The sequence below is a fragment of the Variovorax ginsengisoli genome (assembly GCF_030486595.1).
Lineage (GTDB): Bacteria > Pseudomonadota > Gammaproteobacteria > Burkholderiales > Burkholderiaceae_C > Variovorax > Variovorax ginsengisoli_B.
Genome location: NZ_JAUJZH010000018.1, coordinates 110,464 through 163,145, shown reverse-complemented (window position 1 = coordinate 163,145; position 52,682 = coordinate 110,464). Strand labels below are relative to the sequence as shown.

General features: G+C 65.4%; 39 protein-coding genes and 4 pseudogenes. 23 read left to right on the top strand and 20 right to left on the bottom strand.

Features of this window, described 5'->3' with window-relative positions; all coding sequences use genetic code 11:
* A partial coding sequence (locus tag QZH52_RS23580) for a hypothetical protein (protein ID WP_301812972.1) occupies nucleotides 1-796 on the bottom strand: 796 nt, incomplete at its 3' end.
* 75 nt (nucleotides 797-871) lie between these two features.
* Here QZH52_RS23580 and QZH52_RS38670 point away from each other — a divergent pair.
* From QZH52_RS38670 to QZH52_RS23560, 5 genes and pseudogenes are all read left to right on the top strand, one after another.
* Nucleotides 872-973 (top strand): annotated as a pseudogene (locus QZH52_RS38670) (DUF2950 family protein); the annotation flags it as partial.
* A gap of 85 nt (nucleotides 974-1,058) precedes the next feature.
* Entirely contained in the window at nucleotides 1,059-1,166 is a 108-nt protein-coding gene (locus QZH52_RS38665; protein ID WP_366919315.1) for a DUF2950 family protein, read from the top strand.
* A gap of 103 nt (nucleotides 1,167-1,269) precedes the next feature.
* Nucleotides 1,270-1,581: a polyhydroxyalkanoic acid system family protein gene (locus QZH52_RS23570; protein ID WP_301812970.1), complete on the top strand. Its 312-nt coding sequence runs from the start codon at nucleotides 1,270-1,272 to the stop codon at nucleotides 1,579-1,581.
* Between the two features lie 378 nt (nucleotides 1,582-1,959).
* Nucleotides 1,960-2,217 carry a hypothetical protein gene (locus QZH52_RS23565; RefSeq protein WP_301812969.1) on the top strand — a complete coding sequence of 86 codons (258 nt, stop codon included), beginning with the start codon at nucleotides 1,960-1,962 and terminating at the stop codon, nucleotides 2,215-2,217.
* Nucleotides 2,218-2,423: 206 nt separating this feature from the next.
* Nucleotides 2,424-2,945, top strand: coding sequence for a glycine zipper domain-containing protein (locus QZH52_RS23560; RefSeq protein ID WP_301812968.1), 522 nt, complete (start codon nucleotides 2,424-2,426; stop codon nucleotides 2,943-2,945).
* 185 nt (nucleotides 2,946-3,130) lie between these two features.
* Here QZH52_RS23560 and QZH52_RS23555 read toward each other — a convergent pair whose 3' ends face one another.
* Complete coding sequence (locus QZH52_RS23555) at nucleotides 3,131-3,418, bottom strand: hypothetical protein (RefSeq protein WP_301812967.1); 288 nt, start codon at nucleotides 3,416-3,418, stop codon at nucleotides 3,131-3,133.
* 304 nt (nucleotides 3,419-3,722) lie between these two features.
* Between QZH52_RS23555 and QZH52_RS23550 the strand changes: the two genes are divergently transcribed.
* From QZH52_RS23550 to QZH52_RS23545, 3 genes and pseudogenes are all read left to right on the top strand, one after another.
* Nucleotides 3,723-6,146 carry a catalase gene (locus QZH52_RS23550; protein ID WP_301812966.1) on the top strand — a complete coding sequence of 808 codons (2,424 nt, stop codon included), beginning with the start codon at nucleotides 3,723-3,725 and terminating at the stop codon, nucleotides 6,144-6,146.
* Between the two features lie 171 nt (nucleotides 6,147-6,317).
* A pseudogene (locus QZH52_RS38660) lies at nucleotides 6,318-6,533 on the top strand (PTS sugar transporter subunit IIA); the annotation flags it as partial.
* 513 nt (nucleotides 6,534-7,046) lie between these two features.
* Nucleotides 7,047-7,391 carry a hypothetical protein gene (locus QZH52_RS23545; RefSeq protein ID WP_301812965.1) on the top strand — a complete coding sequence of 115 codons (345 nt, stop codon included), beginning with the start codon at nucleotides 7,047-7,049 and terminating at the stop codon, nucleotides 7,389-7,391.
* Nucleotides 7,392-7,580: 189 nt separating this feature from the next.
* On the opposite strand, the gene QZH52_RS23540 is transcribed toward QZH52_RS23545, so the two are convergent.
* A complete protein-coding gene (locus QZH52_RS23540) occupies nucleotides 7,581-8,972 on the bottom strand; it encodes a TolC family outer membrane protein (RefSeq protein ID WP_301812964.1) in 1,392 nt (463 codons plus the stop codon).
* 606 nt (nucleotides 8,973-9,578) lie between these two features.
* Between QZH52_RS23540 and QZH52_RS23535 the strand changes: the two genes are divergently transcribed.
* The 3 genes from QZH52_RS23535 to QZH52_RS23525 all read left to right on the top strand — a co-directional run bounded on the left by QZH52_RS23535 (nucleotide 9,579) and on the right by QZH52_RS23525 (nucleotide 19,743).
* Nucleotides 9,579-16,619: a peroxidase family protein gene (locus QZH52_RS23535; RefSeq protein ID WP_301812963.1), complete on the top strand. Its 7,041-nt coding sequence runs from the start codon at nucleotides 9,579-9,581 to the stop codon at nucleotides 16,617-16,619.
* Nucleotides 16,620-16,702: 83 nt separating this feature from the next.
* Entirely contained in the window at nucleotides 16,703-18,385 is a 1,683-nt protein-coding gene (locus QZH52_RS23530; RefSeq protein WP_301812962.1) for a type I secretion system permease/ATPase, read from the top strand.
* Between the two features lie 14 nt (nucleotides 18,386-18,399).
* Nucleotides 18,400-19,743 carry an HlyD family type I secretion periplasmic adaptor subunit gene (locus QZH52_RS23525; RefSeq protein ID WP_301812961.1) on the top strand — a complete coding sequence of 448 codons (1,344 nt, stop codon included), beginning with the start codon at nucleotides 18,400-18,402 and terminating at the stop codon, nucleotides 19,741-19,743.
* On the opposite strand, the gene QZH52_RS23520 is transcribed toward QZH52_RS23525, so the two are convergent.
* The 5 genes from QZH52_RS23520 to QZH52_RS23500 form a co-directional block, all read right to left on the bottom strand.
* Nucleotides 19,686-21,116 carry an ATP-binding protein gene (locus tag QZH52_RS23520; RefSeq protein ID WP_301812960.1) on the bottom strand — a complete coding sequence of 477 codons (1,431 nt, stop codon included), beginning with the start codon at nucleotides 21,114-21,116 and terminating at the stop codon, nucleotides 19,686-19,688. The two genes, QZH52_RS23525 and QZH52_RS23520, sit on opposite strands and share 58 nt — an antisense overlap.
* Entirely contained in the window at nucleotides 21,109-21,786 is a 678-nt protein-coding gene (locus QZH52_RS23515) for a response regulator transcription factor (RefSeq protein ID WP_301812959.1), read from the bottom strand. The genes QZH52_RS23520 and QZH52_RS23515 overlap by 8 nt, the downstream gene beginning before the upstream one ends.
* 635 nt (nucleotides 21,787-22,421) lie before the next feature.
* A complete protein-coding gene (locus tag QZH52_RS23510) occupies nucleotides 22,422-22,742 on the bottom strand; it encodes a Fic family protein (RefSeq protein WP_301812978.1) in 321 nt (106 codons plus the stop codon).
* Between the two features lie 16 nt (nucleotides 22,743-22,758).
* Nucleotides 22,759-22,905, bottom strand: a complete 147-nt coding sequence (locus QZH52_RS23505; protein ID WP_301812958.1) for a hypothetical protein — start codon at nucleotides 22,903-22,905, stop codon at nucleotides 22,759-22,761.
* Nucleotides 22,906-23,415: 510 nt separating this feature from the next.
* The gene (locus QZH52_RS23500) at nucleotides 23,416-25,035 is read right to left on the bottom strand and encodes a serine hydrolase (RefSeq protein WP_301812957.1); all 1,620 of its coding nucleotides are present in this window, start codon (nucleotides 25,033-25,035) and stop codon (nucleotides 23,416-23,418) included.
* 291 nt (nucleotides 25,036-25,326) lie between these two features.
* On the opposite strand from QZH52_RS23500, the gene QZH52_RS23495 reads away from it, so the two are divergent.
* The 9 genes and pseudogenes from QZH52_RS23495 (at nucleotide 25,327) to QZH52_RS23455 (ending at nucleotide 34,723) form a co-directional block, all read left to right on the top strand.
* A complete protein-coding gene (locus QZH52_RS23495) occupies nucleotides 25,327-26,616 on the top strand; it encodes a hypothetical protein (protein WP_301812956.1) in 1,290 nt (429 codons plus the stop codon).
* A pseudogene (locus QZH52_RS23490) lies at nucleotides 26,505-26,786 on the top strand (winged helix-turn-helix domain-containing protein); the annotation flags it as partial. The gene QZH52_RS23495 and the pseudogene QZH52_RS23490, both read left to right, overlap by 112 nt.
* Nucleotides 26,755-28,026 carry a TssA family type VI secretion system protein gene (locus tag QZH52_RS23485; protein ID WP_301812977.1) on the top strand — a complete coding sequence of 424 codons (1,272 nt, stop codon included), beginning with the start codon at nucleotides 26,755-26,757 and terminating at the stop codon, nucleotides 28,024-28,026. The pseudogene QZH52_RS23490 and the gene QZH52_RS23485, both read left to right, overlap by 32 nt.
* Nucleotides 27,918-28,379: a type VI secretion system domain-containing protein gene (locus tag QZH52_RS23480; protein ID WP_301812976.1), complete on the top strand. Its 462-nt coding sequence runs from the start codon at nucleotides 27,918-27,920 to the stop codon at nucleotides 28,377-28,379. The genes QZH52_RS23485 and QZH52_RS23480 overlap by 109 nt, the downstream gene beginning before the upstream one ends.
* Nucleotides 28,300-28,863, top strand: a complete 564-nt coding sequence (locus QZH52_RS23475; protein WP_301812955.1) for a hypothetical protein — start codon at nucleotides 28,300-28,302, stop codon at nucleotides 28,861-28,863. Before QZH52_RS23480 ends, QZH52_RS23475 begins: the two co-directional genes overlap by 80 nt.
* 429 nt (nucleotides 28,864-29,292) lie before the next feature.
* Complete coding sequence (gene bglX, locus QZH52_RS23470) at nucleotides 29,293-31,590, top strand: beta-glucosidase BglX (RefSeq protein ID WP_301812954.1); 2,298 nt, start codon at nucleotides 29,293-29,295, stop codon at nucleotides 31,588-31,590.
* Nucleotides 31,591-32,208: 618 nt separating this feature from the next.
* Complete coding sequence (locus tag QZH52_RS23465) at nucleotides 32,209-33,168, top strand: universal stress protein (RefSeq protein ID WP_301812953.1); 960 nt, start codon at nucleotides 32,209-32,211, stop codon at nucleotides 33,166-33,168.
* A gap of 113 nt (nucleotides 33,169-33,281) precedes the next feature.
* Nucleotides 33,282-34,085 carry a universal stress protein gene (locus QZH52_RS23460; protein WP_301812952.1) on the top strand — a complete coding sequence of 268 codons (804 nt, stop codon included), beginning with the start codon at nucleotides 33,282-33,284 and terminating at the stop codon, nucleotides 34,083-34,085.
* 2 nt (nucleotides 34,086-34,087) lie between these two features.
* A complete protein-coding gene (locus QZH52_RS23455) occupies nucleotides 34,088-34,723 on the top strand; it encodes an N-acetyltransferase (RefSeq protein WP_301812951.1) in 636 nt (211 codons plus the stop codon).
* A 286-nt stretch (nucleotides 34,724-35,009) separates the two neighbouring features.
* Here the strand turns inward: QZH52_RS23455 and QZH52_RS23450 are convergent, their stop codons facing one another.
* Both QZH52_RS23450 and QZH52_RS23445 read right to left on the bottom strand, forming a co-directional pair.
* Nucleotides 35,010-35,345, bottom strand: coding sequence for a hypothetical protein (locus tag QZH52_RS23450; protein ID WP_301812950.1), 336 nt, complete (start codon nucleotides 35,343-35,345; stop codon nucleotides 35,010-35,012).
* Nucleotides 35,346-35,593: 248 nt separating this feature from the next.
* Nucleotides 35,594-36,625 carry a GlxA family transcriptional regulator gene (locus tag QZH52_RS23445; RefSeq protein WP_301812949.1) on the bottom strand — a complete coding sequence of 344 codons (1,032 nt, stop codon included), beginning with the start codon at nucleotides 36,623-36,625 and terminating at the stop codon, nucleotides 35,594-35,596.
* 65 nt (nucleotides 36,626-36,690) lie between these two features.
* Here QZH52_RS23445 and QZH52_RS23440 point away from each other — a divergent pair, with 65 nt between their 5' ends.
* Nucleotides 36,691-37,680 (top strand): fatty acid desaturase family protein, encoded by a 990-nt coding sequence (locus tag QZH52_RS23440; protein ID WP_301812948.1) that lies wholly within the window; start codon nucleotides 36,691-36,693, stop codon nucleotides 37,678-37,680.
* A gap of 33 nt (nucleotides 37,681-37,713) precedes the next feature.
* Here QZH52_RS23440 and QZH52_RS23435 read toward each other — a convergent pair whose 3' ends face one another.
* On the bottom strand, nucleotides 37,714-38,685 hold the full coding sequence (locus QZH52_RS23435) for a tripartite tricarboxylate transporter substrate-binding protein (protein ID WP_301812947.1): 972 nt from the start codon (nucleotides 38,683-38,685) through the stop codon (nucleotides 37,714-37,716).
* Between the two features lie 85 nt (nucleotides 38,686-38,770).
* Between QZH52_RS23435 and QZH52_RS23430 the strand changes: the two genes are divergently transcribed.
* Nucleotides 38,771-40,579 carry a sensor histidine kinase gene (locus tag QZH52_RS23430; protein WP_301812946.1) on the top strand — a complete coding sequence of 603 codons (1,809 nt, stop codon included), beginning with the start codon at nucleotides 38,771-38,773 and terminating at the stop codon, nucleotides 40,577-40,579.
* Nucleotides 40,580-40,895: 316 nt separating this feature from the next.
* Here QZH52_RS23430 and QZH52_RS23425 read toward each other — a convergent pair whose 3' ends face one another.
* The 4 genes from QZH52_RS23425 to QZH52_RS23410 form a co-directional block, all read right to left on the bottom strand.
* Nucleotides 40,896-41,144 carry a hypothetical protein gene (locus QZH52_RS23425; protein ID WP_301812945.1) on the bottom strand — a complete coding sequence of 83 codons (249 nt, stop codon included), beginning with the start codon at nucleotides 41,142-41,144 and terminating at the stop codon, nucleotides 40,896-40,898.
* Nucleotides 41,141-43,147: a S8/S53 family peptidase gene (locus tag QZH52_RS23420; RefSeq protein ID WP_301812944.1), complete on the bottom strand. Its 2,007-nt coding sequence runs from the start codon at nucleotides 43,145-43,147 to the stop codon at nucleotides 41,141-41,143. Before QZH52_RS23420 ends, QZH52_RS23425 begins: the two co-directional genes overlap by 4 nt.
* Complete coding sequence (locus QZH52_RS23415) at nucleotides 43,144-43,962, bottom strand: phosphatase PAP2 family protein (protein ID WP_301812943.1); 819 nt, start codon at nucleotides 43,960-43,962, stop codon at nucleotides 43,144-43,146. The genes QZH52_RS23420 and QZH52_RS23415 overlap by 4 nt, the downstream gene beginning before the upstream one ends.
* A gap of 315 nt (nucleotides 43,963-44,277) precedes the next feature.
* Nucleotides 44,278-46,056, bottom strand: coding sequence for an adenylate/guanylate cyclase domain-containing protein (locus QZH52_RS23410; protein ID WP_301812942.1), 1,779 nt, complete (start codon nucleotides 46,054-46,056; stop codon nucleotides 44,278-44,280).
* Nucleotides 46,057-46,518: 462 nt separating this feature from the next.
* On the opposite strand from QZH52_RS23410, the pseudogene QZH52_RS23405 reads away from it, so the two are divergent.
* Nucleotides 46,519-46,748, top strand: a pseudogene (locus tag QZH52_RS23405) (ion channel); the annotation flags it as partial.
* 111 nt (nucleotides 46,749-46,859) lie between these two features.
* Here QZH52_RS23405 and QZH52_RS23400 read toward each other — a convergent pair.
* From QZH52_RS23400 to QZH52_RS23380, 5 genes are all read right to left on the bottom strand, one after another.
* Nucleotides 46,860-47,663 carry an alpha/beta hydrolase gene (locus QZH52_RS23400; protein ID WP_301812941.1) on the bottom strand — a complete coding sequence of 268 codons (804 nt, stop codon included), beginning with the start codon at nucleotides 47,661-47,663 and terminating at the stop codon, nucleotides 46,860-46,862.
* 30 nt (nucleotides 47,664-47,693) lie between these two features.
* Nucleotides 47,694-50,132, bottom strand: a complete 2,439-nt coding sequence (locus QZH52_RS23395; RefSeq protein ID WP_301812940.1) for a spermine/spermidine synthase domain-containing protein — start codon at nucleotides 50,130-50,132, stop codon at nucleotides 47,694-47,696.
* Between the two features lie 13 nt (nucleotides 50,133-50,145).
* Entirely contained in the window at nucleotides 50,146-50,883 is a 738-nt protein-coding gene (locus QZH52_RS23390; protein WP_301812939.1) for a protein-L-isoaspartate(D-aspartate) O-methyltransferase, read from the bottom strand.
* Between the two features lie 306 nt (nucleotides 50,884-51,189).
* Nucleotides 51,190-51,852 (bottom strand): MarC family protein, encoded by a 663-nt coding sequence (locus QZH52_RS23385; protein ID WP_301812938.1) that lies wholly within the window; start codon nucleotides 51,850-51,852, stop codon nucleotides 51,190-51,192.
* 21 nt (nucleotides 51,853-51,873) lie between these two features.
* Nucleotides 51,874-52,626, bottom strand: a complete 753-nt coding sequence (locus QZH52_RS23380; protein WP_301812975.1) for an ABC transporter substrate-binding protein — start codon at nucleotides 52,624-52,626, stop codon at nucleotides 51,874-51,876.
* Nucleotides 52,627-52,682 lie beyond the last annotated feature (56 nt).

Sequence of the window (52,682 nt, the reverse complement as noted above, 5' to 3'; positions counted from 1 at the left end):
CCAGGCTGAGGTAGCCGGCAGCGATGTCGGAATTGTGGTTCGGCAAGGTCTGCTCGCCGACGACATAGATCACGATGGGCTCGCCGGCGCTGCTGCGCTCGATCAGGCAGGGCCCGACCGTGCGCGTCGTGTGGTGCACGGTGGCATCGAAATCGGTCGAGGTGGCGTGGTTGAAGAAGGCGACCGAGCCCTCGAGCTGGAGCGCCCCGCCGATGACTCTGCGGCTGAGCACCGGGACGCGTTCCCCGTTCAACGAGCATGTGGCGAGCATGTGCGACGACTCGATGTTCTCCGGATGCGCTTGCACGACATAGGCCGAACTGACGACGGGCGCGAGCACTTGCACCAGAAAGGCGCAAGCCTTCTGCAGCACCTCGCCTTCGGCGTGCGCCTCACCGAACAAGCGAGGCAGTTCCAGCGCCGACTTCAGGATCAATTGCGGATCCAGCGTCGCGAGGTCGACCGCCGTCAGCCTGAGCTCGGTGGCCATCGCCTGCTCGATCCGGCCTCCGAGCTCGAGCACCCGCAGGCGCAGGGGTCCGACCCGCAGCTCGTCGTGCAGGCGCAGCGCACATCGCTGTCCATGCCCGAGCTTCATCCCGTTCACCAGGGTTCCGACCTTGCTGCCATCTGATAGCCGAACGAGATTTGCAATACCGCCGTCCTCGCCGACTTCGGATACGTTGTTCGCGGTGAACCTGATCGCGCCGCCAACGGGCATGGCATCCCGCGCGTTCACGCACAGGTTCAGAAAGGCCAGATCCAGCTCTCCGGCATCGACCTCGAACGGCCACAAGTCAGGCGCCAGTTCCATCTCGACTGCGATGTCGCCGCGCAGGGACCTTGTCACCAGGTCGCGCGTGAGCGCAAGGTGTACAAGGTCGTCGCCGACGGCCAGGAGAAGGCCGTGCTGGCCGTCGGCGACGGCGGCTGGACATTGCCTATCCCCCTGGCGATGAAGGCGGCAATTGGCGCGTCGATCCCCGGGCGGGCGCGACGGCCTGCACTGGCCCGACGACGCGCAGGGCGAGAGCCCTCTGGGGCCGCAGTTCGGCGGCGTGAACCCCGGCGAGGGGTATCACGGCTATCACTACAAGATCCTGACGGCCCAGGGCAAGGATGCACCGGGCGGCGCCTACGACTACGTCGTCGGCCTCACGGCGTGAATTTCACTCCCGCCGAAGGCCAGGAAGGCTGCAGCTGCGGAATGGCCCCTGTGCCCTTCCGCGGGCCCTTGCCTGTTGCGCGGATCCGATGCAACCTATGCGCATGGCATCGCCCATCATGATCAGCATTTCACATCAACTCGGCCGGGCCGAGGCGCGACGTCGCATCGCGGGCGGTTTCTCGAAGATCGTCAACCTGTTGCCCGGCAGCCGCGGGGCGTCCAGCGAGCATTGGGACGGTGATCGGCTCATCTTCAGCGTCGCGACGCTGGGTCAGACTGTCTCCGGTGTCATCGAAGTCATGGATGCCACAGTGACGATGGAGATCGAGCTGCCCGGAATCCTACGTGTCATCGCCAGCGGCCTCACGAATCGACTTCAGAAAATGGGACAGTTGTTGCTGACAAGGAAATAGCGCAGTTGTTCTGCCGCGGGCCTTTCATTGAGGGCGTTGCCCAGCGATCCCGGCGAGCTCGATTTTCAGATCGACCGGTCGCTTCCCTGGATTTGCAGCAAGCTTCTCCGCCCTACCCCTGCCTAGCGCTTGTCGCATGCAGCAGTGGCACCTCGTTTGCTATAGCGTGGCCGCCGATGGGTTGCGCATCCGCGGAGGCGCCCCTCCTGGAAGTCCACTGGGACCGCTACACACAAGCGCTCAGTCGTTGCGTTCCTCATTTCCGCTCTAGAGCATCGAGCTGAGTCAGATTGCGCCTTGCATCTCTCCCACGAACTTCCTACACGGTGGCGCGCCCATCTGGCGTGGAGTCGACCGCATCACCATTGCCGTCGCACCATGCGCACCGATATCTTTCGCGCATTCGGCACAGATGGGCGCATGCATATCGTCTTTCGCCGAACGCAGACATTCTTGGTCAAGACAGTCTACGGACCGGTCGAAAAACGGCGCGAGCCGAGGTTCTATCTCGAGAACGGCGAACTCCTCGAGTGCGCCGATCGCTACGATACCTTCAGAACACTCGCGGGCGACCTTGTCGTGCGGATCGTCCACCCGAATGCGAAGAGAGGCACCAGGGCCACCAAGCCTCCCTGAGTCCCTGGGAGCCGCCGACCTTCTTCGGGCGTTGGCCCCTCCCGTCCTTTGTTTCAGAAGCGCGGCGGCTGTCGCAGGAGCGCTGTAGTCCCCCACACGCATGTCGAGAGCACGGCCGCCGACGTCAGATCACGCGTGGCGAGACTGGATGGATTCAGATGGGCGTTGCACCTTGAGGGTCCCTGCAACTTCTCAAGGAGACATCAATGGCTTATCCAAACGATCCCCGTGTGCCCGGCGACACGGATTCCAGCGCCGCCGCGACCGGCGTCGGCGCGGTCATCGGCGGCGCGGTCGGCGGCGTCGCCGGCGGCGCCGCAGCGGGCGCGGCCGTGGGTGGCATGACCGGCCCCGTGGGCGCGGTCGTGGGCGCTGCGGTCGGCGCCGTGGCCGGCGCTATCGCCGGCCGCCGCGTCGCCAAGGCCGATCCAGCTGTCGAGGACGCTTACTGGCGCGAAAACTACGCCGGCCGCCCCTACGTGGAAAGCGGCTCGAACTACGACGACTACGCTCCCGCCTACCGCTATGGCGTTGATTCCTATGGCCGCTTTCCCGACCGCCCGTTCGACGAAGTGGAACCGGAGTTGGGCCGAGCCTGGGACTCGGCGCGCGGGGGGTCCAGGTTGGAGTGGGAACGTGCCAAGCACGCCACACGCGACGCCTGGCAGCGTCTGAGCGACAACGTGGAGCGGGCAATCCCGGGTGACTCGGACCGCGACGGACGCTGAGCGCCTGCGCATCCTGACGAGCGGACTGAAAGGGCCGCTCTTTTTTTTGCGCACCCGGGCGGGCTGAATCGGCCTCGGCGCTGGGCAAGCCCTGTGGTGCGCCGTGGCACTGGGCCAGGTCGTGATGGGCCAGTTCGATCACCCGGAGTTCGGTGGTCCCGGGCAGTGGATGCGCGGCGGAATGCTCATGATCGGAGACATGTCGAGGGCGACTGCGCGCTGTCCGAGGCGGTGCGGCTGAACATCGCCCACTTCGCGGTCAGGATGTCTGCGGCGATCTTGGCGGCGTCGACGCCCGCGTACGCCTGGGCCGGATCGAATTCGAAGGCCTCGCGGTAACGCACGACTTCAGCGCAATCCTTGTCAAAAACCACGGGACCCAAGACTTCAGTGGGGTCCGCTCCGGCCGGGAGCGCCAGAAACTTCTCCGGATCGGTTGCGCTCTGGTAAAGGTCGACACTCAGAAGGTTCATACGGCGGCCCCATCCTTGTGTTGGGGGTGATCCCGAGCGGCAGCAGGCTCCTGCAGCGGCCCGGTGTTGTGGCGCTTGGCTTTCAATGCGGCGCTGAACAATCATCCACTGGCGCGGGACGGCGTGCAATCGGCGTCCACCTACAAAGGCGCCCCGCACGGCGCCTCATCGGCGTCCCAAGCGCGCGGGCGCTTCAGATCGAAGCGCAGTGCCGTCGACAAACAGGACGTTTGGAATCGCTCGTCTCCTACAGGGCCCACATGCCTCGAAGCCTAGCCTGCCCGTCCCACCTCCAGAGACGACCATGGCCAAGAAAGCACCGCCCCCTTCCCACGAACTCGACGCGGCCCACGCCGCGGCGCGAAATACTGACAGCGGTCCGGCCACGCCCGCACCCGCTGCCGCCGGCAAAGGCGATCCGCCGACCCGCAAGGCTGTCGACACCCAGGCGCTGGCGGCCGGGATGATGTCGAACGCGAACAAGCCCTTGGAACACGGCGAGGCCCATGCAGCCACTCCCCCGGTGGGCGTCACGGTGTCTCCGCCTTCGAGGCTGCCTGGCGCAAGCACGCTGTCCGAGCAGAACTTCTCGGGCAAGACCGGAACGGCCGCACTCGAAGGCGTCAACGCGACGATCGACACGCTCGATCGCGTCCGGGTCGACTCGACCGGGCAGCTGCTGACGACGAACCAGGGTGTCGCTATCGCCGACAACCAGAATTCGCTTAAGGCCGGGGCAAGGGGTCCCGCCCTCCTGGAGGACTTCATCCTGCGCGAGAAGCTGACCCACTTCGATCACGAGCGCATCCCCGAACGCATCGTGCACGCTCGTGGTTCCGGTGCGCACGGCTTCTTTGAATGCTATGAACCGCTCACGAAGTTCACCAAGGCCGCGCCATTCAGGGAAGCGGGGAAGGTCACGCCGGTGTTCGCGCGCTTCTCGACCGTGGCGGGCGAGCGCGGCTCCAAGGACACGGCGCGCGATGTGCGTGGCTTCGCCGTGAAGTTCTACACCGACGAAGGCAACTGGGACCTGGTCGGCAACAACATGCCGGTGTTCTTTATCCAGGACGCGATCAAGTTTCCGGATCTGGTCCACGCCGTGAAACCCGAGCCGCACCACCAGATGCCGCAAGCCGCCAGCGCCCACGACACCTTCTGGGATTTCGTCTCGCTGATGCCGGAGTCCACACACATGCTCATGTGGCTGATGTCGGACCGCGCGATCCCGCGCAGCTACCGGATGATGCAAGGCTTCGGCGTCCACACCTTCAGGATGATCAACGAGGCTGAAGAGTCGGTCCTCGTCAAGTTTCATTGGCAGCCCAAGCTCGGCACGCACTCCCAGGTCTGGGAAGAGGCCGTGAAGATCTCGGGCGCCGATCCGGACTTCCATCGGCGCGATCTGTGGGAGGCGATCGAGGCCGGCGAGTACCCGGAATGGGAACTCGGCCTGCAGGTCTTCACCGAGGAGCAGGCCGAGCAGTTCAGCTTCGACATTCTCGACGCGACCAAGCTCATTCCCGAGGAACTGGTGCCGGTACAGGTGGTCGGGCGCATGGTGCTGAACCGCAATCCGGACAACTTCTTTGCCGAGACCGAGCAGGTGGCGTTCTGCACGGCCCACATCGTGCCGGGACTCGATTTCACGAATGATCCTCTGCTCGCAGGACGCATCCACTCCTACGTCGACACGCAGATCAGCCGGCTCGGCGGTCCCAACTTCCACGAGCTGCCGATCAACGCACCGGTTGCCCAGGTTCACAACAACCAGCGCGACGGCATGCATCGCCAGGCGATCCACCGGGGCCGTGTCGCCTATGAGCCCAATTCGCTGGCCGGCGGCTGCCCTTTCCAGGCCGGCGCCGCCCAGGGCTTCACCAGCGTGGCGCGGCGCATCGATGCCAAGGCGAGCGCCGACAAGTCAAGGATCAAACCCGAGAAGTTCGCCGACCATTACACGCAGGCCCGACTGTTCTTCGAGAGCCAGTCCGAGGCCGAGAAGGCACATATCGGCAACGCCTTCCGCTTCGAACTCTCCAAGGTCACCGTGCCCGCCATTCGCGAGCGCATGGTGGCCAGCCTGGTCAACGCCTCGCCCGAGCTGGCCGCCCGCCTGGCGCAGGACCTGGGGATGGACCTGCCGGCCCCGCTGCCCAAGGCCCTGGAAAATCCTGCGAGCCCGGAGGTCCGGAGTTCCCCCGCCTTGTCGCTTCTGGCGCGGCCCGGCGACGGCGGCATTCGCACCCGCAAGGTCGCGGTGCTCATCGCCCAGGGCGTCGAAGGCGCGTCGCTCGCGAAAGTGGTGTCGGCACTGATGGCCGTCGGCGCCGTGCCGCGTCTCATCGGCGCCCGGCTTGGAACCAGTGTCGGCATCGGGGGCGAGAAATTCGCGGCGGATGCGACGATGGAGAACGCGCCCGGCTTCCTGTTCGACGCCCTGGTGCTCCCGGATGGCGCAGGTGCGGTGGAGGCGCTGGACGCGGACGCCCACACGCTGGAGTTCGTGCGTGCCCAATACTGGCACTGCAAGACGATCCTGGCGCTCGGCGCCTCGCAGGCATTGCTGTCCGAGGCGCAGATTCCGATGACGCTGCCCGACGGCTCCGCAGACCCGGGGTTGATCCTGGCCGACGCCGCAGAGGCCGACGCTGCCATCGCCGATTTCATCCGCGCGATCGGCGCGCCCCGGCACTTCGGACGCGAGAACGATCCGCCGACGGCGTGAGTGACTGTCCGGGCAAGCCGGGGGGAGGCGCCTCGCCGCCTCTTGGTCCGATCAGCCATACCACCTGCTCGCCCAACGCGACACGCTTCATCCTGATCCTGACCAAGACGCTGTAGGGCTAGCGGGACGACCCGTTCGCGACGGGTCGTCCCGCTTGATGGAGGATTCGCGATCCCGCACGCCCGCATAGGCGGCATCGCTGAGCCGACCACGCTGTTCATGCACACCCGGAACGCCATTGCGTTCGATGCACCAGACGGAAGGCCGGTCTCTCAATTCCTGGTTCTCATGGTGCCCGAGGATGGCGCGACGGATGACCATCTCCATCTGCTCGCGCTGGTCGCACGGCTGTTCTCCGACCGGCCTTTCCGCACGCAACTCGATTGCGCATCGAGTGCGACAACGGCCGCAGACGCATTCCGAACCGGCATTGTGCGCTTGATGTCCGCCTCCGTCGTAACCAGGTTTTCGCCTGCCCGACGGCAGGCGGCTCAAGCCGTCCTTGGCCGCTGCATATGCCGCAGCAGCCACGCTTGCATCCTCGCGCGCCGTTCGACTCCAGGGGCCGCCGCGAGAAGGGCCTCTGCGTCCACGCGAGACAGGGGCGCAGTCCGCGTCACGGCCGACAAGAGCTCGCGTGGCTTTGCGACAGCGATCTTCATCATGAATTCGGAATCAACACTGGAGTGGGAAGAATACCGGGGCGGGTATCAAAGAGGCGTAAAGATCGCGAGGTCTCGCATCTTTGTTTACTCACGACCGCGGCCGATGCGAGGCAGTCGTGTTCTCAGGTCGCATCGAGTCCTATACGTTCTGTTTGCACCATGGCGCGCACTCTGTTCCCTGTCTTTACGCGGGCCTGACGAGAATCCTCATCTTCTCAACTTCAAGGAACCCAACGTGGCCTATGCCGCATACCGCGAGCACTCTGGTGAAATTCGGACGTCGAACGCAACCCCATACCACGTGCTCGATGTTTCCGTCGCGTGCAGCGATGCGCGCAGAGTTCGCGAGCTCGTCGCCTGCTGCGCCGACGCCGGTGTGGTGCGCTGTGAGCCACTTCTCAATGAGCGCAGTTCGCAGGAGAGCGACGCGCCCCGTGTGCGCCTGATGATCCGCCTTCCGCTTGCAAGCTATGCGCAGGTTCTGCACGGGGTGATCGAGGCCATCCCTTCAGGCGAGATTGGACGCCTCCTCACGTGGCGAGATCATCTGGCGCGGCGTGGCCTGTGCCATGGTCGATGACACCTGGTCGTGAGTTCAATGCGCTCCGCTGCCAGTGTCCTCTCAACGTCGACGCGCGCAGTATGCCGCGAAGACTGCCACAGTCCAGTCGGCCTGGCTCGGCGAAGTGGCTGCGGCGCTGAAGTGATTCGCATCGACAAGGCGCGATTGCGCGCGCATAAGCGGTCGAGGGCCGCCGCACCGAACTATCTACCGGACCGGCGATACCGGCGCCGCGCTGTCCACCGCCGGCTTCCCATTCAACGCCAGCGTGTCATTCAGGGCGACCAATGCTTCCGGCGTCAGCGTTCCATTCGCCTGCCGCAGGCGCAGGTTCCCGAGCAGCACGTTGTAGCGCGCCAGTGCGAGGTCGCGCTTGGTCTGGAACAACTGGCTTTGCGAATTGAGGACGTCGATGTTGATGCGCACGCCGACCGTGTAGCCCAGCCGGTTGGCGTCGAGCGCCACCTGGCTCGACGCCTCGGCGGCCTCCAGCGCCTTGACCTGGCTCACGCCCGACAGCACGCCGAGGTAAGCCGCGCGGGTCGAGACGGAGACGGTACGGCGCGTGTTGTCCAGCACGGCGCGCGACTGGTCCTCGAGCGCCAGCGTCTCTCGGATCCGGTTCTCGGTGGCGAAACCGGCGAAGAGCGGCAGGTTGAAGACGACGCCGATGCTGGCCGCCTTCACGCGCACCTTGCCGGTGGAGGTGCTGGTGGTGGTGCCCTGAGGATTGTTCGTCGCGTTGTAGCCCAGCTGTGCGTCGAGCGTGGGCTTGTGTCCGGCCTCGGCCTTGCGGGTCTCCAGCTCCGCGACTTCCACCCCCAGATTCGCCTGCGCGATGGCTGGATGCGAGGCCTCCGCCTGCATGAGCCAGACATCCACGTCCTGCGGCGCGAGCACGGGGAGCACGGCCGGTGCGGCCAGCGGCGTCGGTATCGCGCCTGCACGGCCGACGAGCTGGTCGAGGACGATCTTCTTGACCTGGAGGTCGTTCTCGGCCGCGATCTCCTGCGCCACGACCAGGTCGTATCGAGCCTGCGCCTCGCGCGTGTCGGTGATCGTCGATGTGCCGACTTCGAAGTTGCGCTGCGCGGAGGCACGCTGCTCCGCGACGCCGATCTTCTGCGCACGCACCAGCGCGAGGGTGTCCTGGCTGGCGAGCACGTCGAAATAGGCCTGGCTCACGCGCACGATCAGGTCTTGCTCGGCCAGCGTCAAAGACGCCTGCGCGATGGCTTCCTGCAGCTTGCCTTGCTGGTACGCGGCCCAGTTCGCGGGCCGGTACAAGGGCTGAGTGGCATTGATGCCGGCGTTCTGCGCATTGAAGCCGCGCTGGACGCTGAGGTTGTCGGTCGACAGATCCTGATCGGTATACGACGCGCCGGCGTTGATGCCGACCGCGGGAAGAATCCCGGCACGCGCCTGCGCACCTCTCGCGACCGTGGCGGCATATTGCGCGCGGGCGCCCTGGTAGACGGCGTCGTAGCCCTGTGCGGACTGGTAGAGCTCCACCAGGCTCTGAGCCGCCGCCGGCGCACTGGCGAGCGCGAGCAGCAGCGCCCAAGACAAGCCCGCCGCGGGCGCGTGAAAGCGTGACATGGCCTTGCGCATGGATGCGTACTCCGTTGGTTGACGAGGCGAACGCGCGGACGCGCCACCCGGCGTGCGCCGAGTGATGAAGCGGCGTTGAGGGTTCGGGCGCCTGCGCGCTGCCTGCAAAGGCAGTGGCACCCGGGAGCGCTACTGCAAGAGCGTGTGTCGGCGCCAACGATGCATCGCAATGCGCATAAGCCCAGCCGGCGGCACCTGACTCCAGTTCGAAATCTGCATGGACGTCTCCTCCGGAAATTGATCTTCTGTGTCGTCGATTGACGCTCGCTTCGAACCCTCTTGGCAAGCCCATCGATGTGTGGATCGCTTCACTTCTGTCGCGCAACCAGCGGGATCAAATGTACAAACGGCTTTTTGAAACAGTCAATCTTTTTTCTTAATTGATCTGGATTCACTCGCCTTGCCATGGATGTCGCATGCCGCGTCGGAGCAGTCGCCAGAGTGCCGTTGCCTCGGACAACCACGATGCTCCCGAACAAATCTTCGAATTAACACCATTTACTTAAGGAGAACTTAAGAGTCGAAGCTGAGACTGATTGCAGGCGGAAGTAACGCTTTTGAACTAACCGAAACAACCACCGAGGAGACCACCCCATGTCAGTCTCAGTCAACCAGGCAGACCTCCAGTTCATCCTTGCTCAGATCAAGATCGCGGAGGCCCATGCGGCGGGACAACCGCTGTTCGGCCCCGGCGGACTCGTGCCGGCGTACAACATCAGCTGGGGTTTGCGTACGGTGGACGGCACCTATAACAACCTGCTAAACGAGAAATGGGGCGCCGCCGACCAGCAGTTCCCGTCGCTGATGGATCCGGTGTACCGGCCCGGCGAGTCATTCGATCCCGACGGCGCAGGCCCGGCGCCCGCATCGCCCACGTCGTACACGCCGACCAACAATCCCAACAGCCTGACTGTCGATTCGAGCCTGCGCACGATCTCCAACCTGCTCGTCGACCAGACCCTCGGCAATCCGGCTGCGATCCTCACCGCGCTGGAACGCGCGGGCTCCGCCAACCCGATGACGGACCTCGCGGCCGTCACGGTGATCTACCAGGCCTTCAAGCCGGCCTCGGATGCCGAGTATCAGGCCCGCGTCGTCGCCCAGAATGCACGCGCCGACGCGGAAGAACTCGGCGACGGCGACCCAACAACGCCACCAACCCCAGCGGAGCAGGCGGCGCTCGACGCCGCCGCTGCTGCAGAGGCCGCGCACGCGGGGACGGTCACCACCCTTGAAGCAGCCCGCGCCACGCGCGACGCCGCCGTCGAGCCCTACGGCATCACGATGGAAGGCGACAACGTCGCCCTGCCCAACATTTCGCCGGACGGCGGCCTCTCCGCTTCGTTCAACTCCTGGTTCACTCTCTTCGGCCAGTTCTTCGACCATGGCCTCGACCTCGTCAACAAGGGGGGTAGCGGCACGGTGTTCATTCCACTGCAACCGGACGATCCGCTCTACGTCGAAGGCAGCAACACCAACTTCATGGTGCTGACCCGCGCGACCGTGTCCGCAGGACAGGACGGCGTCATGGGCACTGCCGACGACATCGGGCCAGTCAACACCACCACCTCGTTCGTCGACCAGAACCAGACCTACACATCGCATTCGTCGCACCAGGTGTTCCTGCGGCAGTACGAGCTCAACGACGCCGGCGTGCCGGTCGCGACCGGCAAATTGATCGAAGGCGCGAACGGCGGCATGGCGACCTGGGGCGAGGTCAAGACACAAGCCCTGATGCTGGGCATCCAATTGACGGACTTCGACGTGGGCAGCGTGCCCCTGCTCAGGACCGACCAGTACGGCAACTTCATTCCGAACGCCTCGGGCTACGCACAGGTCATCACCGGCATCGGCGTCGACGGCATTCCGAACACGGCCGACGACGTCGTCGCCTCCGGCACGCCGGGCAGTCCTGTCAATCCGACCAACGTGTCCGCGCTGCGCACCGGGCACGCCTTCCTGGCCGACATCGCGCACGAAGCCGTGCCGATCGGCAAGATCGCCGATGGCGACATCACCATCGGCCTGGGAAATCCCGGCAACGGCGACACCGAGTACGACAACGAACTGCTCGATGCCCACTTCATCGCCGGCGACGGCCGCGTGAACGAGAACATCGGCCTCACCGCGGTTCACCATGTGTTCCATGCCGAGCACAACCGCATGGTCGAGCACAACAAGGAAGTTATCCTGTCGACCGCCGCCGGCGGCGACCTCGCCTTCCTCAATGAATGGCTGGCCACGGACGTGACTTCCCTGCCTGCCGACCTGAGCACGCTGGTCTGGGACGGCGAACGCCTGTTCCAGTCGGCCAAGTTCACCACCGAGATGCAGTACCAGCACCTGGTGTTCGAGGAGTTCGCGCGCAAGATCCAGCCGCAGATCAATCCCTTCGTCGTGCCCGACGGCTTCGACGTGACGATCGATCCGTCGATCGTCGCCGAGTTCGCGCATGTGGTGTACCGCTTCGGCCATTCCATGCTCACCGAATCGATCGACCGCTTCGACCCGAGTTTCAATCCGCAGAACATCGGCCTGATCGAAGGCTTCCTCAACCCGGTCGCCTTCGATGCGGAACACGCGATCACCGACGACATCGCCGCCGGCGCGATCATCCGCGGCATGACGCGGCAGGTCGGCAACGAGATCGACGAGTTCGTCACCAGCGCCCTGCGCAACAACCTGCTGGGCCTGCCGCTCGACCTGGCGACCATCAACCTCGCGCGTGGCCGCGACACCGGCGTGCCCTCGCTCAACGCGGCGCGTGCCCAGTTCTACAACGCGACCAACAACGCAGCGGAGCTGCGGCCCTACGACAGCTGGGTCGACTTCGCCGGCAACCTCAAGCACGAGGCATCGATCATCAATTTCGTCGCGGCCTACGGCAACCATGCGTTGATCACGACGCAGACCACGATCGAAGGCAAGCGCGATGCGGCCATGACGATCATCACCGGCGTATCGGTCGGTGGCCTTGCCGTGCCCGCGGATGCGGAAGACTTCCTCAACGGCACCGGCGCCTACGGTTCCGCCAATGCCCTCGGAGGCCTGAACAATGTCGACCTGTGGATCGGCGGCCTGGCCGAGAAGATTCTTCCCTTCGGCGGCATGCTCGGCTCGACGTTCAACTTCGTGTTCGAGAACCAGATGGAGAGCCTGCAGAACGGCGACCGCTTCTACTACCTGCAGCGGCTCGACGGCCTGCACCTCTTCGGCGAGATGGAGAACAACTCCTTCGCCGAGATGATCATGACCAACACCAACGCGACGCACCTGCCGTCGGACGTGTTCTCGACGCCGGGCCTGATCCTGGAGATCGATCGCACCCAGCAATACAACCCGGGCCTGGCGGAGACCGCGGGCGCGGACGGCATCCTCGTCGACGACCCGCTTACGCTTGCCGATGAAAGCGCCGACAACCTCGGTACCGACCCGGTCGGCGGCAGCATCCTCACGCCGCTGGTGATCCGCAACAACCCGGCGACGGTCGGGCCCGACACGAATTACCTGCGCTACACCGGCGACCAGCACGTGACCCTGGGCGGCACCGAAGGCAACGACATCATCATCGCAAGCGAAGGCGACGACACGATCCACGGCGACGGCGGCAACGACAACCTCGAAGGCGGCGCCGGCAACGACATCATCAATGCAGGTGCCGGCGACGACATCGTGCGCGACCTCGGCGGCGACGACAACATCAAGGCCGGCGCCGGCAACGACGTTGTGCACGGCGGCCCCGGCCTGGACCTGATCATGGGCGGCGACGGCCAGGACTTCATCGTGCTGGGCACCGACGCCGGTTCTGAAGTGTTCGCCGGACAGGGGAACGACTTCATCCTGGGCAGCAAGAACGCAGAGCGCATCCTCGGCAACGAAGGCGACGACTGGATCGAGACCGGCACCTTCGACGGTGCGCCCGGCGACAGCTTCGATGAAATCTTCGCGGCCGACGCCATCGTGGGCCACGACGTGTTCCTGGGCGACGGCGGCTTCGACGAGTTCATCGCCGAGGGTGGCGACGACATCATGGTCGGCAGCCCCGGCCGCGGCAAGCTGGCCGGCATGTCCGGATGGGACTGGGTGACCTACAAGGACAATACCTTCGGCGTGGATGCCGACCTGACGCGGGCCATCGTGTTTGACGAGAACCCGAACCCACCGGTGAACGCCACGCAGGACGGCTATGAATCGGTCGAAGGCCTCTCGGGCTCACGCTTCAACGACGTGCTGACCGGCGCCGACACCATTGCCGACGAGCGCCTCCCCTTCGCGCAAGGCGGCACCGAAGGCTTCACAGGCAGCCGGCTCGATGCCGCAGGCATCGCCCGCATCGCCGGACTTCAGGCAGTGCTCGGCGCGGGCGTCACCAGCTACATCGCGGGCGACATCATCCTCGGCGGCGATGGCAGCGACATCATCATGGGCCGTGGCGGCGACGACATCATCGACGGCGACAAGTGGCTCGACGTGCAGATCGGCGTGTTCGCGGCCAATGATCCCAACCACACCGGTACCCCGACCGCGCTTCACAGCAGTATGAAGACGCTGGTGAACGCCATGTTCGCGGGCACGATCAATCCCGGCCAACTCGCGATCGTGCGCTCGATCAAGTCCGACGCGGATGCCGTCGCCGACATCGACACCGTCCGGTACCTGGGGCCGCTGGCCAACTACTCTTTCGGCACCACTGCCGACGGCAGGCTCACAGTCACCGACGTCGGAATTGATCCGATAGAAGGCACCGACACGCTGAGCGGCATCGAGCGGCTGCAGTTCCTCGACGCCACCCTCGGCATCGTCGCGGGCACCAACGGCAACGACACGCTCGATGGCGGGCCGGGCGACGACCTGCTGCTGGGCTTCGGCGGCAACGACACGCTCAACGGCAACGGCGGCAACGACGTGCTGATCGGCGGTGCGGGCAACGACACGCTCAATGGCGGCGCCGGAAACGACACGCTAGTCGGCGGGGTCGGCACCGACACCCTGAACGGCGGACTCGGCGACGACACCTACTCCTTCGGCCTCGCCGATGGCACCGACACCATCAACGAGCCGGTCAACGCGACCAGCGGCGGCACGGCCGACCGCATCGTGATCCTGCCGGGTGTGCTCGATCCGGTCCTCGGAACGCTCAACCCGATCACCGGCCTGAACGCGGCCGACAACAACACCGGCACGGCCACCGGAAGCCTGGTCATCAACTTCAACGGGCAATCGGTGACGGTCGCGGGCCACTACACCGGGGGCACTGCCGGCACGGGCGTCGAGCGCATCAACTTCAGCGACGGCGTCTTCGAGGGCTACCTGCTCGGCGTGGACGACTACCTGATCAGCCGGGCCGATGCGACCGGAGCACGCACGATCGACCTCACGGCCTCGTCGGTCAACAACTTCGTCGCGGGCGAGAACGGCACGGACGACGTGATCACCGGTGGCAGCGGCAACGACCTGATCTTCGGCGGCACCGGCGACAACACGCTCAGCGGCGGCATCGGCGACGACCTCCTGGTCGGCGGCTCCGGCGCCGGCGACAACGACGTGCTCGACGGCGGTGTCGACGCCGACACCATGGTCGGCCTGGGCGGCAACGACACCTACATCGTGGACGATGTGGGCGACGTAGTGGTTGAGGCGGCCGCAGCCGGCACCGACGAGATCCAGACCGAGCTGGCCACCTTCTCGCTCGCCGCTATCGCCAACGTCGAGAACCTGACGTACACGGGGGTCGATGCCGACCAGTTCGTCGGCACCGGCAACGCGCTCAACAACGTGATCAGTGGCGGCGACCTCGCAGACACGCTGAGCGGCCTGGCCGGCAACGACACGCTCAATGGCGGCCTGGGCCTCGACCTGCTCGACGGTGGCGACGGCAACGACACGCTGAATGGCGGGGACGACGGCGACACGCTGCTTGGCGGCATCGGGAACGACACGCTCAACGGCGGCGACGGCAACGACTTGCTGGACGGCGGGGCGGGCAACGACGCGATGGCCGGTGGCCTGGGAGACGACACCTACGTGGTGGACAGCACGACCGACACCGTGGCCGAGGGCGCAGGCGGCGGACTGGACACGGTACAGGCCAGCGTGACCTTCACCCTGACCGACGCCGACGTCGAGAACCTGGTGCTGACCGGGGCGGGCAACATCAACGGCACTGGCAATGCTGGCGCGAACGTCATCAGCGGCAATGCGGGCAACAACGTGCTGAACGGGCTCGGCGGTGCCGACACGCTAAGCTATGCCACCGCGACGGCGGGCGTGGCGGTGTCGCTCGCCATCGCTGGCGCGCAGGCCACCGGCGGCGCAGGCAGCGACACGATCTCGAACTTCGAGAACCTCACCGGCAGTGGCTTCGCCGATTCGCTGACCGGCAGCACCGCCGCGAACGTGCTCACCGGCGGCGCCGGCAATGACACGCTGAACGCCACGGTGGACAACGTGCGCGACACCCTCGACGGCGGCGCCGACAGCGACACGGCCAACTACACAGCCTACGCGGCGGCACTCACGGTGAACCTCGGCGGTGCGGCTCCGATCGTGGTGGGTGGTTCGGGGAACAACGCCGGCAACTCCGACGTCCTGATCGGCATCGAGAACTTCACCGGCGGCACCGGAGGCGACACCATCACCGGCAGCACGGCGGCGAACGTGCTCAACGGTGGCGGCGGCAACGACACCTTCAACTACACGATCGGCGGCGGGGCCGACACCATCATTGGCGGCGCCGGCAACGACACGCTGAACATCACGGGCGTCGCCAACAACGACGTGCTGGACGTGGTCTACAACGGCGTCATCACCGGCTTTGAAGGCGGCACCGTCACCGGCGTGGAGTCGATCACCGCCAATCTTGGCGGCAACGCCGACACGCTGTCGTACGGCACGTCCGCGACGCCGGTCACCGTCAACCTCCTGACGGGCGCGGCGTCGGGCTTCACCTCGATCGCCAGCATCCTGAACGTGACCGGCGGCACCGGCGGCGACAACATCACCGGCAACGCAGGCGCCAACACGCTGATCGGCGGGGACGGCAACGACACCATCAACGGAGGTGCGGGCGGGGACATCATCATCGGCGGGGTCGGTGCGGACATCCTCAACTCTGGAGCAGGCAACGACAACGTGCAGGACATCTTCCGCTTCAGCGCCGTCAACGAGTTCGGGGACGTGGTGACCAACTTCGACGCCAACGGGCCGACGGCGGCAGGCGACGACCGCGTCGAGTTCGCCGGCGCGCTCAACACCGCCTGGGACGACGGCAACAGCAACGACAACTTCCTTTTCGCCAGCGGCAACGGCGGGGGCGGCGCGGTGAACGCGACCGTCGGCCAGGGCAACGGCGACATCGAGGCGCTGCTCCTTACCGGTGCGAATGGCGAAGGCGTGACAACGGCCAACCTCGGCAATGCGGCAGCTGTGGCGGCCGCGTTCAACGCGGAGTTCGCCATCACGGCGGCCAACGGCGAGGATGCGCTGCTCGTCGTCAACGACACCAACGGCGACAGTTTCTCGCTTTGGCAGTGGACGCAGGCCGGCGGGGGCGAGCTATCGGCCGCAGAGTTGGTACTGATCGGCACCTTCACAGCCAACGCCACGGTAGTGGCAGCCAACTTCGACTTCGCATGATCGGGCAAGGGAAAAAGAGGAAGTGAGGAGGACAGGGCAAGACGCGCGCGCGTCTTGCCCTGCATAACCGGAGGAGACCCACTGTGAAGCCGATCTGGACCGAGCTGAAGCCGCTGCTTCTTCACCTGACGCTCTTTTCATTCGTCATCAACCTGCTGTACCTGGTACCGGCGCTCTTCATGCTGCAGGTGTTCGACCGGGTGCTCCCGACCAACAGCCGCGAGACACTGTGGGTGCTGCTGCTGGGTGTCGGCTCCGCACTGGTGATCCTGTTCGTGCTCGACTACGTGCGGCTGCGGCTGCAGAACCTGCTTGGCAACATCGTCGACGAGCGACTGTCCCCCCCGGTGGTGCACGCCGTGGTGGCGGCGGCGGCACGCTCGCCGCTCAACGCGCGGCCGGATGCAATGCGCGACGTGGCCACGCTGCGCGGCCTGTTCTCGGCCAACGGACTGACGGCGCTGATGGATGCGCCCTGGATCGTCGTGTATGTGGGCGTCATCGCCCTCTTCCATCCGGCGCTCGGCTGGGGTGCCGCCGTCGCCGCCACGTTGATGCTGGCGCTGGCCTGGCTCAACGACCGCATGAACCGGAAGATGCTGGATGCAGTGCAGAAGGAAACCCGGCAGGCTTCGCGCTATGTCGAGGGGTCGCTCCGCAATGCCGAGGTGCTGCAGGCCATGGGCATGACCGAGCGGCTGCTCGGACGCTGGCGCAAGCAGCAGGACGAGGCCCTGGCGCTCCAGGGAAGCACCAGCAGTGCGAGCGTGAGCTTCAGCGCCGCCTCGCGCTTCCTGCGCCAGGCGGTACAGGTCATGATGATGTCGATCGGTGCCTACCTGGTGCTCACGCAGGCCGCTTCGGCGGGCGTCATGATCGCCACCACCGTCCTGCTGGGCCGGGCCTTGCAGCCGGTGGAGCAGATCGTTGGCAGCTGGCGCGTGCTGAACGAGGCGCGCTCGGCCTACAGGCGCCTGCGGGATCTCTGCGAACACTTCGGCAAGGCCGAGCCGCGCATGTCGCTGCCGCGTCCGGTCGGTCATCTGCGGGTGGATGGCGTTTCCTTCCGCCCGCCGGGCATGGAGAAGCTGCTGCTCTCGGGGGTGTCGCTCCATCTGGCGGCTGGCGAGGCGCTGGCGATCATCGGCCCGAGCGGTGCGGGCAAATCGACGCTGGCCCGTCTCCTGACCGGGATCTGGCCACCGACCATCGGCAGCATCCGCCTCGACGGCACCGAGCTCTCGACCTGGTCGCGGCCTGAACTCGGTCCATGGATCGGCTACGTGCCGCAGGATGTCGAGCTGTTCGACGGCACGGTCGCCGACAACATCGGCCGCCTCGAGCAGCCCGATGCGGAGGCGGTGATCACAGCGGCCAGGCGCGCCAATGCCCACGACATGATCGTGCAACTGCCCAATGGCTACGACACGCCGATCGGCGACGGCGGGACGCGCCTGTCGCCGGGCCAGCGACAGCGCATCGCACTGGCTCGCGCGATGCATGGCGACGTGCGGCTGCTGGTGCTTGACGAGCCGAACGCCAGCCTCGACTCGGAAGGCGAGATCGCTCTCGCCCGCGCGCTGAGCGGCATGCGCGCCGAAGGCGTCACGTCGATCGTCGTCACGCATCGCCCGTCTCTGATCGCGCACGTCGACAAGATCCTCATTCTGGAGGGCGGCCATGTGAAGCAGTTCGGTCCGGCCGCCGAGGTGATGCGATCGATGCAGAAGGTGGCGCAGGCAGCGCTCGTCGAGCGAGCTGCATGAGGAGGCGGGAATTCATGACACACCCACAAGCGTTTCCATCCGCCGGCAAGGCGCCGCGCCGCAGGACCACCGAGCAGCAGGTGCGAGGGCTGGTTCGCGGCGGCCTGTTCACCGTGCTGGGCATCGTCGTCCCGCTCGGTGCCTGGATCGGGTGGGCGCCGCTCGCCATGGCGGTGGTCGCGCCCGCCCACGTCAAGGTCGACCTGAACCGGCGTCCGGTGCAGCATTTGGAAGGCGGCATTGTGCGCCAGGTGCTCGTTCGCGACGGCCAGGTTGTCAAGGAAGGAGAGCCGCTCATCATCATGGGCGACGTCGGCGTCGATGCGGACCGCAACCGCCTGACCTACCGTCTGGCCGTGGAACGCACGACGCTGGAGCGGCTCGATGCCGAGCACCGCCGGGCCGCGCGCCTGGTGTTTTCCGAAGGGCTGCAGGCCGAAGGCCGCAAGGACCCGCGGCTGCAGGATGCGATGGCGAAGGAGGCCGGCCTGTTCGCCGCACGCCAGCATTCGCTGCACAGCGAACTCGCACTGATGAAGCAGCTGCGCCACAACGTCCAGCGCGAGATCGCCGCGCTGGAGGCGCAAGGCGCGCGGGCGCGGGAGTCGCTCGCGCTGCAGCAACGCGACCTCGAGGCCAACCGCGACTTGGTGCGAGAGGGCTTCGTGTCGACCGCCCGGATCAACCAGATGGAAGCGTCGGTGGCCGACTACACCTCGAAGCTGGAAGAGCGACGTTCCGAACTCGCGCGCGGCCATGGGCGCCTCATCGACGCGGACATCAAGAGCAATTCGATCGTCAACGAATACCTGCGCTCCGCCAGCGACCAGCTGAAGACGACCGTCGCGCGTGTCAGCGAAATAGAACAGGAGTTGCGCAAGTCGGACGATGCGACGACCCGCCAGGTCGTGCTCGCGCCTGCATCGGGGGAGATCATTGACCTGAAGTTCACTTCACCCGGTTCGGTCGTGCGGCCCGGCGAGGCGATCGCCGAGATCGTGCCGAGCAACACCGCTTTGATGATCGAGGCCCAGATCCGGCCTGAGGAAGTGAACAACGTGCTGGTCGGCCAGCACGCCCGCATCAAGTTCACCGCCTTCAAGTACCGCAACGCGACGATGGTCACCGGCAAGGTAACCTATCTCTCGGGCGACCGCTTCGTCGACAAGGTCACGCAGATGCCCTACTACAGCGTCTCGATCCTCGCGGACCCCGAATCGGTGAAGGCGGTCGGCGACCTCAAGATGCAGGCCGGCATGCCGGCGGAGGTCTACATCGACGGCGGCTTCCAGACAGCGCTTCAGTACCTGCTGGACCCGGTGACCTCCACCTTGCGCAGGGCCGCACGGCAGATGTGAGCCGTTGCGGGAAACCGTACCTCGGCCCGCAGGCCGCCTAGCGGCGACTCCAGCAGGTGCACCACCGCGTTGTGCGCCTGCGCGACAGCCTGCACGATCGCCAGTCCGAGCCCGACCCCGTGCGTGTCTCGGCGGCCAAGGCGGTTGAAGCGCTGGAAGGCATCCGCATGCCGGGTGGCCGGAATCCCCGGCCCCGAATCGTCGACCGTGATCAGGACTGACTGGGGACCGAGCGCGCTCGCGACTTCGATGCGGCCCCCCGCGGGCGTGTAGCGGATTGCGTTGACGATCAGGTTGTGCAGCAGCATGTGCAGCCCGAGCTCGACGACAAGCAGCTCGTCGACCTCGAAGCGCGCCATCAGCAGGAGATCGCGTTGCGAGGCCACCGGACCGAGCTCGCACATCACGTTGCGGTAGACCTCCTCCAGTTTCACCCGATCGGGCGCGTGGCCGCCGGCCACGGCCAGGCTGTCGACGCGGGCAAGGTCGAGCAGCCGGTCCAGCAGGTAGGTGGCCTGGTCGATGCCGGCCATCAACCCGCGCAGCGAGGTCGACAGCTCCTGGGGCGAATTCGCCAAGGTGATGGCCAGTTGGGCCTGGGCGCGCAGGCCTGCGAGCGGCGTGCGCATCTCGTGCGCGGCGATGGCCGTGAACTCGCGCTCGACCGACAAGGCCTGCCGGAAGCGTCCGAACAATCCGTTGATCGAATCGACCATCGGCTTGAGCTCGGCCGGCGGATGCGCTTCGTCCAGCTCGGTCAGGTCGAGCGTGTGGCGCTCCCGCAGTTGGGTCGCGTAGCTATCGACTGAGCGAAGCGCGCGATTCAGGAACCACCAGGTGCTCAGGAGGATCAGTACCAGGGGCGCGGCCAGGAAGGCCAGGAAGTACCCGGTGGTGATACCGGCTGCCGACTCGCGGTCGCGCATGCGCTCCGCGATCTCGATGATCATGCCCGACTTGGGAGCCGCTTCGGTGTAGGTGCGGAAATCCTCGCCGCCTACCTTCGCCTGTCCGAAGCCCCGTTCGCCCAGCGGCCGCATCGATGCAGGCTCGGGTGCATGCCGGCTTCGATGCAGCAGCCTGCCGTCCTGAGACCATATCTGGTAGTGGTAGCGCGCGCCGAGCGTGTGCTCGGTCTCCCGGCCGGTGTCGACCAGACCGCGCTCGAGGCCCTCCTCCTCGATCTCGTGTGCGGCGAATGCAAGGACCGTCTGTGCCAGCGTAACGAGCCGCGCGTCCAACACGTTCCGGTCGGCGAGCTGATCGGCCCGGTGCATCGCTGCGCCGCCGGCCACCAGGGTGGCGATGCAGACGAACAGCGCGATCGCCGTGACGCGACGGCGCAAGGACCAGGAAGCGCCCGGTCTATGCATCCCAGCGCTCGGGGCCCAGCTGGTAGCCGACGCCGCGCACCGTCAAGATCAGCTCCGGAGAGAACTTGCGGCGCAGGTAGTGGACGTAGACCTCGACCGCATTGCTCTCTACCTCCGCATCGAAGGTGTAGAGCGCCTCTTCCAGCTGGGAGCGGGACAGCACCTGGCTCTTGCGCCGCACCAGGATCTCCAGCAACCAGAACTCCTTGTTGGTCAGCGGCACGACGTTGCCGTTCCAGGTGGCCATGCGGTGCGACGGGTACAGCTTCAGCAGGCCGTGCTCCGGCTCGCCCGAAGTCGGCACGCGGCCCGGCGCGCGGCGCAGCACCGCCCGGACGCGCGAAGCGACCTCGTCCAGGTCGAGCGGCTTGACCATGTAGTCGTCGGCACCCATGTCGAGCAGGCGGACGCGGTCCTGGATGTTGCCCCGCGCCGTGACCACGATCACCGACACCGGGATGCCCCGCGAGCGGATGATCTTGAGCAGGATATCCCCGCCCAAGTCCGGCAGCCCGAGGTCGAGCAGCACGCAGTCGTACTCGCAGGATGCGAGGGCCGACAGTGCGTCCTTGCCGCCGCGGCTCCAGTCGACCGCATAGCCGGAGCGAACGAAGCCTTTCTGGATGGCTGTTCCGAGGAGTTCGCTGTCTTCGACCAGTAGCAAGCGCATGGGACACCCTCTTGCGACAGATGTGGAGAACGCAGCCGCGGTGGCGGGACCGTGCGCAGTTCGAATCTTCGAGTAGCGTTACGTCTGCTTGCCGCGTGAACATGAATCGGTCTGGGCGGCCCTCGTCAGAGGGCGTAGGGCGTTGGCGGCGTCAGTGAAGTAGCGTGCGCCGTCGCCAGCGCGCATTCAGGGCAGCGGCAATGCGCAGCGGCGGCCGCACCTCTCCTCGAAAGAGTTCTTTCGACGCTTCCATCTGTCGTCTCCTCCGGATATTGATCTTCTCTGGACCGATGTCGGCTTGCCGGCGATTCTGCGTGGCTTCAGGGAATTGCCCGGTGGTCGACAAGCTGGTGTTACGAAACCAGCGGTATCAAATGTATGGAAAGTTATGGCGGAGAGCAAACCTTTTTTCTTATAGTTTTCCCGGTATCGGCCCCTTTTGAAGACATGCTGAGGAGGGCTGTGGAGGCTGAGAGGTTTGAGATTGAGGCCTTGGCCGATGGCAAGACGATTGCCGAGATCGCACAGAAGCACGACGTCTCAGCGCATTGCCGAGATGGCGCGGCAACGGGACTCAGGACCCGTACGACCGTCGAGAACGTCGCGGGACGTCTGCGTCGAAGGAGGATCGCAGCTCAGGTACTCACTGATGAGGTTTGCCCCGACCGAAGCAATGGCAACCGGGAGGCCAAGCTCGACGCCGTCGGTGCAGTCTCTGAGGTGCGCGCGGCGTGTTCAGCCGCGCGGGCTCTGCGGATCGACCTCGTCGATAGTGGAGTCCGAGGCAGCATCGACCGGTGTTTCGGCCTGCAGGTGAGCATCGTGTTCATGATGAATCGCCCAAGGCGCCCGTTGCCGTCCATGTACGGGTGGATGAAATCGAACATGAAGTGGCCGAGCACCGCGCGCACCGCGGCTGATGGTTCGTCGCGCAGCAGTTCGAACAGGGCGGGCACAATCTCCCGCACAGCTTCACGTAGCGGCGGCACGTGCCTCGTGGATGTCTTCGATCCAGCCCCCGGCTGCAACGCGGCGGATCAGTTCAGGCGTGACTCGATAGCCCTCGATGGACAGCGAGTGGTACGCATCGGTGACGTAGACATCCTCGATCGCCTGCATGACCGTAGGAACGTCCCCGCGGAGGCCCGGCTCCTCCCGCGAGACGGTCCCTCCCCCGAGCCAAGGACGTCTACGTGGTGCGCGCAGCTCCATTCGCAGCTCTCCCGGGACCGCAGCGCGTTGCCCTCGGCATTGATCCTTTGATTGCGGTCAAGCGCATCGGCTTGGCGCGCCCTGTGGCCCGCGTGAAATGCGCAGTGCACGAGCGAGCAACGGGTGCGACGCACCCAGGGCCCCACGTCCCATTGACGGCCGGGGCGCGAGCGTTCTAGAGACTGATGCAGTGAAGGAAGAATTCGCCATCGCTCGCGGCCAGAGTCAGATCGGCCGGCCAGGATCGGCCGCGACCGACAACGAAATGGGCGATGACCAGGCTGGCGCAGCAGACCCAGCACCTCGCGCCCGAAACTCGGCGATGCGGCAAACGCCGGCACTGCGGCGAGCAATGCCATAGGCAAACTGCAAAGCAAGCAATCGGGCGCGCAGACACGGTGCTGCATCCCGACGGAATCAGGGCGTTCGCGTGAACGTGCCTTTCGCGATGTCCTCAGCGTAGTAGTCTATCGCCAGGCTGTCGGAGACACTGGAGATGCCGGGCTTGAAGTCGACCCTGGCGACCGATCCGGGCGGCGCGTTCTCGCCCGACAGGTCGAAGACGTAGGAGTTGCCGCTCCAGTGTCGCAACGGAAAGATCCTCGCGCCCGTCGGCCCCATCTTCAGTATCAGCCCACTGCCGCTGGCCTCCACCACCGCGTTGCCGTAATAGCTGCTGACATATGTGCCAGCGTAGACATTGCTGCCCAGCGCTGCGACCGGCTGTGACGGTGGTTGCTGGCCGGCCAGCGACCCCTCGGGCACATAGAAGGGCAAGAACCGCTGCGCGTAGAGCGTGATCCAGTCGGCCGACGACGCACCTGATTCGACGAATTCCTCGAAGGTGGCGTTCAGGGCTTCGGCGGCACCCACCGGTGCTGCGTTGGTCAGCGTGACGATCGCGACTCCGGCCGCCGGAATCACGGTGAATGCGGTGCCCGCGCCGAGCATGAAAGCGCCCGAATGCGAAAGCTTGACGCGTCCCGCCGTCGTGGTTCCGACGTTGAAGCCGTAGCCATAGTAGTTGGGGCGCACGGCCGGATCATCGGACCGCCCATTCACGATCTGTCCAGTGATCGCGGGCAGCAAGGCTTCGGGCTTGACCACCGTGCGCCCGTTGTAGCTGCCGTTCTGAAGAAGCAACGACATCCATCGCGCGACGTCGTTGACGCTCGAGCTCACACCTCCGGCTGGCGATTGCGCATCGGGTTGCCGCTGGTACAGGGCCTGGTAGCTCCCGTCGCGCATCACGTGCGGTGACGCGCGATTGGCGCGCTGCATGAAGTCCGCAAAGCGGGAACTCGTGGCGCGCATGCCCAGCGGTGCATAGAGCGTGCGCTCGGACAGCGTAGCCCAGTCAATGCCAGCCGCGTTGGCTGCAGCCTCCGCGCCCGCTGTGAGGCCGAAATTGGCGTAGCCGTACGTGGTGCGAAAGGCACGCAATGGCACGTAGCGCATGCGCTGCAGGACCTGTTGGCGGTCATAGCCCAGGTCTTCAAGTTTGTCGCCAGCAGCATCCGGCAAGCCGGAGCGGTGAGCAAAGAAATCGCCGATCGTTACCTGTTGCGTGACCGCTGGGTCGGACATCTTGAAGTCGGGCAGTCGGGTCGCAGCAGGCGTGTCCCAGGACACGGTCTGGTTTCCCACGAGGCCGGCCACCACGGTAGCCGCAATCGGCTTGGACATCGACGCGAGCTGGAATACGGTGTCGGCATCGACCCGTTCCAGCGAGCCGACCCGGCGCACCCCGAAGCCCTTGGCGTAGACGACCTGGCCGTCCTTCACCACGGCCACCGCCATGCCAGGAATCTTCGAGCGTCGCATGACATCGGCCGCCAGCAGGTCGAGCTTGGCCACAGCGGCATCGACCTGCGCCGAGGCAACCGGGGTGGTATTGATCGGCGGGGGCGATTGCGATGCGCCGAGCGACGCGAACGACGCTCCGCCGCCACCGCCACCGCAGCCGGCCAACGTGGCAGCTGCCGCCAGAAATAGAGCGTGCGCGCAGCAGCGCACGGGGTAGCTCGCACAGATCATCCAAACTTCCAAATGTTGATGGTTGCCCGAATTCGGACGGTGCCAATTGTCATGGGGTGCGTCGGGATGATCAAATTACAGGTGTAGTCGGTCGGCCGACTTGGGCGAGCCAACCATAGCGTGAGGTTTCCGAGTACGTACGACGTTGTCGATTGCGAAGGGCCCTGTCGAAACGACTTCGACCCTGCGACTGGGCGGGTACAGTGGAGATCCAGCCGGCGCGCGGTTGCAATCCCGCTTTGCGCGACGCTTCCATGAGGGAGCCAGCCGCAGGCCTTCGATCCGGCACTGGTGGCGCTCGGGCTGCTCGGCGTGGCACTGGGCGCCTGGCTCGGCAGGCGCTGGATCGCGCCCGACGGCCAGCTGGACTCGTCGCGCCAGCTTCTGCTGTTCACGCTGCTGCTGCCGGTGGCGCTGTCGCTGCTGCCGTCGGTGCTCATGAGCGCGCTGCTGTGGTGGGGCACCGACGCCGATTGGGCGGCGCTGTGGCCGCGCATCTATGTGCCCCACGCCATGGCGATGCTCACGCTCGTGCCGGCCCTGCTGACCTGGGACACGGCGGCGGCCACTGCGGTCTTCCGCGACCGCGGCAACTGGCTGCCGATCCTCGCCGCGTTCGCTTGCATGGGCCTGGCGCTGGTCCCGCGCATGCACGACGAGGTGATCCGCGCCGCGCTCACCTTCCCGCTGTGCTGGGCGGCGGTGCGCAGCGGCATGGTGCTGGTGGCCCAGTTGAACGCCGCGATCGCCATCGGCATGATCGCCATCACGATCGCCGGCTTCGGGCCCTACGTCGAATACGGCTACGGCATCTGGGCCTTGCAGGTCGACCTGATCGGCATCGCCGTGCTGTCGCTGCAGCTGGCCGTGACCATCGGCGAGCGGCAGCGGCTCGCCGCCCGGCTCGACCAGGCGCGCCGATTCGAATCGCTGGGCTTCCTGGCCGGCGGCGTCGCCCACGACTTCAACAACGTGCTGGGCACGATCCGCGCCTGCGCCGAGATCGCGAGCGAGCGCATGCCGCCGGACAGCCCCGGCCAGGCCGAGCTCGCGCAGCTGGAGCGCGCGACCGAGCGCGGCATGGACATGACACAGCAGATCCTGCTGGCGGCCCGCCAAGGCGACCCCGCACGCAGCTGCGTCGATCTGGCCGAGCTGGTCGACGAGGTGCTGGAGATGGCGCGCCCCCTGTGCCCGAGCCGCATCCAGCTGTCGCGAAGGCCGCTGCCGGGCGCTACCGCCCCGAAGGTGCTGGCGAACCCCGGCCAGCTGCTGCGCGCCGTGCAGAACCTGCTGCGCAACGCGACCCAGGCGGCGCGGCACGGCGTCACGTTGACAGCCGGCACGCGCGCGGCCGGGGCCTCGGGCGAAACGCGCTTCGACCTGCAGTTGGGCGACCGGCAGGGCGAGCTGGGCTGGGTCGAGGTCGCCGACGACGGCCCCGGCATCGATGCCGCGCACTGGCCGCGCGCCGCCTGCGCACGGCCGACGGGCGCGACGTCTCGCTGTCGCCGAGCCAGTTCAACATGCTGGTCCTTTTCCTCGGCACGCCGAGGAAGATCGTCACGCGCGAACAGCTGATCGAACGCACCCGCGCCTTCGACGACGTCTACGACCGGTCGATCGACGTCCAGATGCTGCGCTTGCGCCGCAAGATCGAGGCCGATCCCAAGCAACCCGCGCTGTTGCGCACCGAACGTGGCGTCGGCTACGAGTTCGATGCGCTGTCGGTGGAGGCGCTCTGGGACTGAGCCGAGCGGCCGACCCGGACAGTCAAACAGCAGGAGAAACGAGACTTGGATACGCTTTGTTGGAAGGCATCGGACGGCAGCCCGTCAATGCCGTGCGGCCCGCGGGCAGCGAGGTGCGCGACGACCCGCGCTTCGAGGCCCTGCAAGTCGAGATCGGAACCCCGGCGCCGACGGCCAGACCGACTGGCAGCGTGTCGGCCAACTGGCGTCGCTGCTTCTGGCCGACAAGGGCAAGGACCTGCTGGTGGCGAGCTATCTCGGTGGCGCACTTTTGCAAGGCGAGGGCTTGCCGGGCCTGGCCATGGGGCTGCAGGTGGTGGGCGACATGGTCGAGCATTTCTGGGACGGCATGTACCCGCCGCTCGCGCGGATGCGGGCCCGCCGCAACGCGATCGAGTGGCTGCTCGACCGTGCCGAACTGGCGGCCGAGGAACGGCACTGGATCGAACTCGATCCCCAGCCGCCGGCGCTGGTCGCCGCGCTGCGGGCTGGGGCACGGCGCCTCGACGATCAACTGCGCGCCAAGGACGCCGAGGGGCCGTCGATGCAGAAGCTGCTGAGCCTGGTCGACAGGATTCCGGTGGCGGAGGAAGCACCGACGGTCGCTGCGGTCGTGGCCGAGGAGACCGCGGCGCCCACACCGGAGGTGCGCAGTGCGCCGACGCCTGCCCCGCCGCTGGCGCTCGCCGCCTTGGCGGCGTCCACCGGCGATGTGGCCGTGGCGCTGGGGCTCGCGTTCGACCACTTGAACCATCTGGTCGACGCCATGATGGCCGCCGACATTCGGGACGCCCGCGCCTACCGCGCCAGCCGCTTCGCCAACTGGGGCGGCCTCGACGCCCTGCCGCCTGCGGACGACGGCCGCACGAAGATCGCGCCGCCCGTCGCGCAGGTGGTGGAGACGCTGCAGCGCCTGCAGGAGGAAGATCCGCAGCCGCAAGACGCCATCTTTTTCGCCGAGGCACAGTTGCCGGCCTTTCCATTCTGGCTGGACCTGCAGGCGCTCTGCGCCGCGGGCCTGGCGCGGCTGGGCGAGGGCGGCGCGGCGGCGCGGGGCGAGGTCGAACGGGCGACGCGCGCGACCTGCTCGAACGCCTGCCGGGACTGGAGTCGCCGTCGTTCACCAACGGCCTGCCATTCGCCAATTCACGCACGCTCGAATGGCTCGGCACGCTCGGCGGGTCGCCTGCCGCCGCAGGCGGCACGCCCGCGTCCCGGGACGACGCCGTGCGCGCCGTAGTGGCGAAGGCGCGCACGCTCGCTGTCAACGGTGAGCTCGATGCCGCCGTGACGCTGATGGAGCGGACCATCGACCGGGCGTCCGATGCGCCCATGCGCCTGCGGGCGCAGATCGGCCTTTGCCAACTGCTCCACGCCAGCCGCGAAGGACGGGTGCCGGCGCCCTTCGCGCAACGCATCGTCGAGCAGATCCGGCACCACGACCTGGACCGCTGGGACCCCGCGCTGGCCGTCGAAGGATGGGTGGCTGCGCACAGCGTGCTGAGCCAGGACGATGGACATCCGGCCGAGCGGGACGCCGCGCTGTCGGCCATTGCCGGGCTGGATGCGGCGCGGGCCATGGCACTGCTTTGAATCTCGCCCGGCGCAGGCCAAGGATGGTGAGCACCAGCCATGTCTGCATGCCCACCGTCTTGTAGATGTACATGTCGTTGTCGTCCGTGTGGTGGACCTTCTGGTCCAACACCTTCTCGATGAGGTGTCGCGCGATGAATTTGGGCAGTACATTCAGCAGCTTGTTGGCTCGGATCGACTTCCCGGACACCTGCTGGTAGGCGGTGGCGATCGAGGTCACGTAGTGGTCGGAGCGGCCCGCCACCTCGAGCAGGCGATGGCGCGCGTAGGCCATCAGAAGAAACCGATGCCTCGGGTTCTCGGTTACCGCGAGCAGGCGGTCGACTGCCACGTTCAGTTGGGTAAGGAGCAGCTCGCAGGCGGTCTCGTGCATCAGCTGCCGGGAGAGCTCGCGAAACTCCAGCTGCGCTCTTTCTTCAGCGCGCGTTCGACGGCGCGCGGCGAGACTTGGAGCCGCCCGGCGATGTCGTCCAATGTGAGCTGAACGCCGCGTGACTCGTGTAGCGTCATCCTGATGAACTCGCCCCAATCGCGCTCGGGGGCCGCGCGTACTCGCCGGGCGGCCAGCCACTCTTCCACCTGCTCGACCACACGCAGCGCCGCATCGGCAGCAGGGCATCGAGGTTGGCCGCGTCCATCACCACGCGCACGCCGGGAATCGCGCGCTCGTTGAAGTGAACGCGCGCGGGCGCCAGGCGGCGATCGACAGCATCTCGTCGGCGCGTGCCAGGCGGCCGGCATCGAGCCGCGGGAAGCTGGATAGACTATCGACAGTCCTTCGGGGACCCTCCCGACCTACAGGCCGCGCCTCGGCGCACGATGCGGTAGAGAGTGAGCTTCGAGGTCCTCTTCGCGATCAGACCCGCAAGAATTGGTCCTGATTTCCGCTCAGAGCCCACCGAAAGCCGCATTGATGAAAACACCTTGGTTGCTGGGCCTGCTCGCCGGCTTGGCCACGCCGATGGCGATGGCCCAGCCCAACCCCGCCCTGCTAGGCAACAAGGGTGCGTTCATCGCCGATGTGCTGCGGCAGATGACACTCGACGAAAAGATCGGCCAGCTTCGCCTCATCAGCTTCGGCCCGTCGATGCCAGCGTCCAAGCTTGCCGAGGAAGTGGCCGCCGGCCGCGTCGGTGGCTCTTTCGGTGTCGTCAGTCGCCCAGAACAGCGTCCCCTTCAGGATGCAGCCATGCAACGCAGCCGGATGAAGATCCCGGTGTTTTTTGCCTACGACGTGGTCCATGGCCACCGCACCACCTTCCCGATCGGCCTGGGCCTCGCATCGAGCTGGGACCTGGAAGCGGTCCGTCTGAGCGCACGCGTCGCAGCGCAAGAGGCCAGCGCCGACGGCATCGATTTCACGTTTGCGCCGACCGTCGACATCGCCCGCGACCCCCGCTGGGGTCGCACCTCGGAAGGTTTCGGCGAAGACCCACACCTCGTGTCGCAGATGGCGCGTGCGATGGTAAAGGGCTTCCAGAACGATTCGGCAGCCAAGCCCGACAGCCTCATGGCGTCGGTCAAGCACTTCGCGCTCTACGGCGCCGTCGAAGGCGGGCGCGACTACAACATCGTCGACATGAGCCCGATGCGCATGTACAACGACTACCTGCCGCCCTACCGCGCGGCCATCGACGCGGGTTCGGGCGGTGTGATGCTCGCGCTGAACGCCGTCAACGGCGTGCCGGCCGCGGCGAACACCTGGCTGCTGCAGGACCTGCTGCGGAAGGACTGGGGCTTCAAAGGAGTGACGCTAAGCGACCACGGTGCCATCGCCGAACTGCTGCGCCACGGGGTGGCGCGTGACGAGGCCGAAGCCGCAAAGCTCGCAATCAAGGCCGGCGTCGACATGAGCATGGCCGACGAGAGCTACATCAAAGAGCTGCCCGGGCTGCTGAAGTCCGGCCAGGTCCAGGAAGGCGACATAGACAACGCAGTGCGTGAGGTTCTGGGCGCCAAGTACGACATGGGCCTTTTCCGAGATCCGTTCCTGCGCATCGGCAAGGCCGAGGACGACCCGGCAGATCTCAAGGCCGACAGCCGCCTGAATCGCGCGCCGGCGCGAGACGTGGCCCGCAAGTCGATGGTGCTGCTTGAAAACCGCAACCGCACGCTGCCGTTGCGCAAGACCGGAACGATCGCGCTGGTCGGCCCCCTCGCCGATTCGCCGGTCGACATCCTGGGCGCGTGGTCGGCCCAGGGCGTGCCGGCCTTGGCAGTGACCTTGCGTCAAGGCATGGCGGCAGCGATTGGCGACAAGGCGAGGCTCCTCTTCGCACGCGGCGCGAACGTCACCGAAGACAGATCGATTGTCGACTACATGAACTATCCGAACGGAGAGGCGCAGGAGATCGTGCAGGACGGCCGCATGCCGCAAGAGATGATCGACGAGGCCGTGGCGACGGCGAAGCAGGCCGACGTGGTCGTGGCTGCGGTGGGCGAGTCGCGCGGCATGTCGCATGAGTCGTCGAGCCGCACGCGCCTCGATCTGCCAGAGAGCCAGCAGGCTCTGTTGAAAGCGCTCAAGGCAACGGGCAGGCCATTGGTGCTGGTGTTGATGAACGGCCGCCCACTGACACTCGGCTGGGAGAAAGCCAATGCCGACGCAATGCTGGAGACCTGGTTCGCCGGCACCGAAGGCGGCAATGCCATCGCCGATGTGCTCTTTGGCGACGCCGATCCATCGGGGAAACTGCCGATCTCGCTGCCTCGCTCGGTGGGGCAGATTCCGACGTACTACAACTTCCCACGCCCCGGCCGGCCTTTCACGCCGGGCAAGCCCGGCAACTACACCTCGCAGTATTTCGACGAGCCGCAAGGCGCGCTGTACCCTTTCGGCTATGGGCTGAGCTACACCGACTTCACACTGTCGAACCTGGTGCTGTCGTCGCGCAAGGTGCGAAAGGGCCGCACGCTCGAGGCCAGCGTCACGGTGAAGAACAGCGGCGACCGCGCCGGCGACGCGGTGGTGCAGCTCTATATTCAGGACGTGGTCGCGTCGGTCGTGCGTCCGGTCAAGGAGCTCAAGGGCTTCCGCAAGCTGAAGCTGCAACCGGGCGAGACGCAGGTGGTGCGCTTCCCGATCGGCGAGACGATGCTGAGCTTCTACAACCAGCAACTCAAGCGCGTCGCGGAACCCGGCGCATTCAACGTGCAGGTCGGACTCGACTCACGCGATGTACTGCAGGAGAGTTTCGAACTGCTGCCCTGACGTGGTGCCTCCCCGGACAAATATCGTGCGGCCGAGCATTGATGCTGCAAGCGCAGTGCTCGACCAAGTTTCCCAATGAGAGTCGAGCCGTGCAATCTGGCAAAGACCGTGAGGACATCGGCCCCGACGATTGCAGGATTGATTGGACTGCCTACACTCCCCTCATGACCACCACCCTGATTTGCGCCCACGTTGCCTTGGCTGCGCTGCTTCTCGCAGCCACCTACGCACGTGCGGCTGCAAAGAGGGCTCGTCGTCAGCTGACGCCAGCACATTCCTAAGCCCGGCGGTCCGCTCTCTCCCCTTTCAGCGCATACATCCACCGCCGGGCAAAAGCTTCGCGCGGTCGCGGATGCCACCTCGAAGACGGCGTTCGCGTTTCGATGGAGTGCTGCCATGCATGCAGTTGTTCACGGCGAGCGCACGCTCACCGATCTGGATCTCGCTCGCCTCTCAAAGCTTCCAAGCCAGCAGCTTCCTCCGCTCTCCCCGGTAGGCCCGCGACCGCCAGGTCGACCCTGACGGCTCTCGAATGAGCCGCCCGCAGCAGCACGTATTCCCGAAGTCGCGATGTCGCGCGCAGGAAGCTTGGCGCTAGCCATTTCGAAAGGATTTGCCATGACCCCTCACTCCGTCCTCGCGGTAACCGATTTTTCCCCACTCGGAAACAATGCGCTCGCTCGCGCAGCCCTTCTCAGCGCGGAGCACGGCGCGACACTCAAGCTCGTCTACCTGGCCTACCCTGGCGAGGCTCCGCCTGAAGATGCTTCCACCAGACTGGCGCACCACGCTCTGCAACTCAGCCAGCGACACGGCGTGCCGGTGCGCGCAGTGAGCCGACTTGCCTTCACCGTCCGGGACCTCTTGCCTCAAGTGGGCAGCGCTGACCTGGTCGTCTGGGGCACAGCCGCCGTTAGAAGTCTGCGAACGTTCTTCACGGGCCAGCCGGTCGAGGAACTGCTTCGAACCACGAAGCGGCCCGTTCTCGTCGTGCGGCGCGCGGCCACGCACGATTACCGCAGTCTGATCGTGGCGGTCGACTTCACGCAGGCGTCACGAGGGCTTGTCGAACTTGGCTTTGCTCTCAGTCCGTCGGCCCAGGTCGAGCTCTTCCATGCGATCAGCTCAGCCAACGAAGGGAAGCTTCGGTACGCCGAGGTCTCGAACCGTGCCATCAAGGCCTACCGCAGCGAGTGCCGGCGCTACGCTCAGGACAGGATGCTCAGGCTGACGGACTCGTACGACTCCAGGCGCAATCGCGTGCTGTCCGCGGTCGGCCACGGTGACGCTGCCCGACAGACGATCGTGCAGCAACAGAACAGCGGCGCAGAGCTCATCGTCGTCGGCAGGCGACCCTCCTCGCGACTGAGCGACCTCTTCTTCGAAAGCACCGCGAACCGAATCGTCAGCTACTCGGACACCGACGTGCTCGTGGTACCGCACGACTACGAGCCGGCACCCAGCGCCTGCGCCGTGAAGCGGATCTCAACGGCAGGGTCCGAGGTGCGCCGGGTCAGGGCCGGCGCGCCAAATCCACCGCGCCTTCCCAATCCGGCCGCAGTGTTCGGTGGACCATGAGCACCTTCCGCAAGAGTTGGGAGCGCAACCCGTTCACCAATGCCACCGAACCAACGCCGATTCCGTCGTCATCGTCTCGAGGGCTGCGATTCCACGCCCTCAGGAGAACAGCCATGAACTCTCATTCGATTCTCGCCGTCACCGACCTCTCTCAGCAGGGCAATCGCGCGCTGATTCGTGCGGCGATGCTCGCTGAGCCGCGGCGCGCCTTGCTGAAAATCATGTATACGCCGTCGGATTTCCGTGGCTCCCTCGACCCGGATGTTGAGCAGCAGGTGAAGCGACTCGCCAGGGAGGTTCACACGCGCTTCAACATTCTGGCAAAGACCGTTGCCGACCCTCGCGGTGGCCTGGAAGGAGTCGCCAAGGAAGCCCGATGGGCGGACATGTTGGTCGTCGGCGAGCATTGGAAGGAGTCCGCCGGGTTCTTCTTTCGCGGCATGCCAATCGAGCGCCTGCAGCGACTCGTGCCCTGCCCTGTGCTGCTGGCCCGATTGGAGGTGTCTCATCGCTATCGTCGAATCCTGGTGGCGATCGACTCGACGTCTTGCTCCAAGAAGCTGCTGAAACTGGCTCGAAGGCTCGACGGCGGCGCTCAGATCGAGCCGTTTCAGGTGGGCGATTCGTCGACAGACAGGCGCAACAGCGTCAGCCCCAACGATGTGGCGCGCCAGGCGGTGATTCAACAACAGCATTCCAACGCCGATCTCATCGTGGTCGGAAGGTCCAGAGGTTCCGGATTCTCGGAATATCTGTTCGGGAGCGTGGCACACCGCGTGCTGCGGTGGTCGGGTTGCGACGTCTGCTTGGTACCTCACGATTTGCGTATCGACCCCATCCCCGGAATGCCGACGCCATCCCCCGCACGCCATGACCCGATGGCCACCCGGCACCTGTTGGCCAGGCCGGAGCAGTAGCCATGATCCTTGCCCTGCCGTTCCCTCATTTCCGCATCCCCTTCTATCGCCCGGCCGAACTTCGGGTCGATGTCGATCCGTCCGCGACGAACCGCGGCGACCCGCTCACCCACATTTACGAGCGCATTCAAACGCCAGGCGACCAACTTCACGGCCTGCCAAGCTTCGTCCTTCGCGATCCCCATCTCAAGGTGCACGTCCGGGAGGTCGACGGCGAGCGCTATGCGTACGTCGAAGACATGCAGCGACGATGTCTGGCCGGCTGCACGGTCTTCAACAGATTGGTCGAAGTCGACCGTCGGGCGGATCGGCATCTTCGCTCTCCTCATTCACGCTATCTGCCCCAATACCAACGGCAAGGAATCGCGACGGCCGTCTACGACTGGGCGCTCGCCACCGGAAGCTGCTTGATGACAGGGGCGCGTCAGTCGGCGGGCGCGCACGCCCTGTGGCGCAAACTGGCGCGGCGCTATGAATCGGGCTTCGCAGACCTTCGCAACAAGAAGCTCACCTATCTGGGCATCGATATGAGTCCCGGCGATCTCGAGCGACTGGAGACCCGGATGTTCTTGCTTCCGGCCAGGTGTCTTCTCCCCGAGTTCTGCGCGGCGGTCGGAATGCAGATTTCACCACGTTGAGTGGGTTTCGGAAGGCGCCGCAGGCAGCGCCGCATCCGCTCGATCGATGTTGTCGCGATGCGCCCTCAGCTTCCAGCAGTTCGTTCAGAGCTTCGAGCAGCGCGTCGCGACTCAGAGATTGCCGATAGGCGTCGTCGAGCTCTTCGGCGTAGCCAACGGGCGAGGATAGCGAGATCCGCGGTGCACTCGGCGGACTACCGCAAAAGGCCCGCATCCAGTCTAGAGCACGCGTTCGAGCTTGGGCCTCGAACCAGAACCGTCGGCCTGCTACCGGCTGGCTGACCGGTCAGCACTCGCCCTTCTTGGCGTGGCCCGGTGGGCAGTGGTAGCGATTGCCTTCGTGGTGATGACGGTCTCGGTCGTGGTGCTGGCGGGCCTCCCACTCGTGCCGGCCCCAATAGCGACGCCCATCGTAGTACCGCTCGCCATACCAGCCGGGCACAACCACCACCTGTGCAGGCGGAGGTACGTACACCGGTCGCGGGGCAACGTACACAGGGGGCGGTGCGACGTAGACCGGCGCTGGCGTGCCCACATTGATGTCGATGTTGACCGCGCGCGCGACGCTGGTCAGGCCGAGCAAGGCGCATCCGGCGGCTACGAGATATGAGTACTTTTTCATTATGTTCCGTGATGAAATGAGGGCCCCGATCTTCACCAACGCGTCGATTGCCCCGCGGTTGACCGGCGCCAATGTCCGCTGAGCGAATCGAACAATTAAATTCGACCCGGTTCGCCAGCAGCACGCCGTTGACAATCTGATCTCTCGATACGGTCAACCTGACACCACTGCCCAGACCAGCCGCGATGCCTGTGATGAACTTTGCGCCCGGTCCGCTGGCATCAATGGGCGGCCACGTCTCCCCTGGCTCAGCGTCGCTGACGCCGGGCTGCATGCTCAAGCCGGTGGCTACGGGGAGTCCTGCCGCGCATCAGGGCAAATGCACGGCTCAGGGCGCTGGCGCTCGAATAGCCGCATTCGCGCGCCACATGCGCCAGCGCCATGCGGCTCGTGGCGAGCAGGTGGTCCGCGTGTTCCAGACGCAGCCTGGCCACGTACTGCCGCACATTGAAGCCCACGGCGTCGGCAAAGCGTCGCGACAGGCTGCGTTCGCTCAATCCGACGTGCTGTGCCAGCGCAGCCAGGCTCGGCACCGGATCCATTTCGCGCTCGAGCATCTCCTGCACCGCAAGTACTTGCGCGTCGCCGTGCCGCTTGTACGCGGCGCTCCAAAGCGCGAGCTTGTTGTCGGCAGGAAGCGCGTCGGTACTGGTGTGCCTCAGGAAGCGACGTGCGCGCTGCATGCCGAAGAATCGCTCGATCAGGTGGGCACACGCGTCCACCGTGGGACCGATGCCGCACACCGTGATGATGTCGGCGGCCGCCACGATCCTGAGGGAGGACTGGTAGCGGATCTCCGGAAAGCGGCGGCGGATGATCGATCGCTCGCTCAGCAATCCGGTGGCCTCGCGCCCATCGAGCAGGCCTGACTTGGCCAGCAGCAGCGCGCCGCCGAAGCTCATCACCAGTGCGCCACCTGCATGTTGCCGTCGCAGCCACTGACAGTACGCCGCGTCGTCTTCGGTCGTTTCGGCTGCCGGCGCGAACTGCGCGGGCACGACCACCACGCTGAAATCACCCGTTCGCTTCAGCGTCAGGTCCGGCGTCAGCGGCAGGCCGCCGAAGCTGCTGACCGGAGCCTTGCTCCGCGCCACCAGGCGAACGTCGAACAGTGCACTCGCGGCTATGTCGCTATTGCGCGCCGCAAGGGTGCCGGCGGCCTGGAGCAGGTCGCGCACCAGCAGCACTGAGCCTGCCCACGCTCGGTCGGGAAGCAGGATGGCCACGCGTACCGGAGCGGGGGCAGGTTGTGCGTTCGTGTCACGTATCTGGCGCTTCATGACAACAGATTCTGCCGTGCCTTTGATTCAATCGGAGCATTCGAGATTGCATATGGAGATTCCCCATGAATGAAGTTCGCGCACTGCTGGGCCGCGAAGAGCTGCTGATGTTGCAGCGCAAGTCCACCTGGAAGGCAGCCTGGATGCTGTTGGTCAACTGGTGCCTGATCGCGGCAACGTTTGCCCTGGTCATCGCCCGGCCCGGCATTGCCACGGTAGCGCTTGCCATGCTGGTGCTGGCCGGCCGCCAGTTGGGATTGGGCATCCTCATGCATGAGTGCGCGCATCGCTCCTTGACGCCCTCTCGCCCGCTGAACGACTGGATCGGCCAGTGGCTGTGCGCCGCGCCGGTGTTCGCCGACCTGTTGATCTATCGCAGCTATCACATGACCCACCACGTGAAGACCGGCACGCAGGACGACCCGGACCTGCCCAACTACCGTGGCTATCCGGTCACCCCAGCCTCACTGGCGCGCAAGCTTCTTCGCGACGTGCTCGGCCTCACAGGCCTGAAGGCGGCGGCCACTCTCGCCGTGCTGTATGCGCATGCGGAGCCTGAGAAGCTGCGATTCGGCTATGCCTACAAGAAGCAGAGCGCCGAATCCGCAGCAATGGATGGCGATAGCCCCGGAACGTGCAAAGTGCGACACCTGCTGTGGAACGCCCGCCGCATGCTGCTCATACATGCCTTGGCGTTCGTCCTGTTGTGGGCCTGCGGGCATGCGATCGCCTACCTGCTGTGGCCGGCGACCTGGCTGACCACATACATGGTGGTCAGCCGCATCCGAAATGCCGCTGAGCATGGCGCACTTCCGGGCACGGTGAGCCAAGACATCTGGTCGAACACGCGCACGGTCCTCGCGGCGTGGTGGGAGCGCCTGCTGTTCGCACCCAACTTCGTCAACTTCCACATCGAGCATCACTTGGTGCCGACCGTTCCCTCATACAACCTGCGCCGGATGCACCGACTGTTGAGGGACAAGGGAGTGCTTCAGCAGGCCCACGTCGCCGGAGGATATGTCCAGGTCATACGGAGCCTCGTCAGCAAGCGTTGATGGGCGATCAAAACGCCCAAGGCCGGCCCGTCTCTATTCGGCCTGAAAGCCGGACAACTTGATGATGGGCGCCCAGCGGGCCACGTCTGCCTCGACGATGGCCGCGAACTCGTCGGGCGACGTGCCGGTCGGCTCGACCCCCAGGTTGATCAGCCTCTGCCGTGTCGCCGCCGACCGCACCGTCGTGACGAGCGCCGCCGACCATTCATCGATGATCGCCCGCGGTGTACCGGCTGGCGCGAAGATGCCAACCCAGCCGCTGGCCACGACGCGCGGATAACCTTGCTCGGCAAACGTCGCCACATCAGGAAGTTGGGAAAGCCGTTTCTCGCCAGATGTTGCAAGGATCCGGATGCGCCCGGCGCGGTGCAGGTCGATGAGGTCGGAAACCACTGAGATACCGCAAGGGATGGTGCCCTCGACGAGATCCACCTTCAGGGCAGCGGCGCCTTTGTATGGCACATGCGTCATGTCGATCTCGATCGCCTTGGCGATCATCACGCCGAGAAAATGGGGCAACGTTCCTGCACCCGGACTTCCGTAGAATCGTTGGGGCGGATTCTTCTTCAACCAGTCGACGAGTTCTGCGACGGTCCTTGCGGGGTGTGCGTTCGGTACAGCGAGGGCCAGATCGTAGGTCGCTATCTGCGAAATGGGTGCGAAATCACGCGATGTGTAGGGGACTTCCTTGAAGGATAGCGGCGCCATGACCGGCACCACGATCGGGAACTGCGCGATCGTCGTGCCGTCCGGTGCGGCACGTTTCAGCGCCATCGCAGCGATGCGTCCGCTGGCGCCGGGTCTGCTCTCGACCACGACCGTCCGGCCGAGCAGAAGCCGAGCGCCCTCGGCCAGCGATTCCGCAACAGGTCGGCCCGAACCACCTTCGAACGGCAACAAGAGTTTTGTCACCCCAACGCTGCTGCCTTGCGCATGGGAGACACCTCCTGGCGCCAGGTGAAGCGCGAGCACAAGCACAGAAATGAAGGAACGGATCTGACGCATGCGCACCACCTCATGGCAAGACTGCGGAGAATTCTAGCTTCCGATGACTGAGCCGAGTCCATCCGTTCCAACGCTCCCGCCACCTGTGGCGAGCGACCTGCTTGGCTTCGAGCAGCTCCTGGCGGAGCTGTCCGCCTCATTCATCAATCTGTCCGTCCAAGACTTCGATCGCGTCATGGAAGTGTGCTTGGCGCGCATCGTGGAATTCCTCGGCATCTGCCGTTGTTCGCTAGGCCGCGTGCTGACGATCAACGGCAGTGTCGAGATCACACACTCTTACGCCGTCGAAGGTGTCGTGCGGGCACCCAAATTTCTCCCAGCCCAAGTCGTCAATCCGTGGCTGCTGACGAAAGCGAGAGCCAACGAGCCGGTCGTGTTCTCTCGCCTGGACGACTTGCCGGCGGAAGCCAGTCTCGACAAGGAGACCTGGCGCAAGATCGGCATGAAATCCCATGTCATGATGCCGTTCTTCATTGCAGGGCAACTGCAGGGGGCCCTCAACTTCGCCTGCGTCCGCTTCGAACGCAGTTGGCCGGCGGAGCTCCTGCCCCGCCTGCATCTGCTGGCGCAGATGTTCGGCAGCGCCATGGAACGCAAGCGCGCGCAGGAAGAACTCGATCTTGTCCTGGGCTTCGAGCGGCTCGCAAGCAGCATCCTCGGAAGCCTGGCCCTCGCGACGCCACAGCAGGCAGATCACGCGATTTCCACCGGCTTGCGTCAGATCGGCGAGTTCATCGGGGCTGATCAGGTCGCACTCTGGCTGCGCTTCGGCAAGGATGGTCACGAGGACGCGACTCGGAATTGGCAAGCGGATGCAATCGACCTGCCAAAGAGCTGGGCCGAGGTGAGTGCGCTCGCACTTCCGTGGGTTCGTGCTCGCGTGTCAGAAGGCGACACCGTCCGTCTTGCGCGCATTGCCGACCTGCCGCAGGAAGCGGGCGAAGATGCCGAGGCGCTGCGTGCGCTGGGCGTGCGGTCGCTTCTCGTGATGCCGGTCAACGTCTCGGACCGCAATGCAGGCGCCTTCTCCATCGCGTGTTCTCAAAACGGACATGAATGGCCAGACGCGCTGATGCCAGGCATTCGTCTTCTCGCCCAGGTGTTCGGCAGCGTGCAAGCACGTGAAGCCATTGAGCGTCGCAAGCTCGCCGCGGAAGCGGAAGCGGTTCACTGGCGCGAACGCATGGCGCATCTGGTCCGGCTCCACACCGCTGGAGAGATGTCGGTGGCCCTGGCACACGAGCTCACCCAGCCGCTCGGTGCGATCGAAAACTACGCGATGGCGGCTCGCCGCCGGATTGGTGAGGCATCTCCTGATGTGCAGCGTGTTGTTGAACTCCTCGACAAGATGGTCGCACAGACACAGCGCGCAGGCGACGTTGTGACCCGCATGCGGAGCATGACTCAGCGCCACGAGTTGGAGCCCAAGTCGATCGATGTGGCTCGGGCGGTCGAGGAAAGCGCCGAGATGCTGGGAAGGGACTGCGAACTTCGAGGCATCGACATCCGGTTCGCAGCGGTGCGGCCCTTGCCGACTGTCGAGGTCGACGAGGTGCACATTCAGCAGGTCGTCCTGAACGTGCTACGCAATGCCATCGAAGCGATCGACGGGGCGCCTCCCGGGCATGAAAGGCGGATCGCCATCGATGTGCGACCCAGTGAATCCGACGAAGTTCTGGTGGAGATCGCCGACAGCGGCCCTGGCATTGCCAAGGGCGACCTCGAACGCGTCTTTGAGTCGTTCTATTCGACCAAATCCAGCGGCTTGGGCGTGGGCTTGGCGATTTGTCGCAAGCTGATTGAAGCGAATGGCGGCAAGCTCTGGGCATCCCACAATCCCGGTGGTGGCGCCTTGTTCGCCTTCTCGCTGCCCGTGGTGAACGAACCCAAATGACAGGCTACGTTGGTGCAATGCGAATAGACCTGCGGCGCCAGCCGGTCGTGCGGAGGTGCCGCCTCCAGACGACAGCGCGCGTCGCATGTTGATATCATCCGAAGGGCGTGGCGCAACATGGCGCCGAGCAGGTGGCGCTGCAGCAGGATGCCAGCCGCGACGGGCGCCACGAACCGATCCATCGATGGCCCGCCGCGACGTGGTCCGGCCGTCCACACTCGACGAGCTTCCATCCGCGGCGCAGGTCGACATCGACACCGGCTCGCCGCGGAAGTGGAGGCCGCCACCGCAGGAGCGGCAACCACCAGCCAACTGCCTATTCGGGTGTGTCGCCGGGCGGCGTATCCGCGCCCCTCAGAACACGCTCATGGATGAAGGTCGCCTGCGCAGGGAGCTCCCAGGACCCCCCGGGCGCAATCATTTCAGTATCGAACGCGTACGTCGTGGCGGACCGTTTCTTCCCCTTGGTGGCCTCGACCACGAAAGGGGCTGCGTTGTAGATCCTCTTTTCGTGCGGCAACTTGTAGTCGATGGCCAACCAATGCTCGCCGGCTGTGAATTTCATGACATTCCTCCTTTTGTGAGTGCGCTTCGAGTGCGTTCGGAATTACCGTCCTCTGACGAAATTGGCGGTCTCTGCCCGGCCCTTTCCCCGTGCTTGCCAGCAAGAGCAGGTCGATACCCGCCGCCGATGCGGTGACGGTCCGCAAGGGCGGCGGGATTGACCGGCTCTGAAGATGGCGCAGATCCATCTACAGTTTCCTGCTGTTTCTGAGCCGCTCCCCGCGCTGGCACTACTTGCAAAGCCAACTCGCGCGCTCTCTGCGGAGCAGCCATGCTCGTCCCGACAAGTCGAACAGTTGTTCCGGAACGGACGCCGGAGGCCCGAATGCCTCGCACACCCAGCGAATAGTCGGTTTGGTATGCGGCATCCGGTCCATCCTTTGTTCCGCCTCTGGCAGGGCCCGACGACGAGTACGGCGCGGGTCGACGCGTCTGGTCATCTCCGAGATACCCGGCGGCGAGCGTGCACCTCGCACCAGTGGCCGCACCGTTCAAGGTGCCCGCGCGCTGAATGATCGAGCCTGGCGCCTCAGAATCCCTCTCCGAAGCGGCTCGAAAGCGCGAAAGCCCGTAGCAAGCATCATTCAAATGGCTCGATCGAGCACGGCGTCGAGCGCCCATGTCATGGTCAGCTCTCGCGATGTACATATGCAGATCTTCAACACCTTCCAGAGGCTCGACGGTGACCCTCCAAATGCCGTGTCGGCCACAGCAAGACCCCTCTGCTCCGCCGGTTGGGTTGATGGCAACGAGGGCCATGGCGCCGTTCTTCCGCGCCTTGATCAGTGTTATCGACCACCGATCCTCCGGGGCCGCCACAAATCCTCGCCCAGTCACGGTCAGGCCTGTTCCGTCAGGCGCTTCGACAGTCAGTTCGACATCCTCAGGGGCTATGCCTGGCGGCCACCAGATTTCGAGAAATGCCGGCGACTTCCCATCCGGTGGAACCACCCACTCCAAACCCTTGCATCCGTCGCTCAACCTGGCGGACCCGTGCGCCCTTGAACTGAAGGAGTTGCCCGCAGGGAACACGACCTCCAGGCGAGGGTCTTTTTCAACGAGATCGTCGATGGCTTCCTCAAGGAGGGCTGAGCCATCATGCGGGCCGGTTTGCGGCCCCCAGCTGATGTTTGCGACTATTCGTCTGGTGTCCTCATGCGCACATTGAATGACGTAGTGCAGTCCATCAAGAACGTGCCGCGAGAGCCACCGCCCCGATGAATCCTCGATGCCGGCGCTGGGAAACTGGACGGCAACGATTGGCTTCTCGAGCCCCCCAGCCAACAGGTCCATCACGTGAGTTCCGTGTGTTGCCCGCCGCCTCAATCCGGAGACGCCTGCTGCATGGTAGGCGAGGTCTTCGTCTCCTTGGGCAGCATCGAGCGCCGTCGCAAAATCCTGTCGGCACCATTGCCCACCGTAACGAAAATCGGACAGCTTGGTTGGCCCGGATCTTGAAGTGGGCGTCACTCCGTTGGAGTGTTCGTTCTGGTCCCAAAGGAACCAGACGCGCGGACCATCACTTGATAAGAATCGGGAGTTGGCAAAGGCACAACTGTCATCGAGAAGAGCGAGCAGAACCTCAGAACGCGGACGGGCGGGATTGGAATAGCTGGGAGCCTCCCGGCCGGCCGCCAAGGCCCTCTCAAGGTCATCGGCCTCTTCTTTCAGCTGTTCCGCTTCGGTACGGACCACGATCGCCGAGGACAGCTCGATCGCCTCGATTCGAGGCTCGGTCTGCGTCAAGAACGTCACCATGTCGCTTGCAGGGATCGCGAGCGCACAGATGGACTTGGTTTTGTAAACGTCCGAAAAATCGAGCCCCTCTTGAATTTTCTCCGCGTCCTCGATGCAGTTCGCGATGTCCTTCGTTGCCCATTTCAGCAACAGTCCGATCGGTTCCTTCTTCTTGCCCAGGAAGCGAAAGTCAGTCTTCAGCCCCCATTCGAGGTACGCATCGGCCTTGCCGTCGAGAAGAAGTTGTTGAACTTCAGGCGCGCTCATGATTGCGCCTTTGGGTTCGGATCCCCCCACTCTGCTTGGGCGAGCTTGGCGATTGCGCTCAAGAACTCGGAAGTCTTGACCGATTTCACCTCAGCGACTTTGGCGAAGGTCGACCAATCGCGATGCAGGCCGTCTCCGGGAAAATCGAGCGTTGCCGCTTTGTCAGCCACGGACTCCGTTTCGAACTTGCGCTCCAAGCACGTAGTCTGCAGGCCAGACAGGCGGAGGAAGTACTCGCCCAGCGTTCGACCGAGCACGGCGCCAGCGAACGCATCGACGGGGAAGTGCACTCCGGCGACGACACGGTTCACGCTGATACGCTCGGCCTGCCGCGAAAGCTGCAGCCCCACATCCTTCGTTTCGTCGGTGAACCCTGTCAGGTTCTCCAGCGCAACAACCAATGCGTATGCCTGCGCCGCATGGCCCATCGGATAGGTTCCGTGTCCGGGCGTCGTGATGATCGGCTGCACCTGCGGGGAGAAGTCCACCGGACGGTAGCATCCGAAGGCGTGCTTGAACGCCATTTCCACAGGAATGATCAATTGAAGCGCCATGGACAACCATTCCATGGTCCATTTGTGGCGACCCATGTTCAATCCGGTCACCGCTCCAATGAAGGCGTACTGATTGTCGATCTGGGCCAGGATCTCATTCGCCCTCTCGTCGCGCAACTCGGCCCAGCTCTGAACCAAACCGAGTTGTTCGTGAAAGAAGGACTTGTCGGGGCGCCCGAGGGTGACAAGTTTCGCCTCGCCGCTTTTGAGCGTCATGCTGTTGGCCGTTTGACTGAAACTAAGGCCCTTGAGCAATTCCATTTGTGCAACGGACAGTCGAACCCAAGGTTCCCAGCGAACGAGCTGACCGTGGAGATCGAGCGTTTCAGGTGCTGACGGAACCTGGTTCAACGCCCGGTGGTCCTCGGAGTCAAAGATTCCGTCTCGCCCCGACCAAAGCGCGCTGACGACAATAGGGGTTGCAAATCCGTCCGCCAAGGTGGATCCGGAGCCACCTGAGCCTCCCGCCCCCCCCGACCCCCCTGATCCCCCTGATCCCCCAAGTGCAGACCCACCCAAAGCCGAACCACCCAAAGCCGAACCACCGAGTGCAAGCATGTCACTACCTCCAGTTGGTCACCCAGGAATGCCCGCGCTTCGCAGCGCGCGCGCGATTTGTTGTCCGAAGGGGTACCGCGCGGCGACCGATTGCGCCTCGTAGGCAGCAACGGTATAGCCGGGGCGTAGGCGGCGCAGATCGTTGGCGACCAAGAGCGCTTGGGCACCCTGGTCTGCGGCCGTGTATGCGGCGATCAGAACGCGCAACGTTGACAGATGCTGACGATTTCGCTTGCGCGAGCTTTCGCACCACCGGATCGCCTCCGCGTAGTGTCCGGCGCTGAACTCGCAAGATCCCATGAGTGACTCGTAGTAGTAGCGCAACGGGTCGAGGGGCGAGAGGGCCAGGGCCCTGTGCCCTGATGCGAGGGCCATTTCGGAGTCGCCAAGGAACGCATGGATCACTCCGGAGAACAGCCAGGCGAGTCCTTCGCTCGGATTCATCTCCCTTGCCCTGGCCAGTCGCGGCAATGCAGAGTCGATGTCTTGCTTCAGATGGGCATAGACGAAACCCTCCATGGCCAAGGCAAGCGCACTGGTTGGTTCACTCGCCAAGGCGCGGCGCGTGTGCTCCAGCGCGATCGACGCCGCCCGTGGAACATCGTCTATTGCGCCTTGGATCGCTCGCAAGACATACCACTTGGCGAGCCATGCGTGTGCCGCGGCTGCAGATCGGTGCCGCTCCGTGATCGATTCGAGCAGACTTCGGCTGATGTCAAAGTCGTCGCTGCTCGCTCGGTGCATCAAGGCAATGCCACCCAGGAACAACTCATAGCTCTGAAGTGTTGGCAACGGGCAAGTCGACGCTTTGGCGGCGGTGCTCTCAAGCAACCTGCCGTGGATATCACCTGCCAGCTGTTGAATAAGCTCACTCTCAGGAACCAACAGATCACGCCAGTCACCTCGAAGCCGCGTTGCCCAGAGAACGCGATCATTCGATGCATCGGCAAGCTCCGCGGTGACCGCCAGACTTGAAGCCGTGACGACGTAGCTTCCAGACACGACGTAGCGAACATCCAGGTGAGTGGCAATCTCTATCAGGGAGCTCGGGCGTCCTTTGAACGTTCCGCTCGAGAGCCTGGACACAACGTGAAGATCCGGAGAGAGCGAAAGCTGCTCGATAATGCCGTCCGCCAGCAAGTCTCCGATCGCTGCAAACTCTTGCGTGGAAAAGAGACAGGCAAAAGGAACAACAGCGACCGAGGCCCACAGTTGCGCCGGCATGGCGCGAGACGGCATCCGTCCGAATTCACGGGCGGGACCTATCCGAAAGGCCCGAACAGGCTTGTCGATGTGCTTGAGATGACATTCGCCCAGATCCTGGATGTCTGCGTCAAGGACATCATCGAGCAGATCGCGTACTTGAGCGGTAGCGACAGTCTCACCCGCTTCGGCCAGCGTCGCGACGCGGGCCGCCAGGTTGACTCCGGCGCCGTAGACGTCATCGTTGCCCAAGAAAACATGTGCGGCATGCAGCCCCACGCGCAGTGCGAGCGGCTTGCCATCGGCGAGGGGCTCGCAGCAATTTGCCATCCATGCGTGCATTGCTGCTGCCGCACGTGCGGCTTTGCGCGCGACGTCAAACTCGACCATCAGCCCATCGCCGAGACTCTTCACGAGTCGCCCATCGTTCGTGGGCAAAATGAACTCGCTCACGTGCGCGAGGAAGCTCTGCCAGCGCACGATGACACCCAGTTCATCCGCTTGCATCAGGCTGACTGACTCGACCAGATCTGCGACCAGCACCAGCTTCAGCCGGCGCGGCAGGCTGCATTCTGGACCGGTGAGGGAGGGCATGACAATGTGGGGCGGTTGCGCCTTCTCTTCGGGGGAGCGCCGCCGAGCGCGCCGCATAGGGAACGCTTTTGTCACATTTGCCGAAACATGTCTATCGAACATAAGAGGTATCTCTCAAGACGATTTCACGACAGAAGCAGACGTTCAAGCGACGGCGTCGAATGCCTTGGGCGGAGACGGCGTCATCGAACTGGTGGCGACAACGAAAGGATCGTCCCGAGCATTCTTTCAATGATCTTGCGCTGACTCGTTCTCCAACTCATCCCCAACTGGATGGACAACCCAGGCCAGGCACCTCTATGTAGAGCCGGATTCTGGGGCGGCGAGTCCGGCTGAGGATGTTGAAGCGAGATCGGCTTGATCGACGTCCATAGTTCTTCCATGACGACCAGTCCGGCCTCGCGCGCAAGGGAACCGCAACCTTATGGGCGCTCCACGGCGGGATTGCGGCTGAAGGTGTCGTACGTCCATGAGTTCGGTGCGCTCGGCCGCGCGCTGGCCGCGTCCCGGCGAAAGTTTCTGGTCTTCATGGCCTTCGTGATGCTGGTCGTCCCGATCATGGGTTCGCTGATGTACGTGGTCGAAGGCCCGCCCACGGGTACACGAGCATTCCGGTCGGCGTGTACTGGGCGATCACTACGATGACGACCGTCGACTTCGGCGATATCACGCCGAAGACCGATCTCGGCCGGATGGCAGAACGAGTAGATGGCCCAGCCCAACCCCGCCCTGCTGGGCAGGTTGCATTCATCGTCGATGTGCTGCGGTAGATGACACTCGATGAAAGGATTGGCCAGCTTCCATCAGCGCGAAGCAGGCTCGCCGAGCAGGAAGCCCAATGCGCTGCGCCACCAGCCATCGTCGACGTAGCGGATCCAGTCGTTGTGGTCGGCGGCGCGGACCACCTCGAGCCGCTTGGGTCCGGGCAGCGTGTCGTACAACGCCGTGCCGAAACGGGCCGGAATGATGCGGTCTCGCTCTGCGACGGCCACCAGCACGGGGCGTCCGATCTGCGCGAGGTGAACGACGCTGTCGTAGCGGTCGCGCAGCAGCCAGCCGACCGGCAGCCACGGATAGTGGTGAGCCGCGACCTGTTCGAGCCTGTCCCAGGGCGTGATGAGCATCAGGGCCGCGACCTGTTCGCGTTGACTCGCGGCCGCCGCGGCGGCCACGCCAGCACCCAGGGATTCGCCGATGAGAAGCAGGGGCGAGCCGTGCAGCCGATGCGCCAGCGCGATGGTCTGCGCAGCGTCATCCACCAGGCTGCGCTCGCCCAGCGCGCCGTCGCGCGGACCGTAGGCCGGGTACTCGGCCAGGATGACGCGCAACCCGAGGCGGGTGAGCGTCGCGGCGTAGTAGCTGCGATGCCCGGCGTGTCCGGCATTGCCGTGGAAGACGATCGCCGTCCCGCGCGCTGGGCCTGGCGGCTCGGCCACCAGGCCACGGAATTCGCCCTCCGCCGGCCAGGCGACGAGGCCGGCGGACGCCATCTCGGCGGCCGGCGCGCGGGCGGGGTGGTAGAGCAGGCGGTCCTGGAACATGGCGGGTGCTGCCAGCGCCATCGCGCAGGCAGTGACGAGCCAAAGCATGATCGCGGCAGGTTTCATCCTCTTGGGTCAAGGCGCTTCGACGATCGATCATCCTTCGGCGAAGGCCGATGCGCTGTCAAGCCCGCCGGGAAGCGCCGCGGCCGCCACGCCATACAGCAGCAGCGCCGCGACGACCACGGCGGTGAAGCCGATGTGGATCGCGAGCAGCGTGGCCAGCACCGCGGCCGTGACCGAGGCGCAGCCGTTGATGCCCCAGGCCCAGGGAACGAGCCGGGCTTCGGCCGCTTCCACCCGGGCCAGGCCCAGCGGGAAAGGCATGCCCATGAAGAAGGCCAGCGGGGCGATGAGGGTCACCGCGATCAGGATCCGCGCCGCATCCGGCAAGCCCATCGCGTGCTCGAAGAGCCAAGGCAGCACGAGCAGGCAGAGCGCCGCCGACACCGCGATGCCGCCCGCCACCGCCACCACCGGGCATCCCTTGAGCCGACCCGACACGCCGCTGCCGATACCGGCGAAGAGCAGGAACGCGAACAGCACGCCGGCGATCGCGTACAGCGGATGGCTCAGGAACAGCACGAACTTCTGGATGAACGCGATCTCGATGAACATGAAGCCGAACCCGATCGCGAGGAAGTAGACCAGCACGCGCCCGCGTGACACGCCGGGCGTTGTGCTCACTGCGCGCAGCGCGCCGGAACGCGCGACCCATGCCAGCGGCAGCCCGATCAGCAGCAGGCTCGCGACCAGCGCCTGGACCAGCGTGGCGACGAGCACCGGGTAGCCCCATTCGAGCAGCGGCAGGCCGCCCTGCTCCTTCAAGGCCAGCAGTTCGGGCAGCGAGCGCCACTTGAAGAAGTGGAAGAAGTGCGGCTTGTCGTCGGTGGCCGGCTCGATGTGGAACTTGTAGCGCGCCATGAATTCGCCGCGCCCCGGACCGAGCAGCGCCTGCGCCCCGTCGAACAGGTCCGGCCCCTCGACCACGTTGAAACGATTCGCTTCGCCCTGCCGCATGCCGGGGTAGAAGGCCAGGTCGAAGGAGCGGGTGACACAGAAGGCCTTGATGGCCGCGATGTCATCCGGGGTCAGCGCGCCGTTCTTGACCAGCAGCGTGGTGGTCTTCCAGCTTCGTATCAATGCCAGCCGGGAAGCGGGGTCGCCGACACCCGATCGCTCCAGGGCCACCACCGCGGCGGCGAAAAGCTTGAGTGCATCGCGCGCAGGCAGCGTGACCCAGCGCGTGACCGCGAGCAGGCCTCCGGGCTGCAGGTGGCGCAGGTCGTCCTGCAAGGCCTCGACCGTGTAGAGATAGTTTTCGGCCAGTGCGTAGAGACCGGCCGACGACGCGCTGAAGGAATCGAGCAGAGCGACCTGGATCAGGTCGTAGCGCTGCCGGCTGGCCGCGATGAAGCCGCGCGCCTCGGCCACGTGGACATGCGCCATCGGCCCATAGACGCCCCCCGCCGCGGCCGCGAACGGGCCCCGCACCAGCTCGACGATCTGCGGGTTCAGCTCCACTGCATCGATGCGGCGCGCGCCGTGATAGTGCGCCTGCAGCACGTCCTGCCCGGCGCCGGCGCCCAGCACCAGCACGTGCGGCGCGCGAAGCAGGTGATAGGGCAACGCCGAGCTGATCTGGTCCAGATGGGCCAGGGTGCCGCGCCGGCCGTCGAAACGGGTCAATGCATTGAGCCCCTCGCCATCGGTGAACACGCCCCATTGCGGCGGCGGCTCGGTCGATGCGGTGAGGCTCAGGCCCGGTGCATGACGCAGCGGGATGCGCGGGCTCTCGACCACGCTGACGAGGCCCAGGGGGCTCGATCGCTGCGCCACCACCCGCGCGCCCGGAATTCGCAGGGTCTGCGACAGCTCCTTGTAGGGCGACATCGCGGGCGCCATCCATTCCGAGGGCAGCACCAAGGGCACGCCCGCCAGCGCCAGCAGCGCCAGCGCCGGCCAGCGCCGGCGACCGCCGCATTCGATCCAGCCGACTGCCGCCGCGACGCAGCCGAGCGCGCCGATCAGTTGCAGCGCGTCGGCCGGCGACAGCACGAACAGCAGCGCCACGATGCCCAGGCTCCCCGCGCCGGCGCCGAGGATGTCGACGCTGTAGATGCGCGACACCTGGCCGCGAAAGCGCGACAGGGTCATGCAGACGCAGGCGCCGGCGCACAGGAAGGGCAGCAGGAGCAGCAGGTAGACCGCCAGCAGCCAACCCGGCTGGCGCGGGTCCCAGAACAACTCCAGCGGATTGAACGGTACCCGCTGCGCCAGCATGAAGCAGGCGATCGCCCCGAGCCCGAAGCCCGAGGCGGCGGCACAGAAGAGCGGCGCGAAATGCTTCCGCACGGCGGCTTGCGCGAGGGTCAGCAGCGCGCCGCTGGCCCCCCAGCCGAGCAGCGCGAGGCTGATGATCATGTAGGCGAAGTGGTGCCACAGGATGACCGAGAACAGCCGCATCAGCAGGATCTCGTAGGCCAGCGCCGCCGCCGACACCAGGGCCACGGCGATCAGCGGCGCGGGGGCCATCGACGCTCCGGGCTCAGCGCCCGCCGGTGAGCGGAACGAAGGCCACCGGCAGGATCTGGCGCGTCGATACCGTTCCGTCCGGCTTCTTCTCGATCAGCATCAGTTGCTGCACCATGAACGCCGCGCCCACCGGGATCACCATCCGGCCCCCGGGCTTGAGCTGGCGAATCAGCGGCGGCGGGATGTGGCTGGCCGCGGCGGTCACGAGGATGGCGTCGAAGGGCGCATGTTCCTCCCAGCCGTGGTAGCCGTCGCCCAGCCGCACCTGGACATTGCCGTAGCCCAGTTGCCCCAGGCGCCGCTTGGCCTGCTGCCCGAGCGGCTCGACGATCTCGATGCTGTAGACCTCGCGGGCCAGCTGCGCCATCACCGCCGCCTGGTAGCCCGAGCCGGTTCCCACCTCGAGCACCTTGTGGCCGGGTTGGGCCTTGGCCAGGTCCGTCATGAGGGCCACGATGTAGGGCTGCGAGATGGTCTGCCCATGGCCGATCGGCACCGGCCGGTTCGCATACGCGACGTCGATCTGCTCCGCGGGCACAAACTCGTGCCGTGGCACCGTGTCCATCGCGGTCATCACGCGGGCGTCGAAGGCCGGCCGGCCGGTCTCGGCGCCGGTCTGGCGCGCCAGCGCCTCGATCTCCTGCGTCATGCGCCGGCGCTCGACGGCGAAATCCGCGGCGCCCGCGACCTGGGCTCCTGCCGCCGCCAGGAGAAGCGCCGCAGCCATGGCACGGACCTTCGGCGTGATCATCGCGCTTGTCCGGTTCGGGGCGCCGGGCCGCACTGCCGGCCGAGGCGCCCGAGGCTCAGTTCACCGCGAAGTGCAGCGGATCGCCGTCGCGTGGTGGCCAGGTCATGCGTCTGGACATATTTCCTCCGAACAGAGTTGAAGTCCGCGTGTCGGCCCGGGCGCCAAGGTCCGGGCTGCAGAAATTATGGGAGCTTGGGATTCCGACGCCATAGGGGCAGACCATCCCCGGACGGCGCCGGTGACCGCGATCACAGCCCCCTAGCTGACGCTACTGTCCAGTCCATCGACATGCCATGCCAGCGGGGCTCACTGGAACAGCGCCTTCACGCCCGACGAGGCGATCTGAAGGCCGACACAGAAAATGAAAAAAGCGATCAGGCGATTGAAGATCACTTCGCCCCGAGCGCCGAGGTAGCGCTGGATGCGCTGCGTGTTCAGGTAGAAGACATAGACCAGCGCGCACATGAGGACGACCGCGGCCTCGATCGCACCCATGTTCAGCAATTGCCGCCCGAGATCGGCGTTCGCGCCATGCGCACTCAAGGTGAGCAGCACCGAGATGGTTCCCGCGCCCGTGGTGAGCGGAAAAGTCAGCGGAAAGAACAACTGGTCCTCGATGTCCCGCTGCTGGGCGGACGCCACGTCGCCGCCGCTTGCATCGCGCCGCGCAACCCCCGCGCCCAGCAGCTCCCATCCGGAACGGCAGATGATGATTCCGCCCGCCAGTTGCACCACCGGGATGGACAGCCCGAAGAGGCTGAGGATCCAGTGCCCGACCAGGAGTGTGATCGTGCACACGCAGAACGCGTAGAGCGTGATGAGGCGCACCGCGCGTCGCTTGCCCGCGTCGTCGAGGCTGGACAGATAGGGCATGACCACGAAGGCGGTGCCGACCGGATTGACCACCGGGAAAAGCGCAACGGCGCTGATGAAAACCAGATGGACGAGGAATTGGAGGTCGGCAGCCATGGGAGGTGTCGAACTCCCGAGTCAGCGCGAGGCCACTTCACCGGTGACCGGCGCCACCGATGCGCCTTCGATGTGATGCCGGCGCAGCGCATCGGCCACGAAGCCCGAGGTCTTCATCTCTTCCACGAAGAGACTGAGTTCCCGAGCCGCCGCTGCGCCTCGGCTCTTGGGCGTTCCCATCGCCTGCCGGATCACCATGAAGCGGCCCGGCAACAGCCGCAAGCCCTTCTGCGCGCGGCTGTCCGCTTCCAGTTGCTGCTTGACGCCGGCCGCCACATCCAGGTTCTGTTCCAGGAATGTCTGCACGACGGTGGGCGAAGTCGGCGCCCGCACGATGCTGGCGTTCTTGAGTTCGCGCGTCAGGAAAAGGTCAAAGGCACTGCCCTTGCCCACCGTCACCCGCAGTCCTTCGCGATCGACTTCCTCGTTCTGCCGCAATGGCGAACCCTCGCGAACGAGATAGCTGCCTTCGATCAGCACATAGGCCTCGGTGAACGCGATCTGGGCGCCGCGCACGGGATCGATGGCGAAGAAGCCGATGTCGGCCTGCTCATTGGCAACGGCTTCGACCGACTTGCCGGCAGCGTCGAATATCACCAGTTCGAGCCCGACCCCCAATCGCTCGGCAAAAGCGCGGGCCAGATCGATCGAGACGCCGCCCGGCGCTCCGGTCGCCTTGTCCGCGTTCGCGAGGATCGGATTTCCCAGGTTGATCGAGGCGCGCAGAACGCCCTTCGGAGTGAATGCCTGGACGATGGCGGAATCGATGGTCATGAGGGCGGGCCTAGGTCTTGAGGATGTTGCTGATTCTCTCGAAATTGCGCAGCGTG

Coding starts and splice junctions, on each gene's coding strand:
- QZH52_RS23565 (WP_301812969.1), top strand. CDS start 1,960: ATGCGCACCGATATCTTTCGCGCATTCGGCACAGATGGGCGCATGCAT.
- QZH52_RS23410 (WP_301812942.1), bottom strand. CDS start 46,056: ATGCCCTCCCTCACCGGTCCAGAATGCAGCCTGCCGCGCCGGCTGAAG.
- QZH52_RS23570 (WP_301812970.1), top strand. CDS start 1,270: ATGGCATCGCCCATCATGATCAGCATTTCACATCAACTCGGCCGGGCC.
- QZH52_RS23380 (WP_301812975.1), bottom strand. CDS start 52,626: ATGACCATCGATTCCGCCATCGTCCAGGCATTCACTCCGAAGGGCGTT.
- QZH52_RS23390 (WP_301812939.1), bottom strand. CDS start 50,883: ATGATCACGCCGAAGGTCCGTGCCATGGCTGCGGCGCTTCTCCTGGCG.
- QZH52_RS23385 (WP_301812938.1), bottom strand. CDS start 51,852: ATGGCTGCCGACCTCCAATTCCTCGTCCATCTGGTTTTCATCAGCGCC.
- QZH52_RS23560 (WP_301812968.1), top strand. CDS start 2,424: ATGGCTTATCCAAACGATCCCCGTGTGCCCGGCGACACGGATTCCAGC.
- QZH52_RS23420 (WP_301812944.1), bottom strand. CDS start 43,147: ATGAGCGCGCCTGAAGTTCAACAACTTCTTCTCGACGGCAAGGCCGAT.
- QZH52_RS23435 (WP_301812947.1), bottom strand. CDS start 38,685: ATGCGTCAGATCCGTTCCTTCATTTCTGTGCTTGTGCTCGCGCTTCAC.
- QZH52_RS23550 (WP_301812966.1), top strand. CDS start 3,723: ATGGCCAAGAAAGCACCGCCCCCTTCCCACGAACTCGACGCGGCCCAC.
- QZH52_RS23535 (WP_301812963.1), top strand. CDS start 9,579: ATGTCAGTCTCAGTCAACCAGGCAGACCTCCAGTTCATCCTTGCTCAG.
- QZH52_RS23445 (WP_301812949.1), bottom strand. CDS start 36,625: ATGAAGCGCCAGATACGTGACACGAACGCACAACCTGCCCCCGCTCCG.
- QZH52_RS23485 (WP_301812977.1), top strand. CDS start 26,755: ATGCGCTGTCGGTGGAGGCGCTCTGGGACTGAGCCGAGCGGCCGACCC.
- QZH52_RS23395 (WP_301812940.1), bottom strand. CDS start 50,132: ATGGCCCCCGCGCCGCTGATCGCCGTGGCCCTGGTGTCGGCGGCGGCG.
- QZH52_RS23425 (WP_301812945.1), bottom strand. CDS start 41,144: ATGAAATTCACAGCCGGCGAGCATTGGTTGGCCATCGACTACAAGTTG.
- QZH52_RS23515 (WP_301812959.1), bottom strand. CDS start 21,786: ATGCGCTTGCTACTGGTCGAAGACAGCGAACTCCTCGGAACAGCCATC.
- QZH52_RS23475 (WP_301812955.1), top strand. CDS start 28,300: ATGGACATCCGGCCGAGCGGGACGCCGCGCTGTCGGCCATTGCCGGGC.
- QZH52_RS23525 (WP_301812961.1), top strand. CDS start 18,400: ATGACACACCCACAAGCGTTTCCATCCGCCGGCAAGGCGCCGCGCCGC.
- QZH52_RS23520 (WP_301812960.1), bottom strand. CDS start 21,116: ATGCATAGACCGGGCGCTTCCTGGTCCTTGCGCCGTCGCGTCACGGCG.
- QZH52_RS23455 (WP_301812951.1), top strand. CDS start 34,088: ATGATCCTTGCCCTGCCGTTCCCTCATTTCCGCATCCCCTTCTATCGC.
- bglX (WP_301812954.1), top strand. CDS start 29,293: ATGAAAACACCTTGGTTGCTGGGCCTGCTCGCCGGCTTGGCCACGCCG.
- QZH52_RS23400 (WP_301812941.1), bottom strand. CDS start 47,663: ATGAAACCTGCCGCGATCATGCTTTGGCTCGTCACTGCCTGCGCGATG.
- QZH52_RS23450 (WP_301812950.1), bottom strand. CDS start 35,345: ATGAAAAAGTACTCATATCTCGTAGCCGCCGGATGCGCCTTGCTCGGC.
- QZH52_RS23460 (WP_301812952.1), top strand. CDS start 33,282: ATGAACTCTCATTCGATTCTCGCCGTCACCGACCTCTCTCAGCAGGGC.
- QZH52_RS23440 (WP_301812948.1), top strand. CDS start 36,691: ATGAATGAAGTTCGCGCACTGCTGGGCCGCGAAGAGCTGCTGATGTTG.
- QZH52_RS23540 (WP_301812964.1), bottom strand. CDS start 8,972: ATGTCACGCTTTCACGCGCCCGCGGCGGGCTTGTCTTGGGCGCTGCTG.
- QZH52_RS23465 (WP_301812953.1), top strand. CDS start 32,209: ATGACCCCTCACTCCGTCCTCGCGGTAACCGATTTTTCCCCACTCGGA.
- QZH52_RS23505 (WP_301812958.1), bottom strand. CDS start 22,905: ATGCAGGCGATCGAGGATGTCTACGTCACCGATGCGTACCACTCGCTG.
- QZH52_RS23415 (WP_301812943.1), bottom strand. CDS start 43,962: ATGGAATTGCTCAAGGGCCTTAGTTTCAGTCAAACGGCCAACAGCATG.
- QZH52_RS23500 (WP_301812957.1), bottom strand. CDS start 25,035: ATGATCTGTGCGAGCTACCCCGTGCGCTGCTGCGCGCACGCTCTATTT.
- QZH52_RS23555 (WP_301812967.1), bottom strand. CDS start 3,418: ATGAACCTTCTGAGTGTCGACCTTTACCAGAGCGCAACCGATCCGGAG.